Annotated in this window: 37 protein-coding genes (1 of these 37 running past the window's edge); 18 read left to right on the top strand and 19 right to left on the bottom strand. The window is 63.6% G+C overall.

From position 1 onward, the window contains the following. The 7 genes from P5205_00185 to P5205_00155 form a co-directional block, all read left to right on the top strand. Positions 1-7, top strand: the final stretch of a protein-coding gene (locus tag P5205_00185) for a thymidylate kinase (protein ID HSA08769.1). The gene continues 737 nt to the left of window position 1, outside the view; only the last 7 of its 744 coding nucleotides appear in the window; its start codon lies off the left edge, out of view; it ends in the stop codon at positions 5-7. Further along, positions 4-735, top strand: a complete 732-nt coding sequence (gene tmk / locus P5205_00180; GenBank protein ID HSA08768.1) for a dTMP kinase — start codon at positions 4-6, stop codon at positions 733-735. The genes P5205_00185 and tmk overlap by 4 nt, the downstream gene beginning before the upstream one ends. 13 nt (positions 736-748) lie before the next feature. After that, positions 749-1735, top strand: coding sequence for an ROK family protein (locus tag P5205_00175; protein ID HSA08767.1), 987 nt, complete (start codon positions 749-751; stop codon positions 1733-1735). Positions 1736-1900: 165 nt separating this feature from the next. Continuing rightward, positions 1901-3724 (top strand): TolC family protein, encoded by a 1824-nt coding sequence (locus P5205_00170; protein HSA08766.1) that lies wholly within the window; start codon positions 1901-1903, stop codon positions 3722-3724. After that, entirely contained in the window at positions 3721-5709 is a 1989-nt protein-coding gene (locus P5205_00165) for an efflux RND transporter periplasmic adaptor subunit (protein ID HSA08765.1), read from the top strand. Before P5205_00170 ends, P5205_00165 begins: the two co-directional genes overlap by 4 nt. A 38-nt stretch (positions 5710-5747) precedes the next feature. Continuing rightward, entirely contained in the window at positions 5748-6524 is a 777-nt protein-coding gene (locus tag P5205_00160; GenBank protein HSA08764.1) for an ABC transporter ATP-binding protein, read from the top strand. Between the two features lie 4 nt (positions 6525-6528). Next, positions 6529-7818, top strand: a complete 1290-nt coding sequence (locus P5205_00155; protein HSA08763.1) for an ABC transporter permease — start codon at positions 6529-6531, stop codon at positions 7816-7818. A gap of 45 nt (positions 7819-7863) precedes the next feature. Here P5205_00155 and P5205_00150 read toward each other — a convergent pair whose 3' ends face one another. Both P5205_00150 and P5205_00145 read right to left on the bottom strand, forming a co-directional pair. After that, positions 7864-9348: a DUF4832 domain-containing protein gene (locus tag P5205_00150; protein HSA08762.1), complete on the bottom strand. Its 1485-nt coding sequence runs from the start codon at positions 9346-9348 to the stop codon at positions 7864-7866. 512 nt (positions 9349-9860) lie between these two features. Continuing rightward, the gene (locus tag P5205_00145) at positions 9861-12314 is read right to left on the bottom strand and encodes a hypothetical protein (protein HSA08761.1); all 2454 of its coding nucleotides are present in this window, start codon (positions 12312-12314) and stop codon (positions 9861-9863) included. 102 nt (positions 12315-12416) lie between these two features. Between P5205_00145 and P5205_00140 the strand changes: the two genes are divergently transcribed. After that, on the top strand, positions 12417-13832 hold the full coding sequence (locus P5205_00140; protein ID HSA08760.1) for a glycoside hydrolase family 125 protein: 1416 nt from the start codon (positions 12417-12419) through the stop codon (positions 13830-13832). A 10-nt stretch (positions 13833-13842) separates the two neighbouring features. On the opposite strand, the gene P5205_00135 is transcribed toward P5205_00140, so the two are convergent. Beyond that, entirely contained in the window at positions 13843-16869 is a 3027-nt protein-coding gene (locus P5205_00135) for a choice-of-anchor Q domain-containing protein (protein HSA08759.1), read from the bottom strand. A gap of 156 nt (positions 16870-17025) precedes the next feature. On the opposite strand from P5205_00135, the gene P5205_00130 reads away from it, so the two are divergent. Then, positions 17026-17247, top strand: coding sequence for a helix-turn-helix transcriptional regulator (locus P5205_00130; GenBank protein ID HSA08758.1), 222 nt, complete (start codon positions 17026-17028; stop codon positions 17245-17247). Positions 17248-17334: 87 nt separating this feature from the next. Here P5205_00130 and P5205_00125 read toward each other — a convergent pair whose 3' ends face one another. The 7 genes from P5205_00125 to P5205_00095 form a co-directional block, all read right to left on the bottom strand. Next, the gene (locus P5205_00125; protein ID HSA08757.1) at positions 17335-17805 is read right to left on the bottom strand and encodes a nucleotidyltransferase; all 471 of its coding nucleotides are present in this window, start codon (positions 17803-17805) and stop codon (positions 17335-17337) included. Beyond that, the gene (locus P5205_00120; protein ID HSA08756.1) at positions 17768-18007 is read right to left on the bottom strand and encodes a hypothetical protein; all 240 of its coding nucleotides are present in this window, start codon (positions 18005-18007) and stop codon (positions 17768-17770) included. Before P5205_00120 ends, P5205_00125 begins: the two co-directional genes overlap by 38 nt. A 93-nt stretch (positions 18008-18100) precedes the next feature. Beyond that, positions 18101-19207, bottom strand: coding sequence for a patatin-like phospholipase family protein (locus P5205_00115; protein HSA08755.1), 1107 nt, complete (start codon positions 19205-19207; stop codon positions 18101-18103). 64 nt (positions 19208-19271) lie between these two features. After that, positions 19272-20702 (bottom strand): sulfatase-like hydrolase/transferase, encoded by a 1431-nt coding sequence (locus P5205_00110; GenBank protein HSA08754.1) that lies wholly within the window; start codon positions 20700-20702, stop codon positions 19272-19274. Between the two features lie 2 nt (positions 20703-20704). Next, positions 20705-22006, bottom strand: coding sequence for a hypothetical protein (locus P5205_00105; GenBank protein HSA08753.1), 1302 nt, complete (start codon positions 22004-22006; stop codon positions 20705-20707). A 100-nt stretch (positions 22007-22106) separates the two neighbouring features. Continuing rightward, complete coding sequence (locus P5205_00100) at positions 22107-23393, bottom strand: Gfo/Idh/MocA family oxidoreductase (GenBank protein HSA08752.1); 1287 nt, start codon at positions 23391-23393, stop codon at positions 22107-22109. 87 nt (positions 23394-23480) lie between these two features. Further along, the gene (locus P5205_00095) at positions 23481-24377 is read right to left on the bottom strand and encodes an SDR family oxidoreductase (protein HSA08751.1); all 897 of its coding nucleotides are present in this window, start codon (positions 24375-24377) and stop codon (positions 23481-23483) included. 450 nt (positions 24378-24827) lie between these two features. On the opposite strand from P5205_00095, the gene P5205_00090 reads away from it, so the two are divergent. The 3 genes from P5205_00090 (at position 24828) to P5205_00080 (ending at position 29521) form a co-directional block, all read left to right on the top strand. After that, positions 24828-27374 (top strand): DUF3656 domain-containing protein, encoded by a 2547-nt coding sequence (locus P5205_00090; protein ID HSA08750.1) that lies wholly within the window; start codon positions 24828-24830, stop codon positions 27372-27374. A gap of 128 nt (positions 27375-27502) precedes the next feature. After that, positions 27503-28438 carry a hypothetical protein gene (locus P5205_00085; protein HSA08749.1) on the top strand — a complete coding sequence of 312 codons (936 nt, stop codon included), beginning with the start codon at positions 27503-27505 and terminating at the stop codon, positions 28436-28438. Between the two features lie 57 nt (positions 28439-28495). Further along, on the top strand, positions 28496-29521 hold the full coding sequence (locus P5205_00080; GenBank protein ID HSA08748.1) for a zinc-binding dehydrogenase: 1026 nt from the start codon (positions 28496-28498) through the stop codon (positions 29519-29521). A gap of 166 nt (positions 29522-29687) precedes the next feature. Here the strand turns inward: P5205_00080 and P5205_00075 are convergent, their stop codons facing one another. From P5205_00075 to P5205_00060, 4 genes are all read right to left on the bottom strand, one after another. Then, positions 29688-30302, bottom strand: a complete 615-nt coding sequence (locus tag P5205_00075) for a M23 family metallopeptidase (protein HSA08747.1) — start codon at positions 30300-30302, stop codon at positions 29688-29690. A gap of 1 nt (position 30303) precedes the next feature. Then, positions 30304-30783, bottom strand: a complete 480-nt coding sequence (locus tag P5205_00070) for a GNAT family N-acetyltransferase (GenBank protein HSA08746.1) — start codon at positions 30781-30783, stop codon at positions 30304-30306. 422 nt (positions 30784-31205) lie between these two features. Next, positions 31206-32981 (bottom strand): glycoside hydrolase family 9 protein, encoded by a 1776-nt coding sequence (locus tag P5205_00065; protein ID HSA08745.1) that lies wholly within the window; start codon positions 32979-32981, stop codon positions 31206-31208. Positions 32982-33057: 76 nt separating this feature from the next. Continuing rightward, complete coding sequence (locus P5205_00060) at positions 33058-33993, bottom strand: aldo/keto reductase (protein HSA08744.1); 936 nt, start codon at positions 33991-33993, stop codon at positions 33058-33060. Positions 33994-34216: 223 nt separating this feature from the next. Here P5205_00060 and P5205_00055 point away from each other — a divergent pair, with 223 nt between their 5' ends. Continuing rightward, positions 34217-35467, top strand: a complete 1251-nt coding sequence (locus tag P5205_00055) for a Gfo/Idh/MocA family oxidoreductase (GenBank protein ID HSA08743.1) — start codon at positions 34217-34219, stop codon at positions 35465-35467. A gap of 36 nt (positions 35468-35503) precedes the next feature. Here the strand turns inward: P5205_00055 and efp are convergent, their stop codons facing one another. Continuing rightward, positions 35504-36061, bottom strand: a complete 558-nt coding sequence (gene efp / locus P5205_00050; protein HSA08742.1) for an elongation factor P — start codon at positions 36059-36061, stop codon at positions 35504-35506. A gap of 25 nt (positions 36062-36086) precedes the next feature. Next, positions 36087-36881 carry a phosphatase PAP2 family protein gene (locus P5205_00045; GenBank protein HSA08741.1) on the bottom strand — a complete coding sequence of 265 codons (795 nt, stop codon included), beginning with the start codon at positions 36879-36881 and terminating at the stop codon, positions 36087-36089. Between the two features lie 680 nt (positions 36882-37561). On the opposite strand from P5205_00045, the gene P5205_00040 reads away from it, so the two are divergent. Then, a complete protein-coding gene (locus P5205_00040; protein HSA08740.1) occupies positions 37562-37726 on the top strand; it encodes a hypothetical protein in 165 nt (54 codons plus the stop codon). A 146-nt stretch (positions 37727-37872) separates the two neighbouring features. On the opposite strand, the gene P5205_00035 is transcribed toward P5205_00040, so the two are convergent. Then, the gene (locus tag P5205_00035) at positions 37873-41199 is read right to left on the bottom strand and encodes an Ig-like domain-containing protein (protein HSA08739.1); all 3327 of its coding nucleotides are present in this window, start codon (positions 41197-41199) and stop codon (positions 37873-37875) included. A gap of 509 nt (positions 41200-41708) precedes the next feature. On the opposite strand from P5205_00035, the gene P5205_00030 reads away from it, so the two are divergent. Then, entirely contained in the window at positions 41709-42875 is a 1167-nt protein-coding gene (locus P5205_00030) for a uroporphyrinogen decarboxylase family protein (GenBank protein ID HSA08738.1), read from the top strand. Positions 42876-42882: 7 nt separating this feature from the next. Here P5205_00030 and P5205_00025 read toward each other — a convergent pair whose 3' ends face one another. Then, the gene (locus tag P5205_00025; protein HSA08737.1) at positions 42883-49077 is read right to left on the bottom strand and encodes an immunoglobulin domain-containing protein; all 6195 of its coding nucleotides are present in this window, start codon (positions 49075-49077) and stop codon (positions 42883-42885) included. 193 nt (positions 49078-49270) lie between these two features. Between P5205_00025 and P5205_00020 the strand changes: the two genes are divergently transcribed. After that, complete coding sequence (locus tag P5205_00020; GenBank protein ID HSA08736.1) at positions 49271-50380, top strand: PmoA family protein; 1110 nt, start codon at positions 49271-49273, stop codon at positions 50378-50380. A 2-nt stretch (positions 50381-50382) separates the two neighbouring features. Here P5205_00020 and P5205_00015 read toward each other — a convergent pair whose 3' ends face one another. Continuing rightward, a complete protein-coding gene (locus P5205_00015; GenBank protein HSA08735.1) occupies positions 50383-51285 on the bottom strand; it encodes an endonuclease/exonuclease/phosphatase family protein in 903 nt (300 codons plus the stop codon). 153 nt (positions 51286-51438) lie between these two features. Here P5205_00015 and P5205_00010 point away from each other — a divergent pair, with 153 nt between their 5' ends. After that, on the top strand, positions 51439-52086 hold the full coding sequence (locus tag P5205_00010) for a DUF2959 family protein (protein HSA08734.1): 648 nt from the start codon (positions 51439-51441) through the stop codon (positions 52084-52086). A 192-nt stretch (positions 52087-52278) separates the two neighbouring features. Beyond that, positions 52279-57510: a RecQ family ATP-dependent DNA helicase gene (locus P5205_00005; GenBank protein HSA08733.1), complete on the top strand. Its 5232-nt coding sequence runs from the start codon at positions 52279-52281 to the stop codon at positions 57508-57510. Positions 57511-57671 lie beyond the last annotated feature (161 nt).

Raw genomic sequence — 57671 nt, 5'->3', positions numbered from 1 at the left:
CCAATGAAAAGCGTTGCCAGGAACCACATTGTCGTTCCGCGCCGCACGGACCGGCGCTTCTATGGGCACGGGATTCCGGGCGTGGACCTGGACCAATTGGCGGGCAAGCTCATCGTCGTCGAGGGCGCCGATGGCTCCGGTCGCTCGACCCAAATCGAAATGCTGGTTGAATGGCTCGAGGGCAGCGGCCATGCCACCGTGCAGGTGGGGCTGAAGCGGTCCACCCTGGTGAGCGAGGAGTTGGAGCAGGCCCAGGAGGGCAACATCCTGAGCCGAACCACGCTCAGCCTGTTCTATGCGACCGATTTCGCGGACCAGCTCGAGAACATCATTCTGCCGGCGCTGAAAGCCGGGTTCATCGTGCTGGCCGACCGCTATATCTACACGTTGATGGCGCGTGACATGGTCCGCGGCATGGACGAAGCCTGGTTGAGAAACCTCTACGGCCTGGCGGTGGAACCCGATGCGGTGTTCTACCTCAACGTCCCGCCGGAAGAGCTGGTCCAGCGCACTTTTGCCAAGAACGCGTCCCTGGATTACTGGGAAAGCGGCATGGACCTGGGATTATCGCGGGACATGTTCGACAGTTTCATGAAATACCAGACGGCGATGGAGAAGACCTTCCGCAATCTCCAGACTTCCTACGGCTTCACCATCGTGGATGGCATGCGCGCCGCGGAGACAATTAATGCCGAGCTGCGCAAGAAGATCAGCGGCGTGCTGGCCGGCAAATAGGAGCAATACATCTATGGCTGAAGCAGGCGGCAAAGCGGAATACTTCATTGGCGTTGACCTGGGCGGGACCAAGATTCTCGCGGGCGTGTTCAAGCATTCGCTGGAGTGCATTGGGACCTCGAAGCTCAGCACCAAGTCCCAGCGCGGCGTGGATGCGGTCATTGAACGGGTCGCCCGCTGCGTCCAGGACGCGGTGGACGAATCCGACCTGACGCTCAAGCAGGTGGCCGGGGTCGGCATTGGCGCTCCCGGAGCGGTGGATTTCTCCGAGGGCAGAGTCATCTTCGCCCCCAACATGGAGGGCTGGAAGGATGTGGCGCTCAAAAAGCAACTTGAGAAGCAACTCGGCGTGCCGGTGTTTGTGGAGAACGACTGCAACATCGCCGCCCTGGGCGTGCACGTGGCCGAGCTCAAAGGCAAGCCCAAGAGCCTCATCGGCATCTTTGTCGGCACCGGCATCGGCGGCGGTGTTATCATCAACGGCGACCTCTACGCCGGCTTCAATCATACCGCGGGGGAGATCGGGCACATGGTGCTGGATGTGGACGGCCCCAAATGCGGCTGCGGCAACAAGGGCTGCTTCGAAGCGCTGGCCAGCCGCACCGCCATCTTCCAGCAAATCAAGGCGGGCATCAAAGACGGCCAGAAGACTCTCCTCACCGACATGCTGGGCGACGACCTGGACGACCTGCGCAGCGGCGACCTGCGCAAGGCCATTCGGCGGGGGGACAAATTCGTGGATAAAGTCGTGGAGGGCGCCGCCGAGTATATCGGGATCGGCGTGGCTAACCTGGTGAACATCTTCAGCCCGGAGGTTGTGGTGCTGGGCGGGGGCGTTATGGAGGCGCTGGCCGACGAGATGATGAGTGTGATCGTGGAGACCGCGCAGGACTACGCCATGCCCGGCACGATGAAAAACGTGGACATTGTCGCCTCGAAGCTGGGCGACAGCGCCGGCATCACCGGCGGGGCCGTATTGGCGCGGCGTGAAATCAAGTAGGCGGATGCCGGCGTTCCGCACCCGCCAAGCCCCCCACTCTCGACCGCCGCGACGGCGGTAGAAACAGGGGATGAGGCTGCCGCCCGGCAGTACTTCCTTGTAGGCAGCCATTTCTCTCGGTTATACTCCCGCCAATAGAAGCTCAAGATGGGGTCTAAGGCACAATTGAGAGCCCTGCAGGCTCCAGAGCAACGCCCGCACAGCGAGGCGCAGACGCGCCTTTCCGCGCGCATTGGCAGAAGAGTGCTGACCTGGGGCAACTGCCCCCACGCGGCAATGGGGCCTGGCATCGCCCTTGTCGGCCTGCTGCTCGCCGGGTGCTCCGCCCGGCACTATCACAAATCCGCGGACAAGGAAACCTACGCCATCGTCCAGCAGATGGAGCGGCGGGTATTTGGCCACACAAACGAATTCTCGATAGACACCCGGTTTTCCGGGCGGGACCCCAAGACCATACCGCCCGCGGAGATCCTGGATGACCGCTCGGCGAGCAATCGCTTTGTCGTGAACCTCGACCAGGCTCTGGACCTGGCTGTGGAGAACAGCCGCGAATACCAGACCCAGAAGGAGCAGCTCTACCTCACGGCCTTGTCGCTGACGGGCCAGCGTTACGCGTTCAGCCCGCAGTTCTTCGCCCACACCACGCCCCAAATCGCCGGCAGTCCGGATGGCCCGGACCGCGGTTCTGTCGCAAGCCAGGTTGGAGTCAGCCAACTGCTCAAGACCGGCGGCACGCTAACGATGGCGCTGGCCAACGACCTGGTGCGCTATTTCGCGGGAAAACCGGACACGGTTGAGGCCAGGAATTCGGCCATTAACACGCTTTCGGTGGATCTGACCCAACCGCTGCTGCGCGGCTTTGGCATCAACAACCCGGACGTGGAGAGACTCACGCAGGCCGAACGGGACGTGGTTTATGCCATCCGCACCTACAGCCGCTATCAACAGGAGTTCGCGGTAAATACGGTCAGCGCCTATTTCGCGCTGCTCACCCAAAAGGACATTGTCCGCAACAACTACCGCAACTACACCAACCGCGTCGAGACCACCAAGTACCTGCAGGCCCGGGCGGTGGACCGCGAGCGCATGAGCAACGCCGATGACGCGCGCACGGCCGAGCTGACCGCGAAAACGGATTACATTGATTCGCTGGCGTCGTATCTGACCTCCCTGGACACTTTCAAGCTCCGGCTGGGCATCCCGCTGGCGTCGCGCTTGTTTCTGGAAGACAAAGACCTGGAGGAGTTGATCGGGGCGGGGCTGATCTCCGTGGATATTGACCGCCAGGCCGCGTTCGAGATTTGCGTCCAGAAGCAGATGGATGTCCTTAACGCCATCGACCAGTTCGAGGACAGCAAGCGCAAGGTGCGCGTTGCCGCCGACCAGTTGCGGGCCGACGTGAACTTCTTTGCGAACGCATCGCTCAGCTCCGAGGCGCCGGACGATTACACGAACTTCGATCCGGACAAGGTGGAATACACCGCCGGCGTGCGCATCAACTTGCCGGTGGACCGCCTGCCCGAGCGCAACAACTACCGCGCCACCCTGGTTTCCTTCGAGTCGGAGCTGCGCTCCCTGAGCCTGACCCTGGATAACTTCAGGGATCGCATAGATCGCGGGCTGCGGACCGTGGAGCAAGCCCGGCTCAACCATCTGAGCGCTGTGGACTCGCTGAAAGTGGCCCAGCGCCGGGTCGAGAACAACGTCATGCTGATGGAAGCCGGGCGCGCGACCGTCCGCGATGTCCGCGAGGCGCAGGACGGGTTGATCCAGGCGCAGAACAACCTCGCCACAATTTACGCCCAGTATCTCACGGCGCGCATGAATTTGCTGCTCAATGTCGGCGTCATTGATACCAGGCCGGACAAGTTCTGGCTGCTCGACCCGTTGCGCGAGCAACTGACCCCTGCCCAACGCAGCGCGCCGCTGTTACGGATGCCGGATGATCACGTTTTACCGCCCGAAGACTTCCTAGAGCCGACTTCATGAACGCCAACATTCTTCTCGACAAACTGCCCGCCCCCATGCGGCGCCATCCGGTGCTTTCCGGGATTGCCGGCCTTGCGCTGCTGGCGCTGGTTGTCCTCTGGCTGTGGCCCGCCAAACCCGCGGGCGAGGCCACGGCCTATCACGAGGTCAAGCGCGGGGATTTCACCGTCTCCGTGGTGGAGGGAGGCACGCTCTCAGCCGTCAGCGAAATCATCATTCGCAGCGAGGTGGAAGGCACTGCGCGCATCATCTCCATTGTGCCCGAGGGCAGCTATGTCAAGAAAGGCGATCTCCTGATCGAACTGGACTCCGCTACGGCGCAGGACCAGGTCAATCTGCAGGAGATCAACTACGAAAAAGCCAAGTTCGCCGTGGAGCAGGCGCTGGCCCAGTTGGAGATACAGAAGAGCGCCACCAACAGCGAATACCTGGCGGCGCAACTCAAACTTAAACTGGCCCGGATTGACCTTGAGAAGTACGAGCAGGGCCAGCGCCTGGTGGATCTGGTCGAGGCCAGCAACAAGCTCGTGCAAGCCCAGGCCCAGTTGGTCGTCAACACCGACACTTACCGCAATTCCACCAACCTGGCCGCCAAAGGATACGAGACCAAACAGAAGGTGGACGGAGACCGTTTGACGGTGCTCAACTCCGCCAACGCGTTGATCGTGGCCAGCAACAGCATCTGGATGCTCCGGAAATTTGACGAGGTCAAACAGCTTGAGACTTACCGGGCGCAGGTGCTGCAGGCCGAGCAGGAACTGGAGCGGGTTGTGAACCAGAACGCGCGCAAGATGGCCCAATACGCCGCCGACCTCATCACCCAATCCAACACGCTGGCGCTGAGCGAGCAGAAGCTCGAGCGCGACCGGAAGAACCTGGCGGCCACCACCATCCGCGCGCCCCAGGATGGATTGGTGGTTTACCAGGTCAGCGACAGCCATTTCAGCAGTGAATCGTTGGTCGAAGGCGGCGCCGTCGTTCGCAACCGGCAGGAGCTCATTAAGCTGCCGGACCTTTCCCGCATGAAGGTTGTCATCAAAGTCCACGAGTCCCACGTCAACATGATTCGCCCCGGGCTCCCGGCGTTCATCATGCTCGACTCGATGCCGGACGAGCGTTTCCGCGGAGTCGTGGAAAAGGTCGCCCCGCTGCCGGACACCCAATCGCGCTGGGGCAACCCAAACCTGAAGGTCTATAACACCGAAATCTACCTGATCGACACCGTGCCGAACGTGAAGCCTGGCGTCTCCGCTAAAGCCGAAATCATCGTCACGAACATCGCCGACGCCCTCTCCGTGCCCATCCAGGCCATTGCCACCCATAAAGGCAACCCGGTGGCTTACGTCGTGAAAGGTCACCAGTCCGAGCCGCGCCCGGTCGAGGTGGGAATGTTCAACACGAAGTACATCGAGATCACCAAAGGCCTGAACCCGGGCGACCGGGTCCTGCTTTCGCCTCCGTTCGAGATCCGAGAGAAGGACCTGGAGGGAGGCGTCTTGGCCGAAGACGAAAAGGCGAGTGCGGCGACTAACACTCCGCCGCGGGCGACGCCGGGGCCGGACACTCCACGAACCTCTCCCGGCGGACCGGTCGCAGCCGCGAACAGTGATGCCAAGGGCGAGGATTCCCGCCGGCGCGCCAGCGTCAATCCGCAAGAAATGCTGAGGCAGTTCGACAAGGACGGCGATGGCAAACTGGACGACACGGAGCGCGAAGCGATGCGCGCGGCTGTGGCAGCGCGGCTCGGGGGCGAGCCGGGGGGCGCCCGGACCAATACACGCCCGCGACTGAACCGGGAAGAGGCGCTGAAACAATTCGACAAGAACGGCGATGGCAAACTGGACGAGGACGAGCTGGCCGCCATGCGCGAGGGGCTGGGCCGCGGACGGGGAGGTCAAGGCAAAGGGCCGGGAACTCGCGGCTCCGGCGCGGCTGGGGACACGGGCGGCGAAGCGGCACCACGCCCGCGGACACCCGCGTCCTGACCGGTTCAGGCGATGAGTTCTTACCCGCCCCGCACCCTATGATCTCCGTGGGCCGATCTCAATCCGGCCGGGCCTCGTCGGCAGTTGCCGGGCTCGCCAATGGAACCATTATCCGCATCGAGGCGCTGGAGAAGACCTACGTGCTAAGCGAGGAGAACATCGTGCGCGCCCTCGACAAGGTGAATCTGACGATCAACGCGGGGTCCTTCGTGGCCATTATGGGGCCGTCCGGCTCCGGCAAATCCACGATGCTGAACATCCTCGGCTGCCTGGACCGGCCGACGGCGGGGCGGTATTTTCTGGGCGCTGAGGATGTGTCGCGCATGAGCGACGACGCCCTCTCGGAAGTCCGGGGCCGCCGCATCGGGTTCATCTTCCAGTCCTACAACCTCATCGCGCAATTAACTGTGCTCGAGAATATCCAGGTGCCTCTCTTTTACCGGGGACAGGACCTCAAGGCCTCGCACGATCGGTGCGTTGAACTGGCGAAGATGGTGGGCCTCGGCGACCGGCTCACGCACCGGCCCAGCCAGTTATCGGGGGGCCAGCAGCAGCGCGTTGCCATCGCCCGCTCGTTGGTCAATGACCCGTTGATGATCCTGGCCGACGAGCCCACCGGCAACCTTGATTCCAGGACCGGCACCGAAGTGCTGGACCTGATCACCCGGCTGAACCAGTCCGGCAAGACCATCATCCTGGTCACGCACGACGACAAGGTCGCGCAGCGGGCTCACCGGGTCGTCCGCATGAAGGACGGGAGAATTGACCAGGACTTGGTGCGGGAGCCTTCATTGGCCGCGGGCTCCGTCAGTTGAGGCCATGATTCCCTATCAATTCATCATCACCGTCCGGCTTGGCTTCAAGACTTTGAAGCTGCACAAGCTGCGCTCGGCGCTGACGATGCTCGGCATCATCTTCGGCGTCTGCTCGGTGATTGCCATGCTGGCGATCGGGGAGGGGGCGTCCTACGAGGCGCAGGAGGCCATTAAGCGGCTGGGCAGCAATAATATCCTGATCCGGAGCCTCAAACCGCCCGAGCAGGCCCGCCAGCAGGCGGGCGGCGGGCGCGGCTTCCAGCTCAAGTACGGCCTCACCTACGAGGACGCCGCCCGCCTGCTGGGCACCATTCCCGGGGTCGCGCGCGTCCTGCCCATGCGCATCATCCGCGAGAACGTGCGCTTTCAGCGCAATGAGATTCCCTGCCAGATCATCGGCACGCTGCCGTTCTATCCCGAGGTGGCCGGCGCGTCGCTCGTGCGCGGGCGGTTCCTGGCGCACTATGACGAAGAGCACATGGAAAACGTCTGCGTTATCACCACCGGCATGGCCCGCCGCCTTTTCCCGTACCAGGACCCGCTCAACCATGCGATAAAGATCAACACCTTTTATTATCAGGTCGTCGGCATTATGCAGGAGCGCAGCCAGCCGGAACAACGCAGCCAGGCCGGTAAAATGGAAGGCCAGCCGCTCGACAACAATGTCTACATCCCCTTGAGCACCTCGCGCACCCGGTTTGGCGAGATTCTCATCCGGCGCTCGGCGGGCAGTTTTGAAGCGGAAGAAGTTCAGCTCCATCAGGTCACGGTCCAAATGCGCGACCTTCCCTCCGTGGAAACCGCCGACCCCCAGATCAAGACGATGCTGAACCGATTCCATGATCAGAACGATTATGAAATCATCGTCCCGCTTCAGTTGCTCCGGCAGGCCGAGCAGACCAAGCGCATCTTCAACATCGTGCTGGGCTCGATTGCCGCCATCTCCCTGCTGGTGGGCGGCATCGGCATCATGAACATCATGCTGGCCACCGTGACCGAACGAACCCGCGAGATCGGCATTCGCCGCGCCCTGGGCGCCAAGAAAGCCGACATCACCATGCAGTTCCTGGTTGAAACCGTTGTGCTGGCCGTTGGCGGCGGGCTGATTGGTGTGGCGGTCGGCATCATCACCCCCATCCTGGTGTCGCACCTCACCACCATGAAGACCATCGTAACCCTCTGGTCGGTCCTGCTGGCCTTCAGCATCTCCGGCGCGGTCGGGATCATCTTTGGACTTTACCCGGCGAAAGCCGCCGCGAACCTCGACCCGATCGAAGCCCTCCGCCACGAATGACGCAGCAGGGGCGTTCTGCCGGTCACTCCGTTCCACGCCGTTGCTTCAACCGTCTTTCCGGCGCAGCACCAACTGTCCCAGCTTGTAACGGTGCTGCCCATCATCGGCCGCCAGCGGCAGCGCGAATTTGGGGGTGCCATCCCGCAGCCCGACGGAGACGTGGACCGAGCAGTCTCCGGGCGGTGTGACCGGCGCCACCCGTCCCACGATGAACTCCGCCTTCCGTTCGGTTGCCGGGATCTGGTCTGCCGGGCCGGGCTTCAGGCCGCGCACGTCAAATCCCTCGTCAACCAGCACAGCGACGATGCCACCCTTGGCATCTTTGAGCGTTACCGCCATAAACCCGCCCGGGTAGCAGGGGGCGACTCCCGCGTTGGCCCAAAGGCTCCGCAGGGTGAACGGCTGGCCGATGATCACCTCTTTCGGCCAGGACATCTCGCGCAAATGCAGCCGGTAGCCCAGCCGCAGGTTGATTCGGTCAATGAGCTGGCGGTTCTCCCCCAGCAACTCCCGCGGCCACCAGTGAATGGACAGGTAGCTGGCGTGGTAGTCTTCCACCGCTTTCAGCAGCAGGCGGCCATCGCCCCAGGCGCCACGGGCCTTGGAGCCGCCGTAATGCTCGTGCTCCAGGATCACCGGCCACCGCGGCCAGAACTCCTGCGCCAGCTCGGCGTGATACCACGACCGCGGCGGCGGCTGCACCAGGATGCTGTCATCGCGCAGCGTTACTCCCTTGGAAAGGGCGTAATCGGTCTCGGGGAAATGCCGGCCCGGTTTGTCGTGCCCGGCGATGTCGTCGCTGATGCACAGCAGCGTCTTCCGGAAGTGCTTCACGTGCAGGTCAATGTGCTTCTTCACCAGCTCCAGCGCCTCGGCCTCCGGAACCTGGCTGCTCATGAAAGTGTGCCCCTCGCCCCAGAGCCCGTAGGAGCCGATGTCAACAAACGCGACGTTCGGGTTGCCGTCATACCGTGCCGCCAGCGCGGCCAGGAACCGGTCCAGCTTCTGGAGAAAGATCGGGTCGCCAAAGTCCGGGTCCCACGTCCGGCCCTTTTCACTGCGGCCCTTGCCAAACTCATACGAGTGACCTTTGGCGCCCGCTTTGCGGACCCACTCGGGCGTCGCCAGCGCGAGCCAGTTCTCCGAGCAAGTCACGCGCAGCGCGACACGCTTGCCTTTGGCAATCCACCGCTGCGCCGGCGTGTCGAACAACGCCCAGTTGAACTTGCCTTCCTCGGGCTCCAGAAACGCCCACGGCACCCGCAGATAAACCGTCGAAAGCCCGGGGAAATCCTCCAGCGTATCGGACGGCTCCAGCTTCGACCCGTAATTCTCGGGAGTATTGGAGTAGAAATGCATCGTCCAGCCCATGTCGGGATTGACAAGGGCCTCCCCGTTGTCCTCCGGCCGAACAGTGACTGTGGCCGACGGCGGCGGCTCCTCCGGGGCTGCGGCATCCGCCGCCAGGAGGCTCGCGGTGCAAACCAATACCCCGGCGACCCAACACAAGCGGACACGCTCTGGCATCATAAACCCCCAGCCTACGGAACGGCCCTTCCAGAGGGCAACACCGAAGACCAGCCTGCCGTCCTCCTCCCGCCCGGCTCTTGCCAGGTCACCCGGCGACCCGCTTCCTTAAACACCCTGTCAATGTGACACTTATAGCTGGTGCCCTCATTCCCATTGTGCGGTGTGACCCCGGTTAGACCATTGAGGGACCCCGGTGTGTATCCCATGGGGGCCGACCCCCATGGGATACACACCGGGGAATCGCAAGCTTCTCATAGGGATCTAGCCGGTTCCGGGTAAGACCTTCGTTTTGGGTGGGGCCGCCTCGGCGAGGCGGCCAAACGGTGGCGCTTTCGGCGAAAGTGCCCTGCCAGACTGAGGGATTATGGTTCTGGCGGCCAAACTGCCGCTCGATGTTACCGGCAATGGCGGTGATTATTGACAGGTATCACTGGGGGAAAATAACCCCCACTTTCCAACCTGCTCGTGGGGATTTCCAGGGTAGTGGGTGCGCGCCCCGCGGCCGGAGCCTCCTATGGGGCAGGTGGGGGGAGGAGGAAACGCCGGATGGGGAGGTCCACTTTGCAGCCGAGGGATTGCTGGATTCCTTTGAAAACAGTGGACCAGGGTGTGACGCCGAGGGTGACCTGGGGGGCAAAGGGGTTGGCGGCGAAGGTGAAGACGTTTCCCTTGCCGTGCTTGCGGGTGACGAGGGCGGGAGAGCCGTCGGGGTAGGTGGCGAGGACGGTGGCGTCGGGGTCGGTCGGGGCGATGGCACGGGCACTGGGGACGGCGGGAGCGTCGGTAAGTTTGATGGGGAAGAGAGTTAACGCCGTGCCGGCGGGCAAGCCCCAATGAGCGGACTTGAGGATGATGCGATCGGAGGCGGCGAGGGCGGGTTTAGCCGGCAGCGTTTTGATGCCGAGGATGCGGTCGCGGGTGGATGAGGTGTCGTTGCCGGCGAGGTCGGAGGTGAAGGCGTCGGCGTCGCCGCAGATGAGGGTGCCGCCCAAGCGGACGTAGTCTTCGATGAGCTTCGCGGCTTGCGGCGTCATGTACTTGGCGAGGGGAAGATAGACGGCCTTGTAGGGTGCGAGTGCGCGTTCGCCGCGTTCGAGCTGGGCGTCAGAGACGAATTGGAACCAGGAGCCGGCGAGTTCGCCGAGGAGGGCGTGGGCGGCGTAAAGCTGGTCGCCGGTGGTGTGAGCGCCGTGGCTCATGTGGGTGTGGAGGGTGTACAGGACAGCGGTGTCCGGGTCGGCAGGGAGAGCGACGCGGTTCATGCGGGTGATGGTGCGGGAGAGGTGGAGCATCATCTGCCAGCGGGGTGGGTCGGTCCAGCGGGGGCTGTCCATGGTGTAATAGGTGATGGCGGAAGCGCCGCAGCGGAGGGCCTGGCTGAGCCATTCGCGGAGGTCGTCGGGGGTCATCTCGTAGCCGGCGTAGTGGAAGGCCTGGGCGACGATGCGGACGGGTTTGCCGGTGAGGTCGGACATGAACTTGGCGCCGAAGCCGTGGTTGAAAACGCCGCGGCCGGGCTCGCGTTCGCCGGAGCTGGCGTAGGGGTCGCATTCCATGAGGTCGCTGAAGGCGGCTAGGCGGGAGAAGTCGTAGGGCTGGAAGCCGCTCATGAACCAATAATTGGCGGGGCTGTAACGGGCAGCCGGATCGGCCTCATGCAGGACGCGTGCAAGCTGGGCGCGGGTGGCGATGAAGCGGTCGTTCATCCAGCGGTTGTAGGCGAGCCAGCGGAGGGGCCTGTCGGGGTCCTGCTGGAAGGACTTGTCGTCGGGGCGCGGGGCGGCGAAACGGCCGAAGCCGTAGTTGGTGAGGACATCGCTGGCCATGGCGCGGCCATAAGCGCCCCAGCGGTCGGGCGCGCCTTCGGGGAGGTGGACGGAGGGTTCGTCCTTGCCGTAGTAATAGCCTACGAAGGGTTCGCCGCGGAGCTGGGCGGCGAGCTGGCGGAGGATGACGGCCTGGGCCTGGACGTAGGCGGGGTCCACGATGGAAACGGAGGGGCTGCGGCCAAGGGCCTTGGCGGCGGGGTTAAGCAGCTCTGCGCCTTGCTTGAGCGCGGCGCCGGTGGAACCGCCGCCTTCGCTCCAGACGTCGTAGCGGACCCCGTATTGGCGGAATTGCTCGCGGTGGAACGCGGGCGTGCGCCAGGGCTCGGCAGAGTTGAGGTGGCCGGGCAGGTCCATGTAGCCCATGCCGGCTTCGGCGCTTTGCTGATAGACGGCGAGGATCTCCCGCTGGCGGACGGCGGCGTCCTCAAGCTCAGGGGATTTGTAGCCCTGCTTGTCTTTCGGGTTCAGGTCGTGGGCCCAGGAGGTGACAGTGTAGCCGCCGGGCCGATCGGTCAGCAGTTCCTTGAATAGGGGTTTGGCGGTGCGGCGTTTGAGTCCGTCCCAAGGCAGCGCGGGTTCAGCCAGGCCTGCGGGGCGGGCAACGGGCCGCAGCGAGACGTTGTCGAGCCAGAGAGTCGAGGCAGTTCCGGCAGAGAAGGCGATCTGGCCGGAGGCGGTGACGGCGGTGGGGAGGAAGACCTCGCCGAAGCTGGTCCAGACGGCGGGGTTGGGGCCGTTGGGAGGAGCGAGCTTGAGGATCCGCACGCCGGCGCTGCGGAGGCCGCCGCCGGATTTGGCGAAGTTCAGCGCGACCTGGCCGGCGGGGTTCTCACCAACAAGGCGGTAATCGAAGCGGAGCTCATAGGCCTGGCCGGGAGTAAGGGGGCAATTGAAGTAAAGGGCGTTGTGCCCGTGCTGAATGCGAGCGGCGCAAGCGCCGGAGCGGGGGGCGTTGGTATCGAGGGTGATGAGGTTGGCGTTCTGGCCCCAGCGGGTCCAGTCGGCGAACTGGATCTCGAATCCGCTGTTGCGGAGGAGCGCATCGGCGGCAGAGGCGGGTACTGGCAGGGCGAGAAAGGTGGCCAGTGTGAAAAGGCGGAGAGGGGAATGGAGAATCAAGAAGTCATGCCGCTGCATGATCCGAGGATGGCGGGCGGGAGGGAGGCGACAAGGATAGAATTCGCTGGACGGTGTCCCCCGCGCGCTTAACCTGACCGCAGCCGTCAAGTGCTTGAAGCCATGAACCGCAGAGAATTCCTGACACGTGGCGCGTTGTTCGCCTCGGGTGTGGCGCTGGGGGCGCCGAGCCTTCCGGCGGAGGCGGGGTTCCCGGCGGTTCGTGCGGCCGAAGCCAAACGGAGATTCAAGAGCCGCGCGGTCGAGCGGACCATCGAAACCATCAAGGCCCGCATTGGCAACAAGGAACTGGCCTGGATGTTCGAGAATTGCTTTCCCAACGCGCTGGACACGACGGTGGACCTCCAGCTCGCGGATGGCCGGCCCGATACCTTCGTGGTCACCGGCGACACTGACGCGATGTCCCTGCGCGACAGCACTGCACAGGTCTGGCCTTACCTGCCGCTCATGCACAACGATTCCACCTTGCAGCAGTTGATCGCCGGGGTCATCAACCGCCAGACCCGCTGCATTCGCAAGGATCCCTACGCCAACACTTTCTGCAAGGACGATGCCACGGCCAGCCCCTGGAAGAACGACCTCACCGAGATGCGCCCCGGCGTTTACGAGCGCAAATGGGCGCTCGATTCCCTCTGCTACCCCATCCGGCTCGCCTACCATTACTGGAAGGCCGCCAAAGACCGCGCCCCCCTCGACGACGCGTGGCGCGACTCCGTCTTGCGAACCCTGCGCACCTTCCGCGAACAGCAGCGCAAAACCGGCCCAGGCCCCTACCGCTTCCAACGCCGCACGGAAGTCCAGGGCGACACCCTGGCCGGCGACGGCTTGGGGCGCCGCGCCAAACCCATGGGGCTGATCTACTCCATGTTCCGCCCCGGCGACGATGCCGCACTGTTTCCGTTCATCGTGCCGTCGAACTTCCTCGCCGTGGGGAGCCTGCGCCAGGCGGCGGAGCTGCTCACCCAGGTCCATCACGATTCCGAATCGGCCGGGCAATGCCAGGCGCTGGCTGACGAAGTCGAGCGCGCGCTGCGCGACCAGGCCGTGGTGATCCACGAGAAGCACGGGCGGATCCTGCCTTACGAGATTGACGGCTACGGCAATTACTACTGCATGGACGACGGCGCCGTGCCCAGCTTGCTGTCGCTGCCGTATTTCGATGTCGTCGCTCCCGGCAGCCCGCTCTATCTCAACACGCGGCGGTTCATTCTGTCTGACTCCAACCCGTACTACTGCGCCGGCAAGGCCGCCTCCGGACCGGGCGGGCCGCGCGTGGGCCGGGACATGATCTGGCCGCTGGCCCTGCTGGCGCAAGGGCTTACCAGCACCGACGACCAGGAGGTTCGCCAGTGCCTGCTCGCCCTGCAAAAGACCCACGCCGGCACTGGATTCATGCACGAGGCCTTCCACAAGGACGATCCCGCCCAGTTCACCCGCCCCTGGTTCCCGGCCGCCAACACGATGTTCGGCGAGCTGATCCTAAAGAGCTACCGCGAGCGGCCCCACGTGCTGAATTAGCCCGCGCGTCTCACTGTTGGATTCCAACGCGGTAGAAGAAGACGGGGGCGGTGGGTGGGTTGGTGTCGGTGAAGCTGGTGGTGCCGGGCAGGCCGGGGATGTTGGAGCGCAGCAGCGAGAACGCCGGGGCTGAGGCCAGGTCGGTAGCGCGTTCGACGTAGTAGATGCGGTCGGTCACGCTGAGCCAGGTAAGCGTCGCGCCCCCAGCGCCGGTCGCCGGCGCGGCTAGGAGCAGCACGGAGGCCGCGTTGGTTGGGACAGTGCCCGCCAGCCACTCCTGCCAGTTGTTGTGGTAATCGTTGTCTGTGTCCGCAAAGTCCGCAGATCCGTCAGTCGGCAGTCCATAGGTCTGAAGCCAGTAGTAAGGAAGAGCTGAGGTGGGGGATTGGAATTCATAGGCGCCGACATCCACCATGCCGCCCACAATGCGCGGATTTCCATCCAGGTCCGCGCTTCCCTCGACATAAGCATTATTGCCCGCGTTGATACAAGGTGAGTTGGGCTGCAAACGGACGTTGGCGCTCGATGGGTTCACAAACTGAGGCGCATTGGTGAAATTGCCGGTTCCACTTCCGGGGAGGGGCGTCGTGCAACAGTAGTTCAGGGTGCCCCACAGGTAGTTGCTAAGCGCATAATTATGATAAACGATGCAGTTGTTGAGCGTGCTGTACATCGCCCCACCACCTAAGTCGGCCGTATTGAACGCGAGCGTGCAGTTGTAGAGGGCGCCGCCGTAAGCACCGCCACCCTGGCCAGGCCCAGGCGGACCTTTGGCTACATTGAGCACCAGTGTGCAGTTAGTAAGCGTACTCCCGTTGGCCCCGCCGCCGGTGTAGGCAGCACTATTGTTGGATAGCTTACAGTTGTTGAGCGTAGACCACCAAGCCCCGCCGCCTGCGCCGTAGGAACCAGAAGCCACATTCGAAGCCAACGTGCAATTGCTGAGGCTGCAAGACCATGCTCCGCCCCCTCCCCGAGTGTAACCGGAAGCCGTGTTGCCGGTCAGCGTGCAGTTGTTGAGCGTGCCGTTCATAGCCCCGCCGCCTCCCTCGGACGCGGAATTCCTCGCGAGAGTGCAGTTGTTGAGCGTGGACCACCATGCTCCGCCTGCAGATGTGGCGGCGGAGTTATTCGTCAGGATGCAGTTGTTAAGGGTGGCGGCACAAGCCCCGCCGCCGTAGTAATACGCCGAGTTGCCGACCAGCACGCAGTTAGATACGCCCGCGCCGACAGGCTCGCACCAGACGCCCCCGCCGCAGTGCTGCCTGTAGGAATTACCATTGTTTCGGGTAGCGCCGTTAGTCAGCGTGAATCCCGTCAGCAGCGCCCCATTGGTCAAATACACACACCGCACCGCGGTTGTGCCAGTCGGGCCGCGTCCGCGTATGATTGTCGCGCCCGGCCCGTTCGCGCTCTGGACCGTCACGGGCTTGGTGACGGCTAGACGGTTGCTCATCCCATACACTTCCCGCGCTCCGGTTTGGTACACACCATTGCTAACCAACACCAGCGCCCCGGGAACCGACGAGGCGTCCACGGCATCTTGGATATTGGTCGCCGCCTTGGCCCAGGAAGTGTATGGCGGCTCAGGCGAGGCGCTCTCGAGGGCCACATAATGTATGGGCTGGCTCGCCACATGAACGGCAACTGTGGCCGCCACTCCGGCCGGATAACTTTCATTGTAAGCCCTCAGCACCACGGGAAAATCGCCTGGGGCTGTCCACGCGTGCGATGCATAAGGCCGGTTGCTAATGACGAGCCCACTGCCAAAATCCCAACTGGACGCGTCTGCCCGGCCACCAATCATAGCCTGAAAATCCACGCTGAAACCTACCGCTACATTCGTGTAGGCGGCTACGATGGCAGTGGTTAAGGCACCTGTCACCGCCCCGCTCCAGAACTCGTCGCATCCGAGCGACGGCGGATCAGCCCACGGTTCCCCGTCAATGTCACGCCCGCTCGCATAAGTTGCGCTGCCTGCCCCTCGGCATGGCGAATCAGCGCTCAGGTGCGACACGCTGGAGAGTTGGGGCTCGCCGGTGAAGTTACCAGTCCCGCCGGGCAGAGGGGTGGTGCAGCAGTAATTCAAGGTGCCTCCGCTGTGATTGCCGCTTGGCGCGGTGTTATAATAGATGATGCTGTTGTTGACTGTGGCCCGGTCAACTGCTGCGCTGAGGGTTGCCAGATTGCCAACCAGCGTGCAATTGTTCAGCGTGCCTTCGTAAGCGCCGCCGCCGTAGCTAGCCGAGTTAGCGGTGAGCGTGCAATTGTTGAGGGTGGCAACACGAGCCCCGCCGCCGTAGCCGGCAGTGTTATTTGCCAAGGTGCAGTTGTTGAGGGTTCCTTGGATAGCCCCGCCGCCGCTGTCAGCAGCCCAATTGCTACTTAGTACGCAATTGTTGAGCGTGGCAGAATAAGCCGCGCCGCCGAAGGTGGCCGCATTGGACGCGAGCGTGCAGGTGTCAAGTGTGCCTTGGCAGGCCCCGCCGCCAGCCCATGAACACGAATTGCCCACCAGCGCACAGTTGGATACGACGGCGCTCGCGGACTCGCACCAGACTCCGCCGCCCGAGCGGTTCGTGCGGGTGTCGCCCGAGACTTGCGTAGCCCCGTTGGTCAGTGTGAATCCCGCCAGCACCGCCCCGTTGGTCAAATGGACACACCGCACCGCCTCGGGGCCGTTGGTCGTTCCAGGCACTTGGTAACCGGCGATACAGGTCACCGCCGGCCCGTTGACGCTCCTGACGGTTACCGGTCTTGTCACGGCTACGCGGTTGCTCATCCCATAAACGTCCCGCCCCCCAGCCTGATAGACGCCGTTGGTGACCAAGACCAGGTCTCCGTCAACCGCGGCATCCACGGCATCCTGAATATTGGTGGCGGCGGTGACCCAGTTCGTGTAGGGGGGAACGGGGTCGGGGTTGTTGAGGTCCACGTAGAGCGTGGCAGCGCCGGCGGTGGTTGAGAGACAAAACTGCAGAACGGCGGTCAGGAACGTGGCGCTCCCAACGCCTTTCAGCCCAGGCAGATGTTGCATAGGGTCTAGCATACTTCTGGCGCTCTGACTCCCAACCGGGAGCCGGATGCTGGGCTGAGTATGACTCCTCCACGGGAAAGCGCAAGCAGAAAGTTTGTGATAATTGGTCGTTAACGACATGGCGGCATTGGGAGCTTCCTGCTTCTTAGACTGGCCATGCCAGGTATCGAGCAGCACCGCCGCCTCCTGGGCGAGGCGATTCGCGCCAAGCGCAGGAAGAGGCGTTTGAGCCAGGAGAAACTGGCGGAGAAAGCCGACCTCTCGACGGTCTTCATCAGCCGCGTGGAGCGGGGGAAGGAGTCGCCCTCGGTGGATTCGCTGGTGAAGATTGCCCGGGCGTTGGGCGTCCGGGCGCGGGAGTTGGTTCGGGACCTGTAGATAGCTGACGTGTCGGATGGGAGGGCGGGCAGAGGAACAACCAAGGCGCGAAGCGACGAACAGAGGACCGGAGCGGACGTTGCGGTTCTATTGGCGGCGTTGGATTTCTCTGAGTTGGCTTACGGTGAGCCGGTCGTGGTCACGATTCATGGCTTCCTTGGCACGGATCAAGGTCTCGAGGTCGAGTATCCGGCAACTGCCAAACGGCAAGGCCAGCTCGACACTGTGCGCCAGGACGGACTCAAAGTCGCCGACGCCGAGGACCTCGCTGAGGCAATCCACCCGCCCCAGGTCGGTATTCAGATAGAGGTTCTTGAGGGCGGCGCACTGGCCGGGGGTGAGCGCGAGCGGTAAATCCGGCCGCGAACGATGCACCGGGCGCAGTCCCGCCAGCGCCTTTTGGAGGCGCAGGAGGTTCGGCTCGTTGAAGCGGCAGCAGATGTCCACGTCACGCGTGACCAGTGTGGCACCGTGCGCCGCCGCGGCAAATCCTCCGATCAAGACGAACTCGACCCTGGCCTCAACGAGGCAGCGTGTTAGTTCGCTGAGGTTCTGCATTCCGTTTCCTCATGGCGGAGCGGAGCGAATCGGCGAAACGCAACGCGTCGTCATTGGCCAGCATCCGTTCCCAAGGTGTTTTGGCCAGGCTCTCCTCCAGCAGCCATACGTCGAGCCCGTCGTCCAGGCTGATGCGATCAGCCGGCGCCGCCGGAGGATTCTCCGGGGCCTCCGCCTTGCGCTCACTCGGGCTGGTCTTCATCCCGGGAAGGGTACGTCCGGGCCTGTCGCAGTCAAGCAGGGGTCTTCAAGGTCGCGTTGAGGGCAGGCAGGTGAAGCGGTGAATCCTCCCCCGTTAGAGCCAGGGCCGCAGGTCTACCTCGGGGATCTGGCGTTCCCACTTTCCCTGCCGGCCGAAGCGGACGCCTTCGTCGTAGAGCTGCCGCATGGCCTCCGGCTCAAACACCGCCGAGCTGGTGACGGGAAATTCACGCGGGATGCGCGCGAGGCGGAACCGGCCGAACCCGATGCGGTCCAGCTCATACTTAATGTGGTAGAGATTGCCGATGCCGTTGGCGTCGAGGAGCATGTCGAGCGTCCGCAGGGTCAGTTCCTTCAGGCAGTTGCTCACACAGTTGGCCTCCAAACCCAGCTTGCCGTTCACGATGACGTAGAGGGTGAGATTGGTGCGGGCGACTTCGCGCAGGTTGGGCAACAGGCCGGACTCGAAGAACAGTTGGGCCCGGGCGCCGCCGTCGGCGTAGAGGTTGCCATCAATTTTCACCGGGGGAACGAGGATGGGGATCGAGGCGGAGGCCAGGACGACCTGCCGGTAGAGTTCCAGGCGGTCGGGATTCGTGTCGTCCATGGCAATCGCCGTGAGGTCCCAGATGACGAGCTTGCCGGTGTCGTAGTTGACGGTGCCGGCATAAAGGCGGCGCTGCTCCCCGCGCCCGATCCGGGCGACACGCTGAAGCGTCTCGGCGGTGATGTGGCGGGAGATGCGGTGCTTCAGCGGAGCGGAGCTCTTGAGAGAGTTGGAAAGGAGGGCAAACGGCAGGAGCTTGAGCCCGTAGATATCCCTGGTTTTCACGGTGGTGTAAGCCTCCTCGAGCAGGTCGTCATCGCCAGGCTCGCCCAGGAAGGCGTGAGTGGCGAGCAGGGCGCCGGTGCTGACACCGGTCACGACCTGGAACTTCCGGGGCCGGGCCTGGTCGGCGTGGTCCCGCCAACCGCGCAGCACGCCCGCACCCCAGGCCCCATGCGAACCGCCGCCCGAGAGGACCAGGATATCCGCGGGCTGCGACGGGGCCTGGCCCGTGAGGGCGGCGCGGACAGAGGCCGGGCGGAAATGGTACTTGGCGACCGCCTGACCTGCCTCCTCGCAATGGCGAGTGGCGCAGCAACCGGCGAGGGATAGCGAGACGGCACAGATTAAGAGCGCGCAGATCAGTTTTGGCATAATTGTGCTCCTTTCGTTGCGTAGATTCGCGGTTTACAGGCTGCCATCATCTAGCCTGCACCAATCATCTTTCCGGACCTTCACGCTGGCTCGGCCAGGGGTAGTTGGCCTTGCCGGCGGCGGACTCGATGGGACCTTTGGGCAGCGTGGCCTGCCAGGCCAGTGCTTTGGCGGCGAGGCGGTCCACAACGTCGGGGTGGTCTTTCGCGGCGTTGGCCAACTCCGTTGGGTCGCGCGGGATGTCGTAGAGCTCGATGCGGCTGCGGTCAGGATTGAGCAGCAGCTTCCAATCGCCTTCGCGGACGGCGAGGATGGGGCTGCGATGGAACGGCTCGCCGACGATGCCAAAGCGCCATTCCCAGAACAGCGGCAGGGCGCGAGGGCGCGCCTGGCCACAAAGGATGTCGCCGACATCTTCGCCATCGGGCTTGAGGCCGGCGGGGAGCGGCGCGCCGGCGAGTTTGCAGAGAGTGGGGAGGACGTCCACCCCGGCGACCACCGAAGTATTGTCCACGCGGCCGGTCGGGATGCGGCCGGGCCAGCGCGCGATAAACGGCGTGCGCACGCCGCCTTCGTAGAGGCTGCGCTTGCGCCCGCGGAACGGTCCGGCTGAACCGATGCCGCTGTGGCCTGCGTTGGGGATGTGGATGTCCTCGGGACCGTTGTCGCTGGAGAAGAGGACGAGCGTATGGTCGGCGAGGCCGAGTTTATCCACTTCGGCAAGCAGCCGGCCGACCTGAGTGTCGAGGTCGGTCACGGAGGCGTAGTAAATCTGCGCTGCGCTCTTGTGAGGCACGCCGTGGGCGGGCGCGAAGCGGGCGTAGGGCCGCATCTGCTGGTCGGTCGGGTTAAGGGTTGCGTGCGGGAGCAGCGACCAGACGTTCAAGTAGAACGGGCGGGCCTGGTTGGTTCGGATGAAACGGATGGCCTCGCCCACAATGAGTGTCGAAGACCTGGCCCAGAAGTCCCTGGGGGGCAGGTCCCAGGTCGGGCCGTTGCCATTCATGACGCGGTAGTCATCAATGCCGTAGGCTCCGGGCTCGGGCGCGCCCGGTCCGGCGCCGAGGTGCCACTTGCCAAAATGCCCCGTTGCATATCCGGCAGACTTCAGCACTGACGCAACGTTCGGCGCTTTCGGATCGAGCCAGTTGGACATGCCGCGCTGCTCGTTCTGCTCGCGCGTGGCGTAATGGCCGTGAATCGCCTGCCGCGCCGGATACTGCGAGGTCATGAACGCGCAGCGGCTGGGCGAACAGACCGAGCCGTTGACGTAGAATTGGGTGAAGAGCGTGCCCTGCTTCGCCAGCCGATCGAGGCTCGGCGATTTGATGTGGGGGTGACCATAGCAGCCCAGGTCGCCCCAGCCGAGGTCATCGGCGAGGATAAAGATGATGTTGGGTTTGCGGGTCTCGGCGGCGGAGGTGGGGGAAGGAGCGGCTGTGGCGAGGGCCACGGCAGCGGCCAGCAGGATGCGTCGCGCACAAGAGCTGGTCACATTCATTTTGGTTCTGGTGAAGCCTGTTGTGCCTGCATGCGCAGCACCTGTCCGCGGCTCACCGCTCGCGCGGCGGAGGCGCCGAGCAGCGTGAGGCCGTCTTCGGCGTAGAACTCGAACTTGCCCCTGACCGGTCCGGCTTTGGGAACGGCCAGCAGCTGGCGGTCCGGGCCGAGTGCCTTGGTCCCGGCGATGCGTGTCCCGTCGTCGGCCACAAACACCACCCGCTTTTGGAGCCAGCGCGCGTAGAGGCTGTTCTCGTTGAGCGCCGGCACGGGACCGGCGCCGTAGAGGACGCCAAGCAGCTTGCGGCCGGGCGAATCCTGCGCGCCGCGCGTCACCCAGCCCAGCGCGACGATGTAGGCGTCCGCGGCGTCGAGGTTGGTCAGCAACAGACGCCCGGGAGGGAATGAAAGACCGTTGGTGGAAACAGACTGCAGCAGGACCGCGCTGTTCTGATGCAGCCCCATCAGAAAATAGTTGGTTGCTCCAATCCGGAACTTCTTCACGTCGTTGACCAGGCCGGGGCCGTTCAAGACCTGGGCGTCGAAGGCGTAGCGTTTGCCGTCCTTACTCGTGGCGCGGAAGGTGCCTCCCGGATTGCTGAAGTCACCGTAGTAAAGGCGGTAAACTCCCTCTTCGTGGAGCATCACGTTCATTCCGTTGATGTCGGCGTTGGGATAGGCGTATCCGTCAATCTGGACGATGTCCCGCGCCTGAACGGTGTAGGGCTCGCCGCGAAGGCCGTTCCAATTTGTGCCGGTGCTGTCGCTCTGGAAAAACGCCGGCTTGTTCCGGTCCTTGAGCGGATACACCGTCGCGAACAGGGCAAAGGCGCCATCAGTAAACCGCAGCGCGTTGACATTGCAGACATGGATGTAATCGCCCGGCACAATGACTACTTGGCGGTTGAGGAATTCGCGGAAGCCAAAATCCGTCGTGACACTGTAAATGCGGTCGTTGCCGGTCGGCACCCCGTCCCAGGCGCCGTAGAACAGGCGGTAGCCGCCGGGTGTTTCCGCCGCCGATGGGGCGTAGATGTTGCGGAACTTGCCGCCCTGCGGCGCCAGCAACGGCGACCGCACATCCGGCACGAGGTTAAGCGTGCCCGCCTGCCAGATTCGCGGATTGAAGGCCCCGGCTTCCACGCCGCTCACTTCAACATAGCCCGCGGGCGCGCTATTGGTCGTAAGCGCCAGCTCCAAGGCCGGCGCGGCCAGCGCGCTGGTCAGTGACATCAGCGCCAGCGAGGCCGCCATAAACCAGCCAGGCAGTCGAACGAGCAACAAGGACAGATATCGCATCCGCGGAGAATCGCATAACCTGCCCGGTGCGGCCAAGCCGCTTTCCCGCGCCGCAGCGCTGTTGCCCGGTTGACGTCCCCGATGCCCCCGTCGCGGGCAGCTACACCCGGAGCTTCCAGGGAGCCCGCAGCGGCTGGTGGATCAGCGCGTTGGCCTCCTTGTCGTCAATGAACCGCTGCTTCTTCGAATTAAAACGCAGCACACGGCCGGTCTGGACGGCGATCTTGGCGAGATTGACCAGCGTGCAGGAACGATGTCCGTTGACTTCGTTCAGGGCGAACTTCTGGCGCGTCTTCACCGCCTTGATGAAGTCCGTGAGCTGGGGCGCCGGGTCGGGGAGGGACTGGAGCTTCGCCCGCAAATCCGGAATGTCGGACTCGAAATCCCGGAACAGCTTTCCGTTAGGCCCGGCAATGAAGGCCGCATCCTTGTCCTTGTTCTCTCCGTCGAAGACGATCTCGCACCCGTCGGCATACTTCATGGAGATCCGCCGCCACGGCAGCACCGCATCGGGGTCCTGCGGGTTGGTGTCGGCTTCGATCCGGATGGGGCTCTCGTTGTCCTTGTCGAGGAGGTACTGCACCGGGTCGAGGTAATGCTGGCCCATATCCCCCAGGCCGCCACCGTCATAATCCCAATAGCCACGGAACGTCGCATGGACCCGGTGCGGGTGGTAGGGCTTCTTTGGCGCCGGGCCCAGCCACATATCGTAGTCGAGTTCGGGCGGGACAGGCTGCGGGGTCAAGTTGGTGCGACCGCACCATTCCTTCTGCTTCCAATCAAAGCCGGTTGGGCCGCCCAGCGTTACTTTGAGCGGCCAGCCGAACAGTCCGTTCTGCACGGCCTTCTTAATCAGGCGCACGGGCACGCCCACGCCGTATAGAGAGCCCTCGAATCGGAACCAGGTGTTCAGCCGGAAAATCCGGCGATATTTCGCAACGGCCGCTTTCACGGCCTCGCCCTCGCCGATCGTCCGCGACATGGGCTTTTCACACCAGATATCCTTGCCGGCCTTGGCCGCCGCGATCGAGATCAGCGCGTGCCAGTGCGGCGGGGTGGGGATATGGACGATATCAATGTCCTTCCGCGCCAGCACCTCGCGGAAATCGCGGTAACCTTTCACATCCGGCCCGCCAATCTTCAGCCCGGCTTCCAGGTGCTTCGCATCCACGTCGCAGACCGCCAATAGCTTGCAGGTTGGATTGATCCCGGTCAGGTGGCCTTTGCCCATCCCGCCGACCCCGATCACCGCTTTGGTCAATTGTTCGCTGGGCGGGGTGACTCCCGGCCCGCCCAATACATGGCGCGGCACAATGCTGATCGTGGCCAGCGTGGCAAAGGAGGTTCTTAGAAAATCCCGGCGGGTAAACTGGTGCGTCTTACTCATAAACTGGGTGGGATGTAACCACATTCAGCCGCTGAAGCCAATCGTAAAGCGAGCCTGCCCGGCGTGCGCCGTTCAGCGGCCGGCAGTCTAAATGTCCAGTTCTCCCTCCCGGCGCAGCCGCTGGATTTCCGCCGAGTAGCCCTGACGAAAAGTCGGATACTTGAATTGGCAGCCCAACTCCGCCTTCAGCCGGTGGTTGGAGACTCGCTTGTTCGTCACCCCGCGTTTGCGCGCGATCCCAGCGTCCTCAGGCGCCGCTGGCGGCAGCTCCTTGCCCAGTTGGCCCGACAGCCACTGGAAGAAAGCCAGTTGTGTCACCGGTTCGTCGTCCACCGCGTTGTAGATATCCCCGGGCCGGAAGTTCTTCAACGCAGCGAGAATCGCCCCCACCACATCGTCCCGATGGATCATGTTCAGGATGCGCCCGCCGCTTCCTTCGATCCGCGCCTCGCCCTTCAAGTATTGCTTATACCAATAGCCGCGGCCCGGCCCGTAGATTCCCGCCAGCCTGAGGATCATCGCCGGAACCTTGCGCTCGCGCGCCGCCGTGAACAGCACTTGTTCGGTCTCGACCAGAATCTGCCCCGTCTCGGCCGCGGGTTCCGTAGCGCTCGCTTCGTTGACCAGGGAGCCGTCGTTCTGGCCATAAACACTCGTGCTGCTGGTATAGACAAGCTGCTTCGGCGGCGCGTTCCCCAACCACTCGATTAAGTTCCTCGTGCCCTGCAAATAGACTTCCCGATACACCTGCGTCCCGCCGCCGGACGCCGCCACGCAGTTGACCACCCAGTCGTAACCCGCCGGCAACGCAGCCAATTGCCTGGGTTGGGTGATATCGCCCACCAACGGTTGAATGCCTGCCGATTCCAAAAGGGCTTCAGCAGCTCGGCTCCGCCGCAGGCCGAAGACCGCATGGCCCTGCTTGGCTAACTCCGCTCCAAGCGGCAGGCCAACGTATCCGCAGCCAACTATCAAGATGCGCACGCCCGCAGCATAGCCCATGCTGCCCCGAACGCCACGCGCGAGTACGAGCGGATCTTACGCGGGATTGGATTGGGTTGCCGGCGTGTTGCCCCGGTGTTGATAGCATGATTGGAGCATGATTGGAGCATGATTGGAGCATGATTGGAGCATGATTACTCCATGATTGGGCCTTGATTGCCCTGTCCCGGACCTCCTCAGCCCAGGGGCGCTTCCCGACCGCGCCTGGCTGATATTTATAGTCCAACTCTGCCCAATTGTCGAATGAAAAGTCCTATAGAAGCGTCACGTCCGGCGCGTCTGCCTGAAGGCGCGCGGCCCGCTGGTCTGGCCCGCAATCCGGAAAGCGGGCAAGATGCTCGCGCTCCGGCGGCTTCATGCATATGCGCTGGGGCAACGCCGCAAATATGCCTTTGTTCTCCGGCGGCTGGAGGGCTAGGTTGTATTTCGCTGATGCAGAGCCGTCGAACCAATGTTGTTGCCGTGCCGGAGCGGGGTGCGGCAGCCCGCCTGCCCGAGTTGATTGCGCCGGCGGGTGATTGGGAATGCGCGCGCGCCGCGATCGAGAACGGCGCCGATGCGGTCTACTTTGGCCTGGAGAAGTTCAACGCCCGGATGCGGGCCAACAACTTCACCGAAGCGGACCTGCCGCGGCTGATGGAGTTCCTGCACCGGCGCGGCGTGAAGGGCTATGTCACGTTCAACATCCTGGTCTTCGAGAACGAGATGGCCGAGGCGGACCAATACGTGCGCGCTATGATCGCCGCCGGCGTGGATGCCGCCGTGGTGCAGGATGTGGGCATCTGCCGGCTGATTCGCCGGCACTCGCCCGACTTCCCCATCCACGTTTCCACCCAGATGACCATCACCAGCGCCGCCGGACTGGACTTCGCGCGCGAGCTGGGCTGCAACCTCGTCGTGCTCGCCCGGGAATGCTCGCTCAAGGAAATCGAAGAGCTGCAGGTCGTCTCCCCGGGTCACTCTGCCCTCCCGCTGGAAGTCTTCATTCATGGCGCGCTGTGCGTCGCTTACTCGGGCCAATGTTTGACGAGCGAGGCCCTGGGCGGACGCTCGGCCAATCGTGGCGAATGTGCCCAGGCCTGCCGCATGCCGTATGACTTGGTGGCCGACGGCAAGCTCGTGCCGTTGGGCGACCGGAAATACCTACTCAGCCCCCAAGACCTGGCCGGCCTGGAAGTGCTGCCCGAGTTGGTGCGGCTCGGCGTGGCCTCGCTGAAGATCGAGGGGCGGCTCAAATCCCCCGAATACGTGGCCAACATCACCCGCATTTACCGCAACGCCCTCGACCAGGCGGGCGGTGAATGGCGGGTAACGCGCGAGGACCGTTACGGGATGGAAATGGCCTTTTCGCGCGGGCTCTACGCCGGCTGGTTCCGGGGCACCAACAACCAGCGGCTTGTCCATGGCCGTTTCGGCAAGAAGCGCGGCGTCTATCTGGGCGAAGTGGCGCGTGTCGAAGGCCAAAGTGTCTGGGTCACCCTGCAAGGGCCGTTGAAGCCGGGCGATGGAGTGGTGTTTGATGCCGGTCATCCAGAAGCGGTGGAGGAGGGAGGCAGGGTGTATGAAGTCCGATTGCCGACGTCCGAAGGCCGCAACGGCCGGCCCGCTGAGCTTCGCTTTGGGCACGGGGACATTAACTTCGCGCGCCTTCATGTCGGGGACAAGCTGTGGAAAACCAGCGACCCGGAACTGGACCGCCGGCTGCGCCAGAGCTACGAAGGGGACGCCCCGAGGTTCCAGCGCCCGGTCTCGATGGAGGTGCAGGGCCTGGCCGGCCAATCGCTTACCCTGATTGCACGGGACGAGTCTGGCCACGTGGCCCACTTGGCCTCGGTCATGCCGCTGGCGCGCGCGGAGAGGCAACCGCTCACCACCGACCGGCTGCGGGACCAGTTGGGCCGCCTGGGCGGCACCCCGTTCAGGTTGGGCGAATTGAAGAATCTGCTCGAAGGCGACGTTCTGCTGCCCATCAGCGAGCTGAACCGCCTTCGCCGCGAGGTCGTGAAGGAACTGGAGATTCAGCGTGCCCAGCCCAGGCGGTGGAAGTTGGAGCACACGGCTGATGCCACCGAGCCCGCGCCGGCCATCCCGCAGCCTGCAACCCGCACGCCGAATTTGATCGTGCTGGCGCGCAGCCTGCCGCAGCTGGAAGCCTCCCTGAACTGCGGTGTGGAGACAGTCTACTGCGAGTTGGAGGACCCCAGGAAGTACCGCGAGGCAGTCGCGCTGGTGCGCCGCCGCCAGGAGGAAACCGGCCGGCGGCTTGAGATCTTCGTCGCCCCGCCGCGCATCTTCAAAACGGGCGAGGAATGGACCCTCAAGCAAGTCCGCTGCAGCGAGGCCGACGGCTACCTGGTTCGCAACTACGATCACCTGGGCTTCTTCGCGGGCCAGCGGCGCATTGGCGACTACTCGCTCAACATCGCCAACCGGCTCAGCGCCGGCTACTTCAAGAACAAGTTCGGCCTGGAGCGCGTCACCGCTTCGTATGACCTGAACTGTGCGCAACTGGAGGCGCTCTTGCGGGCCGCGCCGCCGGATTGGTTCGAGGTCACCATCCACCAGCACATGCCCATGTTTCACATGGAGCACTGTGTCTTCTGCGCCTTTCTCTCGACCGGCACGGACTACACCAACTGCGGCCGCCCCTGCGACCGGCACGACCTGAAACTGCGCGACCGTGTCGGCGCGGAGCATCCGGTCAAGGCGGACGCCGGTTGCCGCAACACGGTCTTCAACGCGCTGGCGCAGACCGGCGCCGAATATGTGCCCCGCTTCCTGGCGCTGGGCGTTCGCTATTTCCGGGTCGAGTTCCTGCGCGAAAGCCCGGATCTGGTGGCGCGGACCATTGCCCAGTACCGCCAGTTGTTGGGGGGTGAAATCAGCGGCTCGCAGCTCTGGCGGGAGTTGAAGCTGCTCAACCAGCTCGGCGTCACCCGCGGCCAGCTTGGCGCGCAACTGCGGACGCCGGCCCGGTGAGCAAGTCTTGTCCCGGCGCTGCCGCCTTGAACAAACCACCCGGCAACGTGTCAAACCAAAACCGTTCGGCGCGCAAAAAGTGCTGCCTTTTGCGCGAGAGCCGGGTAAAGTGCGCGTTTAGTGTAGATATGAAGAGAATACTCTGTGTAGTCGTGGTGCTTGCCTGCGCGGTCATTCATTCTCTCGCGGCCACTGAGCCCCCCCAGAATGAGGAGGATCTGAGGCGCGAGCAGGCGATTGCCGAGTTCACCGCCAAGATGAAGGAGGCCAACTACCCAGCCCTGTTCGAACAGGCCGCCAAGGAGTTCAATGTGCCGGCCGACATTCTCAAGGGGGTGGCGTTCGCCGAGACGCGCTGGGAACACCTGAAATGGCCGCCCGGTGAAACCGCTTCGCCGGACACCGGCATGCCCCGGCCCTACGGCATCATGTCGCTTTGGGATAACGAGTATTTCGGTCACAGCCTGGTCGAGGCGGCGGCGCTGATCGGCAAGACCACCGACGAGCTAAAGGAGGACCCGCTCCAGAACATCCGCGGCGGGGCGGCCTTGCTGCGGCAACTCTACGACGCGAATCCCAAGCCGGCGGAAACCACCGAGGCGGACATCGAAAGCTGGCGCTACGCAATCCGCAAATATTGCGGCATCCCCGAACCGGACCTGAACGCGCGGCATGCCCTGGATGTGTACACCTTTATGAGCAAGGGCTATCACCAATACGGCATCGAGTGGAACGCCCGCCCGGTGAACCTGGAACCGATCCGGGAGGAGACCCGGCGCATCGTCGCCGAGGAAGAGGCCAAGCACGCGGCGGAGAGGGCCGCCAACCCGGATATGGCGGATAAACCCATGCCGCAACTTGCGGCCAGCACATTGACCGGGGCGGAGGAACCGATGCCCAGGCCGACGAACGCGCCGGCAGCGTCAGCCACCGCGCCAGTCGCAGTGGTGCCCCCTGTGACGGCCGGATCGTGGAATCCCTGGTGGATTATTCTGGCCGTGGTGGCGGTCCTGGTCGGCAGCTTCCTCATCAAGCGCCTGCTTAGCCGTTCCGGCTCTGCGTAAACTGGCAGAGACTTTTCTTCCATTTCCTGCCGGCATCCGGTGTATAGTAACGGCGCAATGAGAGCTGCGGTTCTCCACGGCAAGGAACTAATTCGAGTGGAACAGGTCCCGCCCCAGCCTTTGCGGGCGGGCGAGGTCAGGGTGGACATCGAGGCGGCGCTCACGTGTGGCACAGACCTGAAGGTCTTCAAACGCGGCTACCACGCCCGGATGCTGATTCCGCCCACCCGTTTCGGGCACGAGTTCGCGGGGGTCGTATCCGAAGTCACACCCGACGCCGCGGGCTGGCGCGCGGGCGAGCGGGTGGCCGTTGCCAACTCGGCCCCCTGCGGCCAGTGCTTCTACTGCGGCAACCGCCAAGAAAACCTGTGCGACGATTTGTTGTTCCTCAACGGTGCCTACGCCAGGTCCATCGTCGTCCCGGCGCGGATCGTGCAGAAGAACCTGCTGCGGCTCAAGCCGGAGACCGCCTATGCCGATGCGGCCCTGGTCGAGCCCCTGGCTTGCGTGGTGCAGGGTATCGAGGACGCGAGACTGCGGTCCGGCCAACGAGTGCTGGTGATTGGCGCCGGGCCGATCGGGCTGATGTTCGTCGCGCTGGCCCGGCACCTGGGCTGCCACGTGACCGTATCCGGCCGGGGCAAGAAGCGATTGGAGACCGCCCAACGCCTGGGGGCGGACCTGGTCCGAAATGCCGCCGAACCGGGCCCCTCGGAGGACGCCACCCCGCCCGGTTCGCCCTTCGACGTGGTCATTGAAGCCGTCGGCAAGCCCGAAACCTGGGAAGAGGCGGTGCGCCTCGTCCGGAAGGGAGGGACGGTGAATTTCTTCGGCGGCTGCCCCTCCGGCACAAAGATCTCGCTCGACACGGCGCTCATCCATTACTCCAACCTCACCCTGTTGGCCAGCTTCCACCACACCCCCAGGACGATACGCCGCGCCCTGGAGTTCATTGAAGCGGGGGTAGTGCGCTCGGATGATTTTGTGGACGGCGAATGCTCTTTAAGCGAGCTACCCATGCTGTTCCGGTCCATGGCCGCGGGCAACCGGGCCGTGAAGACGCTGGTGCGGGTCCACGAATGAACTTCCCGCAGACGATGCAACCGCATCGTTGCCCGCCGCCGCCCTCGGCCTCAGGACCGGCCTGACGGAGAAAGACCTCGAGCGCGCGACGGGGAGGCACATCCTGGCCCAGGCGCAACTCACGGGCACCTGCCAGAGTAAGTAGCCGGCGCTGCAGCGGGCCTGGCTAGAACTGCGGCGGCCAGAACCTGAACGGATCAGGGAACTTGCGCTGGTTGGCCACCGAGAAGGCGCCGTAACCATCCACCTTGGCGAAGTTGCCGCGGACCATCTGCGCGTGCAGGTGGGGAAACCAGTTGCCGTTGTTGGTCGGGTCGCCCACGTTCCCGAGCAACTGGCCGGCGCGCACGCGGCTGCCGGGGCGCGCCCAAATCTTCCCAAGGTGCGCCAGCAGCAGGATCAGCCGCGGCTTGATTCGCAGTGCGATTCGCCCGCCCCAACCGCCCTTGGTGTCCTCGTCGTGCCAGGTTTCCATCACCACGGCGTCCGCCGGGCTGTAGACGCGGGACCGTTCGGGCACATTGAAGTCCACCCCCAGATGGAAGGCCAGGTTGGGTTGCATGTAGTGCCCTTGCCAGAGTATGGAACGGTCCTCAAACCAGCCTCCGTACGAACACCTGGCGCGATAACGCCGATGCAGGCGGCGGACCCAGCGCTGGCAGTAGCCCGGGTCCAGCAGGGGATTGGGTTTGCCGGGACGCTGTTCCGCCAACGCAAGGGTTCCCAGGGGCAGATACACCCACCGGCGGCTCTTGTATTGGGGAAACAGCAGTTGAAACATGTCAGTCCCCCAGGTCGTATTGGAACTTCCGTTCGATGGCCTTGGGGTGGTTGTCCAGATTCAACGACATGTAGATGTGCCGGATGCCCTGCCCGAAGCCGAACTTGCGGAAGAAGGCAACGGCACTGCGGTTGCCCTCGTAGGTGTCCACCAGCATGATGCGGACTCCCTTCTCGACGAAGCGTTCCTGGATCTGCCGCGTGAGCCGTTTGGCCACGCGCCTTCGTTTGAACGAGGGATCCACTCCAAGCCAGTCCAGCCATCCGTAGAGCCACGAACTGCCGGGCTTCTCCAGCAGCGTGCCCAGGGCGAATCCGACAACCTTGTCGTTGCTGGTGGCGACCAGGCTGGTCTCCTTGTAATCACTGTAAATCTGAAGCACCTCGGCTTCCTCCCAGCAGCGATAAAGGGTGGGAGATGTTTCGGCGTTAAACAATGTGTTTCCCAGTTCCACCACGGCCGGGATGTCATCTAACTGCATTTCTCTGATTTCAACTGAAGGTCGGCGGGGCATATTCTCAATCTCTGCAGCCGAAACGGGCTGCGATCGCGGTAAAGTCCTTTGGTAAAACTGCGCTGACGGGATCGCGTCACCCCTGGAATGCGGAGCGGGTGCTCCGGCAAGGGGCGCGAAGACAAGCCCGGATCGGGTCTTCAGCCAGTCGGCCGAACTGCGCGACTGCCGCCCGGCAGAGGATACTCTCCAATGCCGAGCCGCCGCAAAACGGATCCCATTTCACATACATACCCTACCAAATCCGCCCCTGGCCCCGCAATGTCATTTCCAGACGCTTTTACAGGGGTAAAATGAGGCTGGCAGGCCCAGGGGCGCGGATGCCGTTCTACCCTCGCCAACGGGCCTGAAGAGCGTCCGGGACCCGCTGTGGGCACCCCGGGCTCTGCTTACCGGGGATCGCTGCACAGCGCCCAGAGCAGAATAGCCGACGCTGTGCCGTCCATTATCGGCTCGTTCGAGGAGTAATCCTGGACGTCGTCGTGATAAACCGCCGGACCCTGAAAGGCCGCAAGCGGGTCTGGTTCGGTGATGGCGACGCCTTTGAGTGACTTGAAGATGCGCTCATAGACCGGCCCATCCACCAACCCGCCCCGGATCGGGCGTTTCGTTAACTGCATCGTCATGAGGTGCGGGTCCCGCGGATAGACGCTGCCGATCCCGGTGAACATCGTGTAGCCCCAGGGATTCCGTCCCAGGAGCCAGTCGCGCTGGCGCGCGGCGAAGCTGCGATAGGCGTGGTCACCGGTCATACACTCGTAGAGCAGGCATTGGGTCGCCAGGGCGACGGTGAGGTTGGCCGAACACCAGATAAACGGAACGCCGATGCGGTAGGGATTTCTCTCGCCGGCGCGCACGCACAGTTCGATGCCTTCGCGGTAATAGCCGGCAAGCTGCTTCTTGGACGCGCGGTCTGCCACCTCATACAGCCGGAAATGGCCGACGTTCATGAAGGGGAAGTACTGGTAATGGCCGGTCTGCTCCTTGCCCATCCAGGACTCTGACGCCGCCAGCCTGGCGTAGCGTTTCGCCTCGTCGAGGTAGCGGCGCTGGCGCGTGGCGCGGAACAGCTCCGCCGCGCCCCATTCCATGTCGTCGGCCCAGGTTGTCTCCTCGTAGCGATACGGCGCGCCGTAGGAATTGCCTTGCTGAACACCCTCCTTGGCGCGGCCCAGTTCATAGACCTCCTTGCCCGCCTGCAGGCAGCGCTCCGCAAAGGAGCGTTGGCGCGGATCGTCCTTCCAAATCTGGTGGGCCAGCGCCATCGCTGCCGCGTAACGCCCGGCGAGGTTCGCGACCCCGGTGGAGACGCTCTTGTATTCCCGCAACCCCTGCGGCTGGCCGTCGGCGAAATACACCACGCGCGGACCGCCTTTGCCCCAGCCATAATCGGCGATCTCATTGTGCGGCAGCCGGCGCCCTGTGTGGTCGCGGTCGTCGGCCACCTGGTGATAGAGCTGATCGGGCGCCGGATGGAGCTTGAGCATCCACTCCAGGCCCCAGCGCGCCTCGTCGAGCAAATCCGGGATGCCGTTGGGATACGGCTGACCGAGCGCGTTGACGAGATCGGTACTGGGTCTTGCCAACTGATATGCCAGGAGCATCTGCGCGGTGGCATTGCCGGAGGTCAGCAGGTACTTCAGCAAGTCGGCGGCGTCATGCCAGCCGCCTCGGGCGTCGAGATGCGTGGCGTTGGTCAGCGGCCCGTAGGCCGTGCGGCCATCGAACGGATGGCACACCGCGTCGAGCCAGGGATTGTAGCCGCACCGCTGCTGGCGCATGAATTCGAGCAATTGATCCGGCAGCGCGCTGTAGGCCCCGTCGCCAATGCTGAACGGCAGCGATTGGGCTTCACCGACGCGCAGCACGTAGTGTCCGGGCGTCTTGAGGTTCGAGAAATCCAGTTCAATGTGGTTCTCAAACTGGCCCCATTTCACTCCGGCAACGGGCTGCCCCTTGCCTTCAAACACGACCTTCCCGGTATCCGCCGCAATCACGGTGAACGAAGCCGGCAGGGCTGGCTTTCCGAAAGCAATCGCTATCTTGGTGTCCCCGGGCCGGTAGCCAATCTGGCTGGCGCGAAGGTAGATTTCGTCGGCTCGAAGGCAGGCTGAGCCGGCCACGAAAATGAGGAGCAGGGGATAAAGCGTTCTGAGGGGCGTCACAGGAGTTGCGGGTTTGGGTTCATGCAGGTTGCTCCGCCGCATCCTGCCAACCTCCCCCACCCTGTCAACCCCAGTCTCAGGCGGCTTCGGCCAGGGCCTGGTTCATGCGCCGGATGGCTTCGTCAATCTCGGCGGTGCTCTTGAAGCCGATGACGACCGCGTCTAATTCAGGCCGGCTCATGGCGAAGCGGATGGACTTCTCGCGGTCCTCCGGCTGGGTGAAGTCGCCGTTGCCGATGATCTTCATGCCAATGACACCCCGGCCTTTGGCGTGCATGGTCTGGAGTTCCGTCAATACGGGCGACAGATCCAGGCCGGACTGGTTCCAGCCTTCATTCGCGCCGTCAATATATTTGGCCTGCGGATTGACGCGCACCAGGTGGACCTCTGTCCAGTTGGAAGCGGTGGCGGCGCGCAACGCGGGCAGGCTGTGGCAGGAGACGCCTTTGGCCCGGATCCACTTTTTGTCCTTGGCCTCGTTGAAAGCGTCCATGATGCGCTTCCATTCATCGGTCCAGCGGTCTTTGGTCATGCAATGGATGAGGAGGCTGTCCACGTAATCGGTATCGAACACCTTGCGATGCTGGTCAATGGCAGCCAGCACCTGGTCAGGCTGGCCGGGGATCTTGGACTGGAGGAATATCTTCTCCCGCGGCAGTCCCTTGATGGCGCCCTTGATCCATTCGAAGGTGCGATAGGATTGCGCGCAGTCGAAGTAGGTGATCCCCTGGTCGTAGGCGTAGTGGATTAGCGAGTTGAACTGCTCCTGGCCCAGGGCGAACTGGACGTTGCCGCTGTTGCTGCCCGTGCCGAAGCCGAGCCGGCTCAGCTTAAGGCCGGTCTTGCCCAGTGCCACCTGGTCCACGGCTGTGCGTTTGGCGGCGGTCTTCGAACTGGCCCAGGAACAGGAGGTCAGGAGCAGCGCGCTGGCGGCGGCGGCGGAGCGTTCCAGGAACTGACGTCGATTGAGGCGGTTGGGGGGCATGAGCTTTTCCACTGGTTGAGGCGTCACAGCATTTGGCAACAAATCAATACTGCCCGGCAAGGATCGCAATCCTCCGCTGACCGCGGTGCCGATCGCGCGCGCATCCTGCCGAACATCGTCGCTCCTACTCTACCACGACGAGGAGGACCGTCAACGGGAAGCGGGGCAGGGACGTTTCGCCAGGACACGCCTGTTCAGCATCGGCGGGTTCGGGCTTGACGCAGTTTGAGCGGGGGACATGCTCTGGGTCATGAATAAAAACCTCCATCCCGGCTCTGACGTCCTCCGGGCGGCAGAGAAGTCTGTTTCCTTCAGTTCGATTACCCGGCGTTCGTTCCTGCACGCCATTGGGCTTGGTTCGGCTGCCCTGGCGGCTCCGCTGGCTGCCCGGTCGCAGGAGAAAGTGATCCAGGGGTTCGAGAAGGCGGCTACGGAGGAAAGCGCGTCCAAGGGATGGAAGCCAGTCTCGGATCGCCGGATTCGGGTAGGGCTGGCGGGCTACGGGGTATGCCGGTTCGGGGCGGCGTTCAGCTTTGACAAGCACCCGAACGTGGAGGTGGTGGCTGTGAGCGACCTGATCCCCGATCGGTGCGCCGCGCTGGCCAAGGCAGTCAAGTGCGGCAAAACGTATCCGTCCGTCGAGGAGATGGTCAAAGACGACCGGATTGAGGCCATCTTCGTGGCCACGGACGCCCCCAGCCACGCGCGGCTTTGCATCGAGGCGATGAAGCACGGCAAACACGTCGCCTCAGCGGTGCCGGCGATGTTTGGCTCGCTGGAGGAGGCGCACCAGTTGTTTGAAACGGTGAAAGCCACCGGCTTGAAGTACATGATGTTCGAGACCTCGTACTTCCATGAGGACCTTCACGCGATGCGGCAGATCTATAACGCTGGCGGGCTGGGCAAGCTGCTTTATTCCGAAGGGGAGTATTTTCACTACATGGACACGCCGATTGATTCCTACAAGGGCTGGCGCATCGGCCTGCCGCCGCAATGGTACCCCACGCACTCGAACGCCTACTACACCGGCGTGACCGGCGGCAGTTTCACCGAAGTCTCCTGCATGGGCATGCCGAGCGTGATTGAGCATCTGCGACCGGCCAACAACCGCTACAAGAATCCGTTCGGCACAGAGATCGCCCTGTTCCGCACCAGCGAGGGGGGCACTTCGCGGATGGGCGTCAGTTGGGATTCCCCCGGCTACGGGGGTGAGATGGGCCGGATTCGCGGGCAGAAGGGCTCGTTTTACGGGAAATACGAAGGGCTGGAGAAGAAACTGCCCGACCTCAATCGCCCGCCGCTGCCGCCCGGCGTGGAAGCCGGCAGCCACGGCGGCTCACACGGCTACCTGATGAACGAATTTGTCATGGCCATCCTCGAAAACCGCAAGCCGCTGGTGGACGTTGCCCAGGCCCTGAACATGACGGTCGCTGGCGTCATCGCCCACGAGTCCGCGCTGAAAGACGGCGAGCTGTTGAAGATACCCCAGTTCAAGCTGTAGGCGGGCCGTCTGGCAGAGCGGCCCACGGGCCTGCCGTCAGGCCCGCTCCATGTACTTGCCGGTGCGGGTATCCACCTTGATCTTCTCGCCCGTCTTGATGAAGAGGGGGGCCTGGACCGTGATGCCGGTTTCCAGAACAACTGGCTTCTGGACGTTGTTGGCGGAATCGCCACGAATGCCTTCCGGCGCATCCGCCACCTTCAACACCACGCTGGACGGCAACTCAATCGCCACGGCCTTGTCCTCGACGAACGTCACGGTCACCTGGGCATTTTCCACCAGGTAATTCTTCCCGTCGCCGATAAGGTCCGGCGTGAGCATCACCGTATCGTAGGTCTCGGGGTCGGAGAAGACGTAGTCCTGGCCGTCTTTGTAGCTGAAATCCATCTTGCGGGTCATCATCGGCACGACGTCAATCTTCTCGGTCGAGCTGAAGCGCACGTCGGAGGATCGCCCGCTGCGGATGCTGCGGAGAGTGGCCTGGACAAAGGCGCGGAGGTTGCCCGGCGTGCGGTGCTGGCTGTCCATGACGACGCAGATGTCGCCGTTGTAATTAATCGCCATGCCGCGGCGAAGGTCATTTGCTGATGGCATATCGGTCTATTCGGTCTGTTCTAATTTACTGCTGTCCACATTCCAGGACGGGGAGCGTGGAGGGTAAGTGTGCGCTGCCTGATTGCAAGTCTGGTTTTTTGCTGGCCCAGGCCTGCACCTCTGCCTTGGCCTCGGCCAGGTCGCGCTGGAAGGCCGGGCTGGCGAGAAACTCGCGCGCCAGCGCCTGACCCAGAACGCGCGCCGCGTGGATGTCGGTCGGGAAATGCTTGCCGATGAGCACGCGGTCCCAGCCGATCTGGCGGCCGATGGCCAGAATCCCCTCTTTCTGTGCCGGGAACAACTCCGCCAGCAGCAGGGCCTGGACGGTGCCGCGGGTGGAATGCCCGCTCGGGTAGGCAGAACTCCTTTCCGGCCGGCCCAGGGTGAGTTGCGGGTCCAATTGGTAGGGACGCAGCCGATTCCAGTGATCCTTCGTTCGGTTGAGCGGCTCGGAGATGTCCGTTTTCACCTTCTGGAACAACGCCTCGGTCTTGGGAAACCTGCCGGGCTGAAAGAAGGGTCCGATAGCCGGCGCGTACAGGAAGATCGAAAGACTGGCGTTTTTGAATGCGTGGTCTCTCTCGGCTGGCGTCCGCGCCTGGAAGACCGCGCGCGCTGAGGCCAGGTCCGCCGCCTCCTCGGCTGATCCAGCGACCGGCGGCGGTGCCAGCAAAGACACGCCGTCGGGACGGCCGGGGGGCAGATAATGGCTCTCCGCCAGCAGAGGCAGGGCAACAACGACGACCAGGCACAGGGTCAGTGCCCGACAACAACCAGCCACCCGCGAACCCGGATGGCCCATGCCAACATTCAACTTCACGCGATTACTATTGCACAGGGAGGCGCAGGTGAGAAGCTCCTTGCCAGTTTGGCAACATTCCCAGCCAATCTGAACCGACAAAGGCGACGGCTGCGAGAAGGCCAACGGCAAAGGTCATCGTTGGGCGAGTTGGTTCCGCACCTCCCAAAGTGCCGAAATCCGTTGCCACGGTTCCATATTCCTCGACCGGATGGCCGCCCTGTTAGAAATCGGCGTTGTGTCCATTTTTGAGACAGTAATAGTCTCCCAGCACTCTCCCCACAGTCGAATTTGCCGGTGCGACTACGATGTGACACCCGTGCTGCCCCGGTGTGTATCCCATGGGGAGCGCTCCCCATGGGATACACACCGTAGTCCCGCCGGATTGTCGCCGTATGCTCGCCGTAGCTGGCATGGGCTTGGGGGGGGGCTGGTGGGGCATGACTTGGCACGAACCTGCCGTCCTGGCGCTAAGAGCAGCATCCGCAGGCTGTTATGGGGTAAACACCCCATAGAGCGGGAGGGCAGGATGTGCTAGGAAAGACGAGTAACTGCGGCTCGGAAAGGAGGCGAGACGCGGGACTGTGTTGCGGAGCGGCCCCCCAGCCCGGTGGCCGCTCCTTTTCTTTGCCTCTGGTGGTGCGAGAACGGAGGCATCCGCAAGGCGAATTCTCCTGTCCGTGCCGGGGTATAATGCTGCCGTGGATGAGTTCATAAGGCTGCGTGGTTGCCTGTTGGCAATCCCGTTTCTGGGCACGGTGCTGCTGCTGCCGATCCTGGTGTTTGAGCGCGCCTATTCCATCCACTACCTGGCGCAGTACGGCAGCGGCTACGACGTCTGCTCAGCGCCAACAGCCAGCTTTTGAGCCATCGGCCGCTGTTGAGATCAAGAAGGCCCCTCTCGCTTGCCTTCTCTCCTTCGTGGGGGAGAGGGGCCCATTCGAATTCCCTGGCCCACCCCAATCAGGGTGCGCGGCTCAGGAGCTCTGGGGCCGGCGACGAGCGCCGTGCTTTACGGTGTGGTTTGTATCCGATAGAAACGTTGCGCAGTGGAGACCGAGTTCTCGGTTTGGAAGTCAGACGTGCCTGAAGCCTGCTTGCTGCCTGCGGAATACCAATTCGTGGTAGCAAGATTGGTGCTGTATTGCAGCGTGTAGGTCTTGCCGGCCATGGTGTTGGCGTAATGGACCGTCACGCTGCTCGTGCCAGCTCCCGGGATTGAGGTGATTCGCGGCCGAGGCGTGGCGACCACCATCACGAACGCGCGGTTGTACAAGCCGCTCCCGTCATTATACAGGCCAGCTCCGGTGATGACTGGATCGCCGGCTGAGTTGGTGCCCACGCTGAATGCCCGGTACAAGCTGGTGAAGTTGCCGAGGATGCCTTCAGCCGCCGCCCGCTCCGTCAGGTCCAAGACCTTCCAATTGGCGGGGTTCGCGTCCCCGGTATCCCACAGCACGGCCTTTTCCGCGCCGCGGTAGTTCATCCCCACGGCATAGCGTCCGTCGGCGGTGCAGCCGTACGGAGTTACCAGCCTGGTTGATCCCCCGGTGTTGGGGAAATCAGGCAACGGGTGGATGCTTTGCAGCGAGTCGGTGTCCGAGGTCACGATGGCTTTGTAGCCGTGCCAGTTGGGATCTGTGGGGGTCGGGGAACGGCCGAAGATCTGGTTGCCGTCGGCGCTGACGGAGAAGCATTCGCCGATCAGGGTGCTATCCAGGCCGGCAAACGCCCAGGTGCCGACGTAGCCCGCAGGCCAGCCGATAGGCCCCTTGGGAGGGTAGTCCACAACGTAGTTGCGCCTCGTGGCGCTAGCCGCGTCCCGATAGTATCCCACGGCGCGCCCTGTGGCGCCCGCGACCCCGTTCATGGCTCCCGCGTCCGGATTGTCAATGTAAAACCCCTTTTGCACAAATGCGCAAGGCGTCGCGCTGTTCCATGTGCCGCTCCCCTGACAGGTGAAGAGCATCCGCTGGTTGTTGATGTCCTGAGGCCAATTGCCGATGATGACGTAGAAGTTCCCCGAGTTGGGCACAGCTCCCAGTGAATTTGCGTTGGGCGGATTCAGGCCGTTAACAAAGCTGGTATCGGTGCGCATGGCGCCCCAGGTGGCGCCACCGTCGGTCGTGCTCCAGTTCGCCTGGTAGCCCCCCGACATGCCGTCCAGCACGAGTTGCTGATTGCTCCGATACCCGATGCCCGTCAACCGGGAGGGCGGGTATTGCTCGCTGGGAACCGAACTGGCCGAGGGTTGGATGACGGTGCCATTGGCCACGTTATAGAAGAACCCGTAGCCGTCCCCCAAAGTGCTGGTGTAAGAGGAGCCGACCACGTACCGGCCATCCGGCGAAATGGCGCGGCCCTGGCTCTGAGGTTGGCCGGACTGCCACGCTGCCATGGGAACAGCGATGAGCCTGGAGCCGCTCGGGGCTTCGCTGACGGTCACGAGAGCGGCAGTGGAGTTTGCGCTCATGCTTGAGTTATACACGACGCGCGCGCTCAGGCTGTAAGTACCCGCGGGCACGCCGGGCCACGAATACGCATAGGGCGGGACCGCGATGCTGGCGATCAGGTTCGTGCCCCAGTTGTAGAAGTCAACGGAGTTGATGGTGTTGAAGTTGGTCGTGACGGAGGCCGCCAGCCCTATCGTGGCGGGGGCGACAAGGCTGGCGCCACCCGTCGGGGCAGTTAACACGACCACGGGCGGCGGGTTGGCCTCGGTGGTAACGGTGGCGCCGGGAGCCGACACGAGGCAGCTTTCCTGGCCATTGACGGTCTGGGTAGCCTTGAGCACCCAGCCGGCGACCAGCGTCGGAGGGGCGACGGTCACCACGACGTTCGCGCTGCCACCGGCGGCACTGCCGATCTGGCTGCCGTCGTGATAGACTTTGATGGTCGTGGCCGCCGGGTCACAACCCGTCACGGTCACCGTGGTGGCGGTTTCATAAACCGGGGCGGTGATGCCGCCGACATCGGCGACGGTGCTGCAGAGGGAAACGGTCATCACAAAGCCGCGGTTCCATATGCCTGCCGAGTTGCTGTAAGAGCCATATCCCGTGACCACTGGGACCCCGGCCGCATTGATCCCCACGCTATAAGCACGGGCCAGCCTGAGCCAGCGGGAATCCGGGGCGGTGTCCAGGAGGCCCTCGGCGGCGGCGACGTCCGTCAGATCCGTCACCGTCCAGTTGGCGGGGTTTGCGTCGGCGGTATCCCACAACACCGCCCGTTCCACGCCTCGGTAGTTCATCCCGACCGCGTACCGTCCGTCCGCGCTGCAGCCGTAAGGACAAGCCAGGTATTGCGAGCCAGCCGCGTCGGGGAAATCGGGCAACCGGTCCGTTCTCACCCAGGAATTCATGGTGGTGCCCACGATCGCCTTGTAGCCGTGCCAATTGGCGTCGAAGGAGGTCGGCGACCGGCCAAATATCTTCGTGCCGTCAGCACTGACCGCCCAGGCCTCGCCGTTAGTGCTGCCGTTCAGGCCATTAAAGAACCAGGTCTTGGCATAACTGGCGGGATAGCCAACACCACCCGGGGGCGGATATTCAACGATGCAGTTGAGTATGTAGGTTTCCGTCTGCCCCGACCAGGGCGCATCCCGGTACCAGCCGACCGCCCGCCCCGCGGCCGTTCCCGTATAGGCAACCCCGCACATATTAGCGGCGTCAGGATTATCAATGGCGAAGAACTGCTGGTTCATGGATGCAGGCCACGTCCCGCTGCCCACGCCGGTATAGCAGTGTCTCTGGTTGTCAATGCCCGCTCCAGTAGGACGAGTATCCGCACTACCGATCAAGGTGTAGTACTTGTCGGATCCAGTGACCGAGCCAAGCGAGTTGGCAACGGGCAAATTCTTGCCGTCCGCGAAAGAGGTGTTGCGACGTATGACTCCAAAACTGGCACCACCGTTAGTCGTCATCCACTCCGACTGGACGAAATTCGCCTGGTCATAGCCTTGCATTACGACTTGCTTCTGCCCCCCGCTGGTTCGATACCCAACCCCGGTCAGAATGCGAGGGGGCGCAGTGGCGCTAAGAGGTGAGTCTATGGTATTGTTGGTCACGTTATAGAAGAAGCCGTCCATGTAAGCCCTATACACCGTATTGCTCTCATACTCGACACCCACCAAGTACGCCCCGTCCGGGGTAATGGCCCGGCCTTCGTTTTGCCATTCCCCATAGCTCCCCTCGTAGAAGAGCGGTATCAGCTTAAGGGTTGAGGCCGCCGCATTCGTCGCCGCCGCCGCGATCAAGGCCGCCGCGAGCGTGAATGCCAGTTGCAGGAGTCTGTGGCCCAGGCCAACGCGGCCTGGGGATTGGGGGGTGTGGGGATGCATATACGGGGTGCTTCGCATTGAGTGTTTGACTGTTGCTACTGATTCTTCGGCATCGCCGAACCAGGCGGTACTGCGGCCAGCACTGCAATTGCAGCCGGCTGGCCAAGTGTTCTGATTCTGACTAACCGGCTGCATATTACAGATTCCGCACGACGAATTGCAATCTGTAATTGCCCGGGATGACTTGTCTATCGGTAAAACAAGTGGACCGGCCCGGCGGGGAGGGAAACCTCTGCTGAAGCCGGCGTGATCTCCGGGCCAGCCGGGCCCTGCTCGCCGTCGCCGCTGCCGCGAGGCCTCACGGTGAAGAGACACCATGAGCTGGGATCAAGTCCCGCCGCTCGATAACATTCCTTTTTGTGTTTGCAGCGGGGCGCGTGGACTCGCGAAGATCGAAGGACTCGTTGGGCGGGGCGCGTGCTCTGTGCGCGCCGTGGTCTGCTCGAATGGAGACGCGGCAGGCAGGCGCCTGCCGGCCCTGCCTGGAAGTTGTTTTAGTCAATTGCTCTATGTGTGCCGACGCCGCCCATAACCGCTGGACCAGCCGCCGCCGGCTGCTGACCGCGCTTTCGTGTGGAATTCCGGACCGGGTGCCTATCAACACCTATGAGCTGGCCGGCCGGAACCGCCGGGACTGGTGCAACCAGCAGCCCAGCTACCGCGGCCTGATGGATTACATCCGTGCGCACACAGATTGCATCACCAACTGGAATCCGCGCCCGGCCACGGATCGTTACACCTGCGAGGAGCGCTTTCTGTGCTCCGACTACCCGGTGGAAATCGAAGCCCGCACCGAGGCGATTGGGCAATTCGAGCGGACTACGAATGTTTGCCACACGCCCAAGGGGGATTTGCGCCAGGTCACCCAGAAGACGGCGGACGTTCACACCACCTGGCAGGTCGAGCACTGGTGCAAGAGCATCGCCGACGTGGACAAGGCCTTAAGCGTGCCCTACGAACCGGCCCGCTACGACTCGTCCGACCTGGCTCGGGTCCTGTCCGAACTGGGCGAGCATGGGTTGATCATGGCGTCTGTCGGCGACCCCGCCTATCTCGCCGCCGATCTCATGTCCTTCCAGGACTACATGATGTGGGCTTTCGAGGAAACGGACCATTTCGCGCGCACGGTGGAGATTGTCGCGGAGCGTGTGATGGAGAACCTGCAACGGCAGCTCGACTGCTGCGTGCTGGATGTTTACCGCATCGTCGGGCCGGAATATTTCACGCCGCCTTACCTGCCACCGGCGATGTTCAAGCGCTTCGTGATGCCGCATGTCACGGAGATGACACGGCTGATACACGAGCGCGGCGCGAAGGTGCGGCTGCATTGCCACGGCAAGGTGGGCCGGGTGCTGGACCTGATCCTAGAGACGGGCTGCGACGGGATTGACCCCTGCGAGCCGCCGCCCGACGGCGACATCAGGCTGGACGAATTGAAACGCCGCTGCCAGGCGCGCGGAGTGTCGGTGTGGGGCAATATCGAGCTGAAGTTGCTGGAAGAGGGCACGCCCGAGCAGGTGAGAGCTGAAGTGCGAAAGGTCATGGGGCAGGCGAAGGAGGGCGGCGGCTTCGTGCTGCTTCCCACCGCCGGGCCCATCAACGTCCCGCTTTCTTTCAGGACCGAAGCCAACTACAAGGCGTTCATTGACGCGGGCCTGGAACTGGGCCGCTACTGACGACTGCTCAAGGGACCTGGATGCGGTAGAAGCGGCCAGAAAGCTCGGTGCTGACAGGGAAGTCGTTGGTAATGAAGCTGCCGGTCCCGGGGTTGGTTGTGAGCGGCAACCAATCGTTGGTGTCCAGCAGCGCATCCTTGTACTGCACGACAGAGTCAACCCCAGTGACGCTGGGGAAGGTGATGAAGAGATTTGTCGATCCGCCTCCTCCGGGCGACGGGTCCCCCGGGTAAACGGTGAGTTCAGGCCCCACAACCGTCAGGACGGCAGCGGGACTGGTCACGGCAGCAGCCAGGTTCGCCACTACCGCGTCGTAGTTGCCCGCATTGGCAGGCAGGGCAAATGCGAGAGTGTAGCAGTTGGTGGTGGCACCCGGGATCTCGATTCCCTGGAAGCGCCACTGGCAGTCCAGTTGGCCGCCACAGTCGTTGGTCGCGCTGAGGCAGAAGGTAACGCCCTCGCCGAGGGGCACCGCCTGGTCTGCGGGATTACTGAGGATCATCGGCGGGGCCACCACCGTCAGGGCAGCGGCGCTGCTCGTCAGAGAACTGCCCAGACTGCTCACTACCACCTCGAAGCTGCCCGCGTCAGCGCATTGGACATTAGTGCGGGTGTAGACGCTGTCGGTAGCTCCCGCAATATCGCCCCCATTCCAGCGCCATTGATAAGTCAGGGCGATGCCGCATTCATTGGTGGCAATCACCGTGAAGGCGGCGTCCCCGCCCTGAGTGGCGATTTGGCTGACAGGCTGGGCCAGGACGTAACTCGGGGAAACGACGGTCACGGTGAAGGAGCACGAGTTGGTGTTTCCGCTGGCGTCCGTCGCCGTGCAGTTCACTGTCGTCACGCCCGCCGGGAAGGTCGAGCCGCTGGGCGGCTCGCTTACAACGCTGGCCACCGCGCAGTTGTCGCTCGCGGCCACCTCCCAAGTCACGTTGCTCATGCTGCACTGACCCGCATCGGCGCTAACCACCAGGTTTGTCGGGCAGGAGATTGTCGGAGCCTGGACATCCAGCACAATCACATGCTGCTGGCAACTGTTGGTGTTGCCAACGGCGTCCGTGATCGTCCAGGTCACCACGTTGGTGCCCAGCGGGTAGCTTCCGATTCCATTGTTCGTCACGGTTGCTGTTCCGCAAGGATCGTCCGTCAGCGGGCTGCCCAGAGCCACGCCGGATGCCGTGCAAGCCCCCGGGTCCGCAGGCACCATTACGTCCGCCGGGCACGTGATGGTGGGAGGGGCCGCGCCGGCGATTGTCAGCGCGGCTGTGCTCGAAGCGGTAGTGCCCAACGAATTGCTGGCCAGCAGCGTGTAGGCCCCGGCATCGGAGCATTGAACGCTGTCCAGCGTCAGCGTGTGGCTGATGGCTCCGTCGAGATTTGTCCCGGCATGCTGCCACTGGTAGCTCAGGGGTTGCTGCCCGGCAGCTATGGCGGTGAGCTTGACGGTTGTGCCCAGCGTCACGGCCCGGGCAAAGGGTTGCACCGTGAAGTGCGGGCTTCCACCGCCCTCCAGCGCCAGGGTGTGATAGCCGCCGCCTGCCACCGCCATACCATTACTTAAGAGGCCAGGGGTATTGGTCTGTCCGTTGTTATTCAATCCCCAGACTGCCACGGTTCCGTCCGCCTTCAGCACCAGCGAGTGGTACAACCCGGCCGAAATGGCAGCCACGTTGGTGAGGTCCTCCGGCACCTGAGACTGGCCGAAGTCCGGGTTGCCGCCGGTATTGTTGGTGCCCGCGCCCCAGGCGGTTACCGCCCCGTCGGCCTGCAGAGCCAGGCTGTGGTAGCCGCCGCCGGCGATCGCCACAACATCACTCAACCCATCCGGAACCTGGGACTGGCCGAAGTCCGGGATGAGGCCTGTGTTATTGGTCCCTGCGCCCCACCCCACCACGGTTCCGTCCGACCTTAACGCCAGGCTATGGTAGATGCCGGCTGCGATGGCCACCACATTGCTTAGTCCGGAAGGCACGGCAGATTGGCCAAAATGCGTGGAGCCCAGGTTGCTGGCACCCGCGCCCCACGCAATCACCGTTCCGTCCGACTTCAGCACCAGGCTGTGATAGGCCCCGGCGGCGACGGCGGTAACGTTGGTCGCTATCGCCGGCACGATCGCCTGTCCATAGTGCGGATTGGCGCCGCTGTTGGTTGTGCCCGCGCCCCAGGCGGATACCGTGCCGTCCGCCAGCAACGCCAGGCTGTGGTAGAATCCAGCCGCCAGGCTCACCACGCTGTTCAATCCGTCGGGCACAACCGCCTGGCCAAACTGGGGGTTGAGCCCCGAATTGGTCCGGCCGGCCCCCCACGCAACCACGGTTCCATCCGCCTTCAGCGCCAGGCTGTGAAAGAGACCACCCGCCACGCCCGCCACGCCGTTGAGCCCGGGTGGGATGTCCGCCTGGGTGAGAACGTTATTGCCCCACCCCACCAGCGGCCACAGTGCCAGCAGGGCGTTCGAACTGACCACACTTCCGTAACTGTTGCTCACTCCCACTGAATAAGCGGCCATGTCCGCCGCCTGCGCATTCGACACCGTCAAACTGGCCGTCGCAGAGCCGTTGATCTTGCCGCCGTCCACCAGGTTCGTGCCGCCTCTCGTCCACTGAAAGGCCAGGTTCGGGCCGGCGGCCTCTATCGTGAACGAGACCGCGGAGCCGGCCACTGCCGTCTGGCTTGCGGGCTGAGCCAGAATGACGGGCGGGAAGGGCGCCGTGAGCGCGGCGTTCGAACTCGCCACCCATCCGTTGATGTTAGTTACCAGCACCGAGTAATTGCCCATGTCCGCCGACTGCACATTCGACACTGTCAGGCTGGCGGTTTGGGCGCCGCTGATGTTCTCCCCGTCGGCCAGATTGCTTCCTGCTCTTCTCCACTGGTAACTCAGCGGCAAAGTGCCCCCCGCGCTCGCGACGAAAGTGGCTGTTGCACCAGCGGCCACGGCCTGGTCTTGCGGCTGCGCCACGATGAAGGGATCCATGACAGTCAGCACCGCGTTGGTGCTCAGGACCGAGCCAAAGTCGTTGGTGACCAGGACCGCGTAGGTGCCGGCTTGGGCCACCTCCACATTGGTCAGCGTCAGCACAAGGTCCACCGCGTCCGCCAGGTTGGTGCCATTGAAGCGCCATTGGTAAGACAGCGGCGCGGTGCCGGCGGCGGTGACCTGAAAAACCGCATTTGAGCCGGCGAGCACGGTCTGGTTGTCCGGCTGAACGGTGATGGTCGGCGGGGCAAAAACAGTGGTGACGTTGGTCGCCGAGTTGTTGTCAGAGTTCGGGTCGGGAGTGAGGCTGGCGACCGAGAGGGTATTGGTGATAAGCCCCTCAGCATTGGGCGTCACCACCACCGTGAAATTGCTGGCACTACCGGCAGCCAGGGCGTCCACTGTTGCAACGACTTGCCCGCCAAGATGGACGCATCCCGGGGATGCGGAGACGAAGGTGACGCTCGCGGGCAAGGTGTCAGTCAGTGTCACACTGATGGCCGGCTCGGGTCCGAGGTTCGTGACGGTCAGGGTGTAGGCCAGGTTCTGGCCAGCCACAACGGGATCGGGCGAGGCCGTCAGCGCAACCTGCAGGTCGGGATTCAGGATGCAGCAGGCAACGTTGGTGCTGGTGACCGACAAGGTGTCAACGAACCACCCGGGCGCGCCGGTGCTGCTATCGGACCCGCAGCGCCAACGCAGTTGGATAATCTGGCCGGAAGCGGCTGAAGGCAAATTGACCAGAGTAGTGATGAACCCGGCGGAATCGCCCGTCCATGCGGACCGGCCACCCAGGGGGTTGCCGTATAAAGTGCTCAACGTGCCCACGTAGCCGCCGCTCACGAAACTGCCACCCGCCAGCAGGATGTCGGTCCAGGGGCCGTCGGCGATCTTGATTTCGAGGACGCCACCGTCGTAGATGGTCTCGAGGTTGTAACGGTGCCGGAAACTCAATTGCGCCAGGCTCGCCGGCAGCGCGATGCCCGGCGAGTTCAACTCGTTGACGCCGATGTTGCCAGGGTCCGGGGAGAAGAGGGCGTTCGGCGCGGTGTCAGCCGAGGAAATGGAGCTGATCCAGGCCGATTGGGCGTCGCTGGCGACAGAGGTCCAGTTCGCCGGCAGGGCCGGGGCGATGACATCGTCGAAGTTCTGGGACCAGACGTTGGTCAGGCTGGATTGGCCCAGTTGAAACCAGAAGTTCACTGTCCCCAGGTTCTCGGCGCCGTCCTGCAATTGGAGGGTGGCGACATTGTTGCCGCCGCAGTTTCCGATCGCGGTGAACGAGAACGGCAAGCTTACGGCCGGGCCATTGGCGGCCAGCTCTCCGTAGGTCTGCGGGGCGCTTGGCCAGATCAGTCCCTTGTTGGTCAGCAGGGTCGCAACGAGGTTGGTGGTGCCGCCGCCGCCGATGTTCCTCAGGGCAAAGTTGACGGTGACGGTTTCATTGGGATCAATCACGGAATTAGTGGGCAGGCACCCTTCGGCGCTGAGCAAAGCGTTGTCCAGCCCGATAACCGGTTCCTCGGGACCGACTCCGAAGGTCATGGTTGTTCCGCTGTCGCTGAAATGGTGGAAGAGGATGCCGGACGCCGAACCATCCCACCAGCGGGCGGCGGGGCTGGAGGCGTCACTCAAGCGGTTGCTGTAATCGGCCGCCGTATTGCCGAGGAAGTAGAGGTCCTGGGCGTCGCCGAAGTTGGAGTTGTTTTGGAGGTGACAGGAGTTGTCGGCCTGCACGAGGGACAGTTCGTAGTTCAGGTGCAGGTTGTTGAAATTGGTGCTTTGGTTATCTTTGTCGCCCAACTCATCCACGTGCCAGATGGCGACGCCGGACCCGGGCAGGCTGGCGTCACGACCGCTCTGCTGGCGGTTTTCCACCAAGTAGTATTCAGTGGGGGTGCCTGGTTTGGTGCAGCGATAGAATTTGTTGAAGTCGGGGCCCGACGAGCTGACGGAGGCCGTGAGGACGGAACTGGTGGTCAATTCCAGGGTCGTTGCCCAGCCCGCCGCGCGTTTGAGGTAGGCCGAGACTTGGACCGGGTTGGTATCGTAGAGGCCATAACCCATCAGGCAGAACGCCCCGGCGCCACCGATGGAGTCGAGTCCCTCGTCGTAGAGGTCGGGGAACCCGCACAGCAGGTGGCCGCTCTCGTGGCAGAAGGTGCCCAGCGTCGGCGCGGCTCCGATGTTGGTGATCTGGTATTTGAGCACTGCCTTGCCGTTGCCCAGGTCAATCGGGCTGACCAGGCTCGATGGGTGGGGCCACAACCCCTTTTGCCATACGCTGCTGCTGGCCCCGGCAAAGAAGACGTTAAAGACTAATACGTTGCTGCTGGCATCCACAGTCAGGTTGGCGAACGTCGGCAGGATTTCCGTAGTGTAATTGGCCAGCGCCTTCATGGCGGCGATGGCCTCGCTGGTCAGCAAGCGCCCCTGTGTCCATTCATCGGCGGTGACGTCGTTGTAATAGCTCTTGGGCTGCGGCGCGCGAATGTAGATCGTGACCACATTGCTGTAAGTGAGCTGCTGGTTGGAGACGTCGAGAAAGTAGCTTTTCACCGAGCCGTTGTTGCCGTAGCCGGTGTAGTTGTCCCCGTTGCAGAAGTCGATGATATCCGCCTGTGGGATGGTCGCTACGTCGTCGCTGAAATCAATCAGCAGAGTCAGCCCCAGCTTGTGCCCTGTGGTCGTCGCAGGCGGCGGTGACGACGCCGGGGTCTTCTGTGTTTCGGCCAAGTCAGCAAGGCGTCGCGCGCTTTTCAGGGCATTCCAGCGCTGGGAGATCTCGAGCGCCTGATCCCAGCGCGCGTAACGCTCCGCTGCCTGGCGCTTCGCCGCCAGCGGATTGATCCGCACGTGCGGCTTGAGCTTCGGGGTGGCGGGGGGGCTGTGGCCCACTGCGACACCGGTGGAGACGAGCTCCGCGCCGTCGGCGGAAACGCCGGCATAATCGTAAGCCCCGGTCTTCTGGTTGAATACGACCGTGTAGCCGTCCAGGGTCTCGAATACCGCGTGGAATTCATCACCTTGTCCCCACAGCACGATTTGCGTGCCGTCAGGCTGCGTGAACGCGAACCTCCTGGCAAACGGCGCTGCCGGCGCCGGGAGGTGACAAAGCACCAGCAGGGCGGCAACCAGGCCATGCGTTAAGGTTGGGGTTTTCAGGGCGCTGTTATATGGGTTTTGGGCTACACAGCACGAGTGTTTCCAGTTAATCATTGAAACACAGGGTGATGGGGTTGTCGAGGAGATTCCTTGCGTGTACCAGGCGGTTCCTGGGTCTGGGGGGCCCCTCCAAAACCCTGGCGGCGACCACCGCGTGGGTTTTGATCTCCAGCGCGCTGCCGGGGGTGATTGCCGCCTTGCCAACGCCCCGTCCGGCAGATTAGCTACCCGGACCATATTGACCTATATGGAGTTCAAACCTATGACGAAGCGCCAGCCATTGCGCAGGCAGTTCACGTTTTCAACCGGCCCGCGCCTCCGCTGCCGGAGCGCGCTCGCTGCGGCGTTGCTCCTGTCATTGCTGTGCAGCGCGCCCGCCAGCTTCGCAGCAGCGGCGCGAGGGGCGGTTGATTTGGCCGGCGGTGCAGCGAGGCAGGCTGCGGCTTTTATGAGCGCCAGCCCGGACCACGCCAGCGGCCAAATCGACCTAACCGAAGACGGCAAACCGGTCCTGCGTTACAACTACAAGACCATTGAGCCGGGTGATTCGCTGCACATGGTAAAACCTGCCAACCGGATCTATGCGCGCGCCCGCAGCAACTACATCCACCCGCTTTACGGCCTGAATGGCGAGGTGCTGACGTGGGATTGGCCGGCGGACCACCCGCATCATCGCGGCATCTATTGGGCGTGGCCGGAAGTGGATTACGGCACGAACCGCGGCGATCTCCACGCACTGCAGCAGGTGTTCGCGCGGCCCACGGGAAAGGTGCGGCTCCAGAGTGGCCGGCTGTTTGCCGAAGTCGAGGGCGAGAATCTCTGGTTGTGGGAGGACCGCGAACCCATTGTGCGGGAACAGGCCATCATCCGCGCCGGCCGCGCGACGGCGGCGGGCAGGGTCATCGACCTGGCGTTCCGGTTTGTCGCGCTCAAGGATGGCGTGACCCTCGCCCGGCGCGGCACCGACCAATACGGCGGCTTGAGCCTGCGCCTGGCCGGCCCGGCGTCGCAGGAGATATCCATGCACACCGACCCCACCAACGCCGTCCCGCGCCGCGCGTGGTCGGACTTGAGCGGCGTATTTGCCGGGGCCGGGGCGCCGTCCGGGCTGACTGTTCTGCAGCACCGGGAGAACGCCGATTACCCGGGAGACTACTTCCAGGTCCCCGCTTTGTCGTGGTGCCAGCCGACATTTCCGGCTGCGGGGACGCGCTACCCGTTGCGGCGCGACCAACCGCTGGTGCTGCGCTACCGGCTTATTATCCATGCCGGGCCCAAGCCGGACGCGAGCCAAACCGCGAACTTGTGGGACGCGTTCAACGGGCCTGAAGCCGTCCTGCCGGCTTTCCGCCAGTAAGACTACCGGGACGCGCCCAACCGCATTTTCGCCACCACCGGGCAATGGTCGCTCGGGAACTGGCCCTCGCGCGAGAAGGGCACAACTTCGACGCGGTCCACCGCCGCATCGCCGCGGTACAGTATCCAGTCAATATGCGCCCCGCCCTTCTCAATGGCGTTGAACCCGTTGAAGGTCCCGATGCCTGCGTTCACGCGCTCGCGGGCGGTCGTCCAGGTGTTGGTGAAGAATCGGTCGCCGGTCAGGATGGTGTAGGCCTTGTTCTTGCCGGCGGCGGCGTTGAAGTCGCCCACGAGCAGCACCGGCAGCCTGGCGTCGAAGGTGGCGGCGCGTTCACGGACGAGTTGGGCTGCCTTCTCGCGCGCTTCCTGGACCTGGTGGTCGAGGTGGGTGTTGATGAAGACGAATTCCCCTTTGGTTTGGCGGTCGCGGAATTTCACCCAGGTCACCATGCGGGCCAGCTTGGGTCCCCAGGTCTTCGAGCCCATGACTTCCGGCGTGTCCGAGAGCCAGAAATGGTCGAACGCCAGCGGTTCGAGCCGCGCCGTGCGATAGAATACCGCCATGAACTCGCCCCGGCTGCCGCCGTCCCGCCCCAGGCCGATCCAGTCGAATGCCGGCAAGTCCGCCGCCAGCTCCTGCAGCTGGCCATACAGTCCTTCCTGCGTGCCGAGGACGTCGGGCGCGAGCTGCCTGATGAGCTCTGCCATGAGCGGGCGGCGCTGCGGCCAGGCGTTTGGCGGGTTGGGACTGGCGAACTTCAGGTTGTAAGTCATCACCGTCAACGTGTCCGATTCGGCGGCTACGGCCGTCTGGGCTTTGGCGCGGAAGGCACTGAGGCCAAAGGCGCAGGCGGTGAAAAGCAAAATGGCGGTGACACGGCTAAGGCAGACACGTTGTTTCATGCCATGCATTCTAGCCGCCCGGTTCGGGCGGGCAAGTCGCAGAAGCGGGCACTCTCGACGTGACGCGTTGGGCAGCCCGGCCCCGCGCGCATGGCTTTTCCTTGGGCGCACCCGTCATTGACGGTGGCGGTCAATGATGCGAGCATCGCGGCTATGAAACGATTGTCGCTCGTGGGTTTGCTGCTGGTGTCGCTCGTCGCTTTGTCCTCGTGCAAGAGCGTGATGTATTCCGCTTACGAGAAGGTCGGCGTTTACAAGCGCGACCTGCTCAAGAAGCGGGTCGTGGCGGCGCGCGACGAAGAAAAAGAAGCGCAACAGGAATTCAAGGATGCCCTCACCCGCCTGAAAGAACTGTCCAGCTTCGATGGGGGCGAACTCGAGAAGCGGTATCGCCAGCTCCAGTCCGACTACGACGATGCGGCGTCGCGGGTGGAGGCGGTTCACAAGCGCGTTCAGGATGTGGAGACAGTGGCGGCGGACCTGTTCGCCGAATGGGAGAAAGAGAACCAGCAGATTGAGACCGCGTCGTTGCGCGACGTGAGCCGGCAGCAATTGACCGACACCCGGCGCCACTACAATGAGATGATCACCGCGCTGAAGAAGTCGGAGCAAAGCATGGACCCGGTCCTGCGCAAGTTCCACGACTATGTGCTGGCGCTCAAGCACACGCTCAACGCGCAGGCCATTGCCGCCCTTGCGGGCGAGTCCACCAAGATTCAGGCTGACATCGCGCGGTTGATTGACGAGATGAACGCCTCGATCGCGCGCGCGGACGAATTCATCCAGCAGATGCCGAAATGACGGCAGACCGGCGCCGAGCGGTCTGACGCAACCGGCCCGGCGGCGAGCCGCCGGCCGGCATCCACCGCCAAGCGGGCGCGAAGGTTGCCGGCTGGACGCGGCGGGCGAACCACCAGGCGCCACTTGCGGCGCCAGCGAAGGACAGATTCTTGGACATCTTCGCCCTTTCCTCGCTACACTGGCTTTCCGAGTATGAGCTCGCAGGCGAGTGAAAGCAGAAGCGGCGTGGCCGAGGCGCTGCAAGCCTTGTTGGACCGCGCCGTTTTGCTGGATCTGGAGGTTTCTCACAGCGGGAAGATTCTCAAACTGGGTGCCGTTCTCGGAGAGCAGCGCCTGTCGCGGTTGGGAAGCAGCCCCTTGGAAACTGTCTGCGGCGAGCTTAACCGGCTCTCGGCGGGGGCCAAGTGTGTGCTCGGCCACAACCTGCTTCGCCACGACCTTCCTGTCCTGCGAGAGCGGGCGCCGGAGCTGCCGCTCTTGCGATTGCCGGTCATAGACACCCTGGTGTTGTCGCCGATCTGCTTTCCGGAGAATCCCTATCACCGTTTGGTGAAGAATTACAAGCTGGTCCGCGAGAGCATCAACGACCCTGTGGCCGACGCCCGGCAAGCCGCGGTTTTGTTCAAGGACGAGGTCCAGGCGCTCAAAGGACTGCGCCGCACCGAGCCGCGCCTGTTCGAGGTCCTGCATTATCTCTTGGCGACTCCGGACCTTGAGACCGACCCGCTGTCGGCCGGGATGGCGCTCGTGTTTGACGCACTCGGCGCCAGGCCCCCGACCGCCACGCGGGCGCTGCAATTGTGCCGTGAGCTTGTCCCTCAGTGGGGCTGCTCCAGCGTGCCAGTGGCTGAAGGCCTGGTAGAAACTCAACCCGGCAGGCTGGCCCTGGCGTACACGCTGGTCTGGCTCCGCGTCGCCGGCTCGAATTCTGTACTGCCGCCGTGGGTTCGATCGGAACACCCGCTGACCGGCGAGCTCATTAAGCGGCTGCGGGAGGTGCCGTGCGCGTCGCCCGAATGCACCTATTGCAAAGGGGCGCACGATGCCACGGCGCAGCTGCGCAAGTTTTTTCAGTTGGACAGCTTCCGCCCGGCGCCAGAGACCAGCACGGGCGGCAGTTTGCAGCAGGCGATTGTCGAGGCGGGCATGGCCAACGAATCTTTGCTGGCCATACTGCCCACCGGCGGCGGCAAATCGCTTTGCTACCAGCTCCCCGCCCTGGCGCGCAACTTCCGCCGGGGCGTCCTGACCATCGTCCTGTCTCCGCTCCAGGCCCTGATGAAAGACCAGGTGGACGGCCTGGTCCGGCGCACCGGCACGCCGTTCGCCGCGGCCCTTTACGGTCTGCTCACGGCGCCGGAGCGCAGTGACGTGCTCTGCAGAATCCGGCTCGGTGACATCGCGCTCCTGTACGTCTCGCCGGAGCAGCTGCGCAACCGTTCCTTCGCTGAAGCCATAGCCCAGCGCGAGATCGGCTGCTGGGTGTTCGATGAGGCCCATTGCCTGTCCAAATGGGGGCACGACTTCCGCCCTGACTACCTCTATGCCGGCCGTTTCATTCGGGAGTTCTCGAAGAAGCAAGGAGTGGAGATTCCGCCTATTGCGTGCTTCACCGCCACAGCCAAGCAGGACGTGCGCGAGGAAATCCTCGCCTTCTTCAAGAGCGAGGCGGGCCGGGAAATGACACTCTTCTCCAGCAGTGTCGAGCGGGACAGCCTGTGCTTTGAGGTGCAGACCGTTGAGGGGTCGAGCAAGTATGAGCGCATCCATGAGTTGCTCTCCGATCGCCTCCCCGAGGGGCGACCCGGCAGCGCCATCGTGTTCCGCGCCACGCGGCAGGAGACCGAGATCACGGGGGAATACCTGCGCGCGCACGGCTGGACGGCCGCTCACTTCCACGCAGGCCTGACCCCGCCCGAGAAGAAGCGCATCCAGGACGAGTTCCTGGCCGGCGACACAAAAGTGATCTGTGCCACGAACGCCTTCGGCATGGGCATAGACAAGGAAGATGTCCGGCTCGTGATCCACGCGGACACGCCGGGCTCGCTGGAGAACTACCTGCAGGAGGCCGGCCGCGCCGGGCGTGACGGGAGGAAAGCAGAGTGCGTCTTGCTTTACGCGGACCAGGATTGCGAGACGCAATTCCGGATGGAAGCCTTCTCCGAGCTGAGCCGCCGTGACATCGCCCAGATTCTCCGGAGCCTGCGAAAGGCCGTTCGCGGCGACAAACAGGAACTGGTCATCACGGCCGGCGAGATCCTTCGGGACGAGGAACTGCAAATTGATGTGAACCTCCAGGATCGCATGGCCGACACGAAGGTCCGGACCGCCGTCTCGTGGCTGGAACGCGCCAACTTGCTTCAGCGCGACGAGAATGTAACGAGGGTCTTTCAGGCCCGCCCGGTGGTCAAAGACCTGAACGAGGCCAAAGCCAGAATCGCCGGCTTGCACCTCTCCGCCAACGAGCAATCCCTCTGGCTCGCCATCCTGCGGGAGATTTTCAACACTCCGCCGGCTGAAAGCCTCACGGTGGACCAATTGGCATTGCTGCCTGAATTCGCCGGCTTTGCCAAAGCCAACCCCGCCGCGGCGGCCAACCCGGAATTTGTGAGCGCCAGGATTCTCAAGATCCTGGGCAGCATGACTCAGGCCGGGCTCATGAAGCGCGACATGCAGCTCACGGCTTTTGTGCGCCACAAAGTCGCCGACCACTCCCGTTTGCGGCTGGACCGGATTCTTCTCACCGACCGCAAGCTTGTGGACGTGCTGGCAGACGAAGAACCGGATCCGGTAGACTGGATGCCCCTGTCCTTGCGGCAGCTGAACCAGCGGCTCTGCGACGAAGGCTGCGAATCTTCAACCGAGCTGGTTAGAGCCTTGCTCAAGAGCCTGGGCGAGGTGGGGCGCGGATTTGGCGGCACCAACGGCTGCCTCGACCTGCGCTATTTGGCCCGGGACACCTACCGGGTCAAGGTGCGGCGCGGCTGGACCGAAATAAAGGAACTGGCAGGCAACCGCAGAAAGCTGGCGTCGCTGGTCCTGGACACGCTCCTGGCCAAGATTCCCCCGGCGGCACCCGCCCGCGCCGACTTGCTGCTGGAATTCCACTTTGAGGAGCTGCACCAGGCGATCGAGCGGGACCTGGCGCTGGGGGTGGAAACCAAAGACATTGACGCCGCGATAGAGCGCGCGCTGTTGTTTCTCCACGAGCTGCGCGTGATCACTCTGCAGCAGGGGTTGGCCGTCTTCCGGTCCGCGATGACCATCCGGTTCCGCCCCGAGGCGCGGGGCGAGAAGTACAAGGCCTCGGATTACCAGCCCCTCGAGCACCACTACAAAGAACGCATTCTTCAGGTGCATGTGATGAGCGAGTACGCCCGCCTGGGGCTCGAACGAATACAGGCCGCCCTGGAATTGGTCCTCGCCTATTTCACGCTGGCGAAGGACGAATTCCTCCGCCGCTACTTCCGGACCAAGCCCGACTTGCTCGAGCATGCGACCACCGCCGGTTCGTTCCAACGGATCGTCACCGACCTGGCCAATGCCGACCAAATCAGAGTGGTCACCGCGCCGCCCAGCCGGAACGTGCTGATTCTGGCCGGCCCGGGCTCGGGCAAGACCCGGACCGTCGTTCACCGCTGCGCGTATCTCCTGCGGGTTGAGCGGGTGCGGCCGCAAAGCATGCTCGTGTGCTGCTTCAACCGTCACGCGGCGATCGAGCTGCGCCGGCGATTGGCCGACCTCGTGGGTGATGATGCGCGCGGGGTGACGGTCCTGACCTACCACGCTCTGGCCATGCGCCTGTTGGGCTGCTCGTATGCCGAGCAAGCAGCCGGCGGGCGCGACCTGGACTTCGACAAGCTTATCGCGGACGCGACAAAACTGCTGCGCGGCGAGAACGTTCCGCCGGGGCTGGAGGCCGACGAGGTCAGGGACCGCCTGCTGGCGGGCTTTCAGTATGTTCTGGTGGACGAATACCAGGACATAGACGAGCCCCAATACGAGCTGATCAGCGCCATCGCCGGGCGCAGGATCGAGGACGCGGACCTGAGGCTCTCCATCCTGGCCGTCGGGGATGACGACCAGAATATCTACACGTTCCGCGGCGCCAACGTGGAGTTCATCCGCAGGTTTGCGCAGGATTACGGCGCAGAGGTTCATTACCTCGTCGAGAACTACCGCTCCACGGGTTACATCATCGAGGCGGCGAATCACCTGATTGCGGCCAATGTTGACCGCATGAAAACCCACCACCCGATCCGTATTGACCGGCATCGCGAGATGCTGGGTCCCGGCGGGGAGTTTGGGCGCCGGGACGCGTTGTGCCGGGGCAAAGTCCGGATCATCCAGGTCGCCGACGCCGCGTGCCAGGCCGAGGCGGTAGTGGCGGAGTTGCGCCGTCTCAACCGGCTTGGCGTTACCGAATGGTCCAGCATCGCGGTGCTCTCGCGGGAGCGCGCCGATCTGGCCCAGGTGCGGATGCTCGCTGAGCAGGAGTCCATCCCTGTCCGGTGGGTGGACTCGCGGAGCGCCATGCCTCCGCTCCACCAAATTCGAGAGCTGAACTTCTTCCTCGCACACCTGGCCAAGGACCGCGGTGCCTTTCAGCGCGCCAGTGATCTTTCACGCCTTGCGGCCAGGCTCTTCGATGCGAACGAAGGGAATCCGTGGACACAGTTTCTTGGTCGGCTGCTCCAGGCCTGGGCCACCGAATCTGGAGATGCCGATCTGCCGGTGCGGCAGGCGCTGGAATTTTTGTATGAGGCCTGCGCCGAAAGCCGGCGCGAGTTTACTTACGGCCAGGGCGTGACGCTGAGCACCGTGCATTCAGCGAAAGGGACGGAGTTCGACCACGTGCTGGTGATTGGGCCCTGGCGGCTCCCGGCGCAACGAATGAAGCAGGAGGAAGAGCGGCGGACTTTCTACGTCGGCATCACCCGCGCCCGGCAGACGCTGGCAGTGTTTGACCGGCGGGATGTATCCCCCTCGTTGCCGGCAACGATGTCGGACAAGTGGGTAATCCGCTCCCGGTTCGCCACCGCCCCCGGCAGGCGGCGGAGCGTCTCCCTGCGCTATGAAGTGCTTACGCTGGAGGATGTCCACCTGGGCTACCCAGGCCAGTTCAGCCAGGGGGATCGTATTCACAAGGCGCTGGCGGCATTGAAGACCGGCGACAAACTTGCCATGCGACCTTGCGGGCGGAGTGGCATTGGTGCTTTCGACAAGTCCAACAACTGCGTCGCCCGTCTCTCGCGGCAGGCGGAGGAGCGTTGGGGCAGCAGGCTGACATCTGTGCGGGAGCTTCGCGTCCTGGCCATGGTCCGCCGGAAGGCTGAGCAGGACACGGACGAGGCCCGCCGCAAGCGGTACCTCGTGCCAGAATGGGAGGTTCCGGTGGTGGAAGTTGCGTTCGAAGACGGTTGATGAAACAGGTTCAGCCGGCGCGGGCGGTTGCACCTGCACCGGAGGACGCTGAGACGGGAGTTGCGGGTGGGAAAGCCGCTACAGCGGAGTTTGGGGCGAGGGGTGGCGATCGGGTAGGAGGTGAGGGTTAGAACCTCACCGTCCTCCCACACCACCGGACG

The sequence above is a fragment of the Candidatus Paceibacterota bacterium genome (assembly GCA_035452965.1).
Taxonomy (GTDB): Bacteria; Verrucomicrobiota; Verrucomicrobiia; order Limisphaerales; family UBA8199; genus UBA8199.
Note: the sequence above shows the minus strand (reverse complement) of the source record. Positions and strands in the feature narration are given on the sequence as shown.

Excerpts from the sequence above, each read along its gene's own strand:
- tmk (HSA08768.1), top strand. The coding sequence starts at position 4 with ATGAAAAGCGTTGCCAGGAACCACATTGTCGTTCCGCGCCGCACGGAC.
- P5205_00175 (HSA08767.1), top strand. The coding sequence starts at position 749 with ATGGCTGAAGCAGGCGGCAAAGCGGAATACTTCATTGGCGTTGACCTG.
- P5205_00165 (HSA08765.1), top strand. The coding sequence starts at position 3,721 with ATGAACGCCAACATTCTTCTCGACAAACTGCCCGCCCCCATGCGGCGC.
- P5205_00160 (HSA08764.1), top strand. The coding sequence starts at position 5,748 with ATGATCTCCGTGGGCCGATCTCAATCCGGCCGGGCCTCGTCGGCAGTT.
- P5205_00155 (HSA08763.1), top strand. The coding sequence starts at position 6,529 with ATGATTCCCTATCAATTCATCATCACCGTCCGGCTTGGCTTCAAGACT.
- P5205_00150 (HSA08762.1), bottom strand. The coding sequence starts at position 9,348 with ATGATGCCAGAGCGTGTCCGCTTGTGTTGGGTCGCCGGGGTATTGGTT.
- P5205_00145 (HSA08761.1), bottom strand. The coding sequence starts at position 12,314 with ATGCAGCGGCATGACTTCTTGATTCTCCATTCCCCTCTCCGCCTTTTC.
- P5205_00140 (HSA08760.1), top strand. The coding sequence starts at position 12,417 with ATGAACCGCAGAGAATTCCTGACACGTGGCGCGTTGTTCGCCTCGGGT.
- P5205_00135 (HSA08759.1), bottom strand. The coding sequence starts at position 16,869 with ATGCAACATCTGCCTGGGCTGAAAGGCGTTGGGAGCGCCACGTTCCTG.
- P5205_00130 (HSA08758.1), top strand. The coding sequence starts at position 17,026 with ATGCCAGGTATCGAGCAGCACCGCCGCCTCCTGGGCGAGGCGATTCGC.
- P5205_00125 (HSA08757.1), bottom strand. The coding sequence starts at position 17,805 with ATGCAGAACCTCAGCGAACTAACACGCTGCCTCGTTGAGGCCAGGGTC.
- P5205_00120 (HSA08756.1), bottom strand. The coding sequence starts at position 18,007 with ATGAAGACCAGCCCGAGTGAGCGCAAGGCGGAGGCCCCGGAGAATCCT.
- P5205_00115 (HSA08755.1), bottom strand. The coding sequence starts at position 19,207 with ATGCCAAAACTGATCTGCGCGCTCTTAATCTGTGCCGTCTCGCTATCC.
- P5205_00105 (HSA08753.1), bottom strand. The coding sequence starts at position 22,006 with ATGCGATATCTGTCCTTGTTGCTCGTTCGACTGCCTGGCTGGTTTATG.
- P5205_00100 (HSA08752.1), bottom strand. The coding sequence starts at position 23,393 with ATGAGTAAGACGCACCAGTTTACCCGCCGGGATTTTCTAAGAACCTCC.
- P5205_00090 (HSA08750.1), top strand. The coding sequence starts at position 24,828 with ATGCAGAGCCGTCGAACCAATGTTGTTGCCGTGCCGGAGCGGGGTGCG.
- P5205_00085 (HSA08749.1), top strand. The coding sequence starts at position 27,503 with ATGAAGAGAATACTCTGTGTAGTCGTGGTGCTTGCCTGCGCGGTCATT.
- P5205_00080 (HSA08748.1), top strand. The coding sequence starts at position 28,496 with ATGAGAGCTGCGGTTCTCCACGGCAAGGAACTAATTCGAGTGGAACAG.
- P5205_00075 (HSA08747.1), bottom strand. The coding sequence starts at position 30,302 with ATGTTTCAACTGCTGTTTCCCCAATACAAGAGCCGCCGGTGGGTGTAT.
- P5205_00070 (HSA08746.1), bottom strand. The coding sequence starts at position 30,783 with ATGCAGTTAGATGACATCCCGGCCGTGGTGGAACTGGGAAACACATTG.
- P5205_00055 (HSA08743.1), top strand. The coding sequence starts at position 34,217 with ATGAATAAAAACCTCCATCCCGGCTCTGACGTCCTCCGGGCGGCAGAG.
- efp (HSA08742.1), bottom strand. The coding sequence starts at position 36,061 with ATGCCATCAGCAAATGACCTTCGCCGCGGCATGGCGATTAATTACAAC.
- P5205_00035 (HSA08739.1), bottom strand. The coding sequence starts at position 41,199 with ATGCATCCCCACACCCCCCAATCCCCAGGCCGCGTTGGCCTGGGCCAC.
- P5205_00030 (HSA08738.1), top strand. The coding sequence starts at position 41,709 with ATGTGTGCCGACGCCGCCCATAACCGCTGGACCAGCCGCCGCCGGCTG.
- P5205_00025 (HSA08737.1), bottom strand. The coding sequence starts at position 49,077 with ATGATTAACTGGAAACACTCGTGCTGTGTAGCCCAAAACCCATATAAC.
- P5205_00020 (HSA08736.1), top strand. The coding sequence starts at position 49,271 with ATGGAGTTCAAACCTATGACGAAGCGCCAGCCATTGCGCAGGCAGTTC.
- P5205_00015 (HSA08735.1), bottom strand. The coding sequence starts at position 51,285 with ATGAAACAACGTGTCTGCCTTAGCCGTGTCACCGCCATTTTGCTTTTC.
- P5205_00010 (HSA08734.1), top strand. The coding sequence starts at position 51,439 with ATGAAACGATTGTCGCTCGTGGGTTTGCTGCTGGTGTCGCTCGTCGCT.
- P5205_00005 (HSA08733.1), top strand. The coding sequence starts at position 52,279 with ATGAGCTCGCAGGCGAGTGAAAGCAGAAGCGGCGTGGCCGAGGCGCTG.